This window comes from Rhodococcus sp. 1168, from assembly GCF_002091955.1.
Lineage (GTDB): Bacteria > Actinomycetota > Actinomycetes > Mycobacteriales > Mycobacteriaceae > Rhodococcoides.
In genome coordinates this window covers 1-56,844 of the sequence record NZ_MKKY01000036.1, presented here as the reverse complement: position 1 = coordinate 56,844, position 56,844 = coordinate 1, and the positions used below count along the sequence as shown (strand labels likewise).

At 62.6% G+C, this 56,844-nt stretch carries 57 protein-coding genes (1 of these 57 only partly in view); 38 read left to right on the top strand and 19 right to left on the bottom strand.

Translation table 11 applies throughout. From position 1 onward, the window contains the following. Window positions 1–57, top strand: the end of a protein-coding gene (locus BJI47_RS05310; protein ID WP_088942754.1) for a DNA-directed RNA polymerase subunit beta'. 3,900 nt of this gene lie to the left of the window's left edge; the window shows 57 of its 3,957 coding nt (coding positions 3,901–3,957); its start codon lies off the left edge, out of view; its stop codon occupies window positions 55–57. A gap of 105 nt (window positions 58–162) precedes the next feature. Here BJI47_RS05310 and BJI47_RS05305 read toward each other — a convergent pair whose 3' ends face one another. Next, window positions 163–1,785 (bottom strand): GMC oxidoreductase, encoded by a 1,623-nt coding sequence (locus BJI47_RS05305; RefSeq protein WP_088942909.1) that lies wholly within the window; start codon window positions 1,783–1,785, stop codon window positions 163–165. 363 nt (window positions 1,786–2,148) lie between these two features. Here BJI47_RS05305 and BJI47_RS05300 point away from each other — a divergent pair, with 363 nt between their 5' ends. After that, on the top strand, window positions 2,149–3,093 hold the full coding sequence (locus tag BJI47_RS05300) for an endonuclease/exonuclease/phosphatase family protein (RefSeq protein WP_088942753.1): 945 nt from the start codon (window positions 2,149–2,151) through the stop codon (window positions 3,091–3,093). A 5-nt stretch (window positions 3,094–3,098) separates the two neighbouring features. Here BJI47_RS05300 and BJI47_RS05295 read toward each other — a convergent pair whose 3' ends face one another. After that, window positions 3,099–3,476: a VOC family protein gene (locus tag BJI47_RS05295; RefSeq protein WP_088942752.1), complete on the bottom strand. Its 378-nt coding sequence runs from the start codon at window positions 3,474–3,476 to the stop codon at window positions 3,099–3,101. Between the two features lie 141 nt (window positions 3,477–3,617). Here BJI47_RS05295 and BJI47_RS05290 point away from each other — a divergent pair, with 141 nt between their 5' ends. Continuing rightward, window positions 3,618–4,610, top strand: a complete 993-nt coding sequence (locus BJI47_RS05290) for an MsnO8 family LLM class oxidoreductase (RefSeq protein ID WP_176224682.1) — start codon at window positions 3,618–3,620, stop codon at window positions 4,608–4,610. Window positions 4,611–4,666: 56 nt separating this feature from the next. Continuing rightward, the gene (locus BJI47_RS05285) at window positions 4,667–4,870 is read left to right on the top strand and encodes a hypothetical protein (protein ID WP_084346120.1); all 204 of its coding nucleotides are present in this window, start codon (window positions 4,667–4,669) and stop codon (window positions 4,868–4,870) included. An 8-nt stretch (window positions 4,871–4,878) separates the two neighbouring features. Here BJI47_RS05285 and BJI47_RS05280 read toward each other — a convergent pair whose 3' ends face one another. Then, window positions 4,879–5,376 carry a histidine phosphatase family protein gene (locus tag BJI47_RS05280; protein ID WP_088942908.1) on the bottom strand — a complete coding sequence of 166 codons (498 nt, stop codon included), beginning with the start codon at window positions 5,374–5,376 and terminating at the stop codon, window positions 4,879–4,881. A gap of 238 nt (window positions 5,377–5,614) precedes the next feature. On the opposite strand from BJI47_RS05280, the gene BJI47_RS05275 reads away from it, so the two are divergent. From BJI47_RS05275 to BJI47_RS05250, 6 genes are read left to right on the top strand one after another with little or no spacing between them, the layout of a single operon-like run. Continuing rightward, complete coding sequence (locus BJI47_RS05275) at window positions 5,615–6,145, top strand: biotin transporter BioY (RefSeq protein ID WP_088942907.1); 531 nt, start codon at window positions 5,615–5,617, stop codon at window positions 6,143–6,145. Next, on the top strand, window positions 6,142–7,248 hold the full coding sequence (locus tag BJI47_RS05270) for a class I adenylate-forming enzyme family protein (protein WP_176224681.1): 1,107 nt from the start codon (window positions 6,142–6,144) through the stop codon (window positions 7,246–7,248). Before BJI47_RS05275 ends, BJI47_RS05270 begins: the two co-directional genes overlap by 4 nt. Beyond that, a complete protein-coding gene (locus tag BJI47_RS05265) occupies window positions 7,245–8,372 on the top strand; it encodes a thiolase family protein (RefSeq protein ID WP_088942750.1) in 1,128 nt (375 codons plus the stop codon). The genes BJI47_RS05270 and BJI47_RS05265 overlap by 4 nt, the downstream gene beginning before the upstream one ends. Next, entirely contained in the window at window positions 8,369–9,049 is a 681-nt protein-coding gene (locus BJI47_RS05260; RefSeq protein ID WP_088942905.1) for an energy-coupling factor ABC transporter ATP-binding protein, read from the top strand. The genes BJI47_RS05265 and BJI47_RS05260 overlap by 4 nt, the downstream gene beginning before the upstream one ends. Then, the gene (locus tag BJI47_RS05255; RefSeq protein ID WP_088942749.1) at window positions 9,046–9,648 is read left to right on the top strand and encodes an energy-coupling factor transporter transmembrane protein EcfT; all 603 of its coding nucleotides are present in this window, start codon (window positions 9,046–9,048) and stop codon (window positions 9,646–9,648) included. The genes BJI47_RS05260 and BJI47_RS05255 overlap by 4 nt, the downstream gene beginning before the upstream one ends. Before the next feature lie 9 nt (window positions 9,649–9,657). Continuing rightward, entirely contained in the window at window positions 9,658–11,073 is a 1,416-nt protein-coding gene (locus tag BJI47_RS05250; protein ID WP_088942748.1) for an AMP-binding protein, read from the top strand. Here the strand turns inward: BJI47_RS05250 and BJI47_RS05245 are convergent. Both BJI47_RS05245 and BJI47_RS05240 read right to left on the bottom strand, forming a co-directional pair. Next, window positions 10,992–11,771 (bottom strand): acyl-[acyl-carrier-protein] thioesterase, encoded by a 780-nt coding sequence (locus BJI47_RS05245; RefSeq protein WP_088942747.1) that lies wholly within the window; start codon window positions 11,769–11,771, stop codon window positions 10,992–10,994. The genes BJI47_RS05250 and BJI47_RS05245 overlap by 82 nt on opposite strands. Before the next feature lie 58 nt (window positions 11,772–11,829). Next, complete coding sequence (locus tag BJI47_RS05240; protein WP_088942746.1) at window positions 11,830–13,248, bottom strand: NlpC/P60 family protein; 1,419 nt, start codon at window positions 13,246–13,248, stop codon at window positions 11,830–11,832. Between the two features lie 250 nt (window positions 13,249–13,498). Between BJI47_RS05240 and BJI47_RS05235 the strand changes: the two genes are divergently transcribed. Next, window positions 13,499–13,882, top strand: a complete 384-nt coding sequence (locus BJI47_RS05235; RefSeq protein ID WP_254900402.1) for a RidA family protein — start codon at window positions 13,499–13,501, stop codon at window positions 13,880–13,882. Here BJI47_RS05235 and BJI47_RS05230 read toward each other — a convergent pair. From BJI47_RS05230 to aroQ, 3 genes are all read right to left on the bottom strand, one after another. After that, window positions 13,879–14,448, bottom strand: a complete 570-nt coding sequence (locus tag BJI47_RS05230) for a vitamin K epoxide reductase family protein (protein WP_088942744.1) — start codon at window positions 14,446–14,448, stop codon at window positions 13,879–13,881. The genes BJI47_RS05235 and BJI47_RS05230 overlap by 4 nt on opposite strands. Window positions 14,449–14,478: 30 nt before the next feature. Next, on the bottom strand, window positions 14,479–15,201 hold the full coding sequence (locus BJI47_RS05225; protein ID WP_254900401.1) for a thioredoxin domain-containing protein: 723 nt from the start codon (window positions 15,199–15,201) through the stop codon (window positions 14,479–14,481). Between the two features lie 83 nt (window positions 15,202–15,284). Beyond that, a complete protein-coding gene (aroQ, locus tag BJI47_RS05220; RefSeq protein ID WP_088942742.1) occupies window positions 15,285–15,740 on the bottom strand; it encodes a type II 3-dehydroquinate dehydratase in 456 nt (151 codons plus the stop codon). A gap of 74 nt (window positions 15,741–15,814) precedes the next feature. Here aroQ and BJI47_RS05215 point away from each other — a divergent pair, with 74 nt between their 5' ends. Together BJI47_RS05215 and BJI47_RS05210 are read left to right on the top strand one after the other, a co-directional pair. Beyond that, the gene (locus BJI47_RS05215; protein ID WP_088942741.1) at window positions 15,815–17,092 is read left to right on the top strand and encodes a nitrate/nitrite transporter; all 1,278 of its coding nucleotides are present in this window, start codon (window positions 15,815–15,817) and stop codon (window positions 17,090–17,092) included. Between the two features lie 189 nt (window positions 17,093–17,281). After that, window positions 17,282–19,090, top strand: a complete 1,809-nt coding sequence (locus tag BJI47_RS05210; protein WP_088942740.1) for an MDR family MFS transporter — start codon at window positions 17,282–17,284, stop codon at window positions 19,088–19,090. Between the two features lie 216 nt (window positions 19,091–19,306). Here the strand turns inward: BJI47_RS05210 and BJI47_RS24440 are convergent, their stop codons facing one another. Continuing rightward, complete coding sequence (locus BJI47_RS24440; protein WP_254900400.1) at window positions 19,307–21,382, bottom strand: HNH endonuclease signature motif containing protein; 2,076 nt, start codon at window positions 21,380–21,382, stop codon at window positions 19,307–19,309. Window positions 21,383–21,804: 422 nt separating this feature from the next. Between BJI47_RS24440 and BJI47_RS05200 the strand changes: the two genes are divergently transcribed. The 14 genes from BJI47_RS05200 (at window position 21,805) to tuf (ending at window position 37,365) form a co-directional block, all read left to right on the top strand. Continuing rightward, a complete protein-coding gene (locus BJI47_RS05200; RefSeq protein ID WP_088942739.1) occupies window positions 21,805–22,602 on the top strand; it encodes a TIGR03084 family metal-binding protein in 798 nt (265 codons plus the stop codon). Beyond that, window positions 22,599–24,293, top strand: coding sequence for an acyclic terpene utilization AtuA family protein (locus BJI47_RS05195; protein WP_088942738.1), 1,695 nt, complete (start codon window positions 22,599–22,601; stop codon window positions 24,291–24,293). Before BJI47_RS05200 ends, BJI47_RS05195 begins: the two co-directional genes overlap by 4 nt. Then, window positions 24,290–25,438 (top strand): acyl-CoA dehydrogenase family protein, encoded by a 1,149-nt coding sequence (locus tag BJI47_RS05190; RefSeq protein WP_088942737.1) that lies wholly within the window; start codon window positions 24,290–24,292, stop codon window positions 25,436–25,438. The genes BJI47_RS05195 and BJI47_RS05190 overlap by 4 nt, the downstream gene beginning before the upstream one ends. After that, window positions 25,435–27,033 (top strand): acyl-CoA carboxylase subunit beta, encoded by a 1,599-nt coding sequence (locus tag BJI47_RS05185; RefSeq protein WP_088942736.1) that lies wholly within the window; start codon window positions 25,435–25,437, stop codon window positions 27,031–27,033. The genes BJI47_RS05190 and BJI47_RS05185 overlap by 4 nt, the downstream gene beginning before the upstream one ends. 5 nt (window positions 27,034–27,038) lie before the next feature. Continuing rightward, window positions 27,039–29,039 (top strand): biotin carboxylase N-terminal domain-containing protein, encoded by a 2,001-nt coding sequence (locus tag BJI47_RS05180; RefSeq protein WP_088942904.1) that lies wholly within the window; start codon window positions 27,039–27,041, stop codon window positions 29,037–29,039. After that, a complete protein-coding gene (locus tag BJI47_RS05175; RefSeq protein ID WP_088942735.1) occupies window positions 29,036–30,196 on the top strand; it encodes an acyl-CoA dehydrogenase family protein in 1,161 nt (386 codons plus the stop codon). Before BJI47_RS05180 ends, BJI47_RS05175 begins: the two co-directional genes overlap by 4 nt. Further along, complete coding sequence (locus BJI47_RS05170) at window positions 30,196–30,960, top strand: enoyl-CoA hydratase family protein (RefSeq protein WP_088942734.1); 765 nt, start codon at window positions 30,196–30,198, stop codon at window positions 30,958–30,960. Before BJI47_RS05175 ends, BJI47_RS05170 begins: the two co-directional genes overlap by 1 nt. Window positions 30,961–30,965: 5 nt before the next feature. Beyond that, window positions 30,966–31,595 carry a TetR/AcrR family transcriptional regulator gene (locus tag BJI47_RS05165; RefSeq protein WP_088942733.1) on the top strand — a complete coding sequence of 210 codons (630 nt, stop codon included), beginning with the start codon at window positions 30,966–30,968 and terminating at the stop codon, window positions 31,593–31,595. Between the two features lie 39 nt (window positions 31,596–31,634). Next, on the top strand, window positions 31,635–32,153 hold the full coding sequence (locus tag BJI47_RS05160; RefSeq protein ID WP_088942732.1) for a DUF3558 domain-containing protein: 519 nt from the start codon (window positions 31,635–31,637) through the stop codon (window positions 32,151–32,153). Then, window positions 32,150–32,668 (top strand): DUF3558 domain-containing protein, encoded by a 519-nt coding sequence (locus BJI47_RS05155; RefSeq protein WP_088942731.1) that lies wholly within the window; start codon window positions 32,150–32,152, stop codon window positions 32,666–32,668. Before BJI47_RS05160 ends, BJI47_RS05155 begins: the two co-directional genes overlap by 4 nt. A 305-nt stretch (window positions 32,669–32,973) precedes the next feature. Beyond that, the gene (gene rpsL / locus BJI47_RS05150) at window positions 32,974–33,348 is read left to right on the top strand and encodes a 30S ribosomal protein S12 (RefSeq protein ID WP_088942730.1); all 375 of its coding nucleotides are present in this window, start codon (window positions 32,974–32,976) and stop codon (window positions 33,346–33,348) included. Beyond that, complete coding sequence (gene rpsG, locus BJI47_RS05145; protein ID WP_072805598.1) at window positions 33,348–33,818, top strand: 30S ribosomal protein S7; 471 nt, start codon at window positions 33,348–33,350, stop codon at window positions 33,816–33,818. Before rpsL ends, rpsG begins: the two co-directional genes overlap by 1 nt. Before the next feature lie 132 nt (window positions 33,819–33,950). After that, window positions 33,951–36,053 (top strand): elongation factor G, encoded by a 2,103-nt coding sequence (fusA, locus tag BJI47_RS05140; RefSeq protein WP_088942903.1) that lies wholly within the window; start codon window positions 33,951–33,953, stop codon window positions 36,051–36,053. A gap of 121 nt (window positions 36,054–36,174) precedes the next feature. After that, on the top strand, window positions 36,175–37,365 hold the full coding sequence (tuf, locus tag BJI47_RS05135) for an elongation factor Tu (protein WP_088942729.1): 1,191 nt from the start codon (window positions 36,175–36,177) through the stop codon (window positions 37,363–37,365). Window positions 37,366–37,510: 145 nt separating this feature from the next. On the opposite strand, the gene BJI47_RS05130 is transcribed toward tuf, so the two are convergent. Genes BJI47_RS05130 through BJI47_RS05110 form a run of 5 tightly spaced genes read right to left on the bottom strand, consistent with a single transcriptional unit; the run spans window position 37,511 to window position 39,947 of the window. Continuing rightward, a complete protein-coding gene (locus BJI47_RS05130; RefSeq protein ID WP_088942728.1) occupies window positions 37,511–38,071 on the bottom strand; it encodes a hypothetical protein in 561 nt (186 codons plus the stop codon). Beyond that, a complete protein-coding gene (locus BJI47_RS05125) occupies window positions 38,068–39,003 on the bottom strand; it encodes a DUF6286 domain-containing Asp23/Gls24 family envelope stress response protein (RefSeq protein ID WP_254900399.1) in 936 nt (311 codons plus the stop codon). Before BJI47_RS05125 ends, BJI47_RS05130 begins: the two co-directional genes overlap by 4 nt. Beyond that, on the bottom strand, window positions 38,996–39,181 hold the full coding sequence (locus tag BJI47_RS05120) for a DUF2273 domain-containing protein (RefSeq protein ID WP_088942726.1): 186 nt from the start codon (window positions 39,179–39,181) through the stop codon (window positions 38,996–38,998). The genes BJI47_RS05125 and BJI47_RS05120 overlap by 8 nt, the downstream gene beginning before the upstream one ends. Further along, a complete protein-coding gene (locus BJI47_RS05115) occupies window positions 39,178–39,507 on the bottom strand; it encodes a hypothetical protein (RefSeq protein ID WP_088942725.1) in 330 nt (109 codons plus the stop codon). The genes BJI47_RS05120 and BJI47_RS05115 overlap by 4 nt, the downstream gene beginning before the upstream one ends. Then, window positions 39,504–39,947, bottom strand: a complete 444-nt coding sequence (locus tag BJI47_RS05110) for an Asp23/Gls24 family envelope stress response protein (RefSeq protein WP_088942724.1) — start codon at window positions 39,945–39,947, stop codon at window positions 39,504–39,506. The genes BJI47_RS05115 and BJI47_RS05110 overlap by 4 nt, the downstream gene beginning before the upstream one ends. Before the next feature lie 126 nt (window positions 39,948–40,073). Between BJI47_RS05110 and BJI47_RS05105 the strand changes: the two genes are divergently transcribed. From BJI47_RS05105 to BJI47_RS05090, 4 genes are all read left to right on the top strand, one after another. Next, on the top strand, window positions 40,074–41,219 hold the full coding sequence (locus BJI47_RS05105) for an NAD(P)/FAD-dependent oxidoreductase (protein ID WP_088942723.1): 1,146 nt from the start codon (window positions 40,074–40,076) through the stop codon (window positions 41,217–41,219). Continuing rightward, entirely contained in the window at window positions 41,212–42,426 is a 1,215-nt protein-coding gene (ilvA, locus tag BJI47_RS05100) for a threonine ammonia-lyase (RefSeq protein ID WP_176224680.1), read from the top strand. Before BJI47_RS05105 ends, ilvA begins: the two co-directional genes overlap by 8 nt. 218 nt (window positions 42,427–42,644) lie before the next feature. Then, window positions 42,645–43,613: an ATP-binding cassette domain-containing protein gene (locus BJI47_RS05095; RefSeq protein WP_088942721.1), complete on the top strand. Its 969-nt coding sequence runs from the start codon at window positions 42,645–42,647 to the stop codon at window positions 43,611–43,613. Beyond that, on the top strand, window positions 43,610–44,404 hold the full coding sequence (locus tag BJI47_RS05090) for an ABC transporter permease (RefSeq protein ID WP_088942720.1): 795 nt from the start codon (window positions 43,610–43,612) through the stop codon (window positions 44,402–44,404). Before BJI47_RS05095 ends, BJI47_RS05090 begins: the two co-directional genes overlap by 4 nt. Here the strand turns inward: BJI47_RS05090 and BJI47_RS05085 are convergent. From BJI47_RS05085 to BJI47_RS05075, 3 genes are all read right to left on the bottom strand, one after another. After that, on the bottom strand, window positions 44,394–45,647 hold the full coding sequence (locus tag BJI47_RS05085) for an acyl-CoA thioester hydrolase/BAAT C-terminal domain-containing protein (protein WP_088942719.1): 1,254 nt from the start codon (window positions 45,645–45,647) through the stop codon (window positions 44,394–44,396). The two genes, BJI47_RS05090 and BJI47_RS05085, sit on opposite strands and share 11 nt — an antisense overlap. Before the next feature lie 106 nt (window positions 45,648–45,753). Beyond that, window positions 45,754–46,248 carry a transcription elongation factor GreA gene (gene greA / locus BJI47_RS05080; RefSeq protein ID WP_084346091.1) on the bottom strand — a complete coding sequence of 165 codons (495 nt, stop codon included), beginning with the start codon at window positions 46,246–46,248 and terminating at the stop codon, window positions 45,754–45,756. A gap of 238 nt (window positions 46,249–46,486) precedes the next feature. Continuing rightward, the gene (locus BJI47_RS05075; RefSeq protein WP_088942902.1) at window positions 46,487–46,909 is read right to left on the bottom strand and encodes a DUF4307 domain-containing protein; all 423 of its coding nucleotides are present in this window, start codon (window positions 46,907–46,909) and stop codon (window positions 46,487–46,489) included. Between the two features lie 137 nt (window positions 46,910–47,046). On the opposite strand from BJI47_RS05075, the gene mca reads away from it, so the two are divergent. Genes mca through BJI47_RS05060 form a run of 3 tightly spaced genes read left to right on the top strand, consistent with a single transcriptional unit; the run spans window position 47,047 to window position 50,243 of the window. Beyond that, window positions 47,047–47,922 (top strand): mycothiol conjugate amidase Mca, encoded by an 876-nt coding sequence (gene mca, locus BJI47_RS05070; RefSeq protein ID WP_176224679.1) that lies wholly within the window; start codon window positions 47,047–47,049, stop codon window positions 47,920–47,922. Then, window positions 47,923–48,231 carry a hypothetical protein gene (locus tag BJI47_RS05065; RefSeq protein ID WP_254900398.1) on the top strand — a complete coding sequence of 103 codons (309 nt, stop codon included), beginning with the start codon at window positions 47,923–47,925 and terminating at the stop codon, window positions 48,229–48,231. It abuts the gene before it with no gap. A gap of 2 nt (window positions 48,232–48,233) precedes the next feature. After that, the gene (locus BJI47_RS05060; RefSeq protein WP_088942717.1) at window positions 48,234–50,243 is read left to right on the top strand and encodes a thioredoxin domain-containing protein; all 2,010 of its coding nucleotides are present in this window, start codon (window positions 48,234–48,236) and stop codon (window positions 50,241–50,243) included. A gap of 6 nt (window positions 50,244–50,249) precedes the next feature. On the opposite strand, the gene BJI47_RS05055 is transcribed toward BJI47_RS05060, so the two are convergent. Beyond that, window positions 50,250–50,915 (bottom strand): hemolysin III family protein, encoded by a 666-nt coding sequence (locus BJI47_RS05055; protein WP_088942716.1) that lies wholly within the window; start codon window positions 50,913–50,915, stop codon window positions 50,250–50,252. A gap of 126 nt (window positions 50,916–51,041) precedes the next feature. On the opposite strand from BJI47_RS05055, the gene BJI47_RS05050 reads away from it, so the two are divergent. Then, window positions 51,042–51,824 carry an isoprenyl transferase gene (locus BJI47_RS05050; RefSeq protein ID WP_088942715.1) on the top strand — a complete coding sequence of 261 codons (783 nt, stop codon included), beginning with the start codon at window positions 51,042–51,044 and terminating at the stop codon, window positions 51,822–51,824. 8 nt (window positions 51,825–51,832) lie between these two features. Here the strand turns inward: BJI47_RS05050 and coaA are convergent, their stop codons facing one another. Further along, window positions 51,833–52,756, bottom strand: coding sequence for a type I pantothenate kinase (gene coaA / locus BJI47_RS05045; protein WP_088942714.1), 924 nt, complete (start codon window positions 52,754–52,756; stop codon window positions 51,833–51,835). A 169-nt stretch (window positions 52,757–52,925) separates the two neighbouring features. Here coaA and BJI47_RS05040 point away from each other — a divergent pair, with 169 nt between their 5' ends. From BJI47_RS05040 to BJI47_RS05030, 3 genes are all read left to right on the top strand, one after another. Further along, window positions 52,926–54,122: a DUF885 domain-containing protein gene (locus BJI47_RS05040; protein ID WP_088942713.1), complete on the top strand. Its 1,197-nt coding sequence runs from the start codon at window positions 52,926–52,928 to the stop codon at window positions 54,120–54,122. 44 nt (window positions 54,123–54,166) lie between these two features. Then, window positions 54,167–55,450: a serine hydroxymethyltransferase gene (glyA, locus tag BJI47_RS05035; protein WP_088942712.1), complete on the top strand. Its 1,284-nt coding sequence runs from the start codon at window positions 54,167–54,169 to the stop codon at window positions 55,448–55,450. A gap of 208 nt (window positions 55,451–55,658) precedes the next feature. Further along, a complete protein-coding gene (locus BJI47_RS05030; RefSeq protein WP_217808487.1) occupies window positions 55,659–56,837 on the top strand; it encodes an IS30 family transposase in 1,179 nt (392 codons plus the stop codon). Window positions 56,838–56,844 lie beyond the last annotated feature (7 nt).

The window sequence follows — 56,844 nt, the reverse complement described above, 5'->3', positions numbered from 1 at the left end:
AACACCGGCGCAGCAGTGCCGCTCGACGATTACGGCTTCTCCAACGAGTACCGCTAGCCAGTAGCGCAAAAAGCCCCGCACCCAGTTTCCTGGGTGCGGGGCTTTTTCGTGCGAAAAACGAGTTTCGGTTCGCGACTCGGAATGACGGCGCCGGGACTCGAGCTACCGACCGTCGGCAATGACCTTAGCGATGTTGCGTTCGGCGAGTGCGGTGATGGTGAGCGAGGGGTTGGCTGCGCCGGTACTACCGGGGATCAGGGCACCATCGACGACGTAGAGGCCATCGTGCCCCTTGACGCGTCCGTACGAGTCGGTGACGTCGCCGAGTACTGCACCACCGAGTGGGTGGGCGGTGAAAGTGTCGTCGACGTCGCGGGTGAACGGCTCCGCGGAGACCACGGTGCCACCGGCCTGAGCCATCTTGTTCTGTACTGCGCGTAGTGCCTCGACGGTGTCACGGCTTCCGCCTTTCGGCCAGTCGAGCGTCATCGAGTCGGTGGCGGCGTTGTAATGGAAATCGGCCCGCAGCGGGTCGATCGTCATGCCGAGCGAGCCGATGAATCCTAGATCCATGGGTACGCCTGGGACATACCAGTTCTCGACGGTGAGGGGGAGTCCGGAGTCGTCGATGATTCGGGACGCGCACGGTGCGCCCTGCGGTACGCCCGTAGCAGGCCCGAGCGATCGCGTCATCGAAGCGTCGCCGTTGGTGCCCCAGCCGCGACCGACGAACTCGTTCAGATTGCCCAATGTGCCGGTGGCCTGCGCACGCACGAGAAGTTCTGTGGTGCCGATCGATCCGGCTCCGAGGACGAGTTTGTCGCAGGTGAGCGTACGGGTTTCGAGAACGTTGCCTTCGGGGTCGAGGCGCCGCACCTCGACGCGGTAGCGGCCACCGGATTCACTGCCGATCGAGGCGACCTCGTGGCTGTGGCACACGGTTGCTCGTCCGGTGTTCTCGGCCTGCGGAATGTAGTTCTGTGTCAGGTCGTGCTTGGCGCCGTTCGAGTTTCCGAAAGTGCTTGCTCCGACAGTGGCGGACGGGCGGGACCGTCCGGTCATCTCCTCGCGCAGGACATTCCAGTTCCAGTTGCCGTCGACTCGTTCGGGTTGATAGCCGGCGCGTCGTGCGTGATCGTCCCAGGTGCGTGAGTGCGCGAAATTTTCGCTGTTGTAGATGTCGTCGGGCATCTGCGACGGCTTCAGCATCGATCGGGCCTTGGGGTACCAGGTTCCGGCCATGTCGTCGTAGCTGAGCCTGCCGCCGAAGGAGAGGTCGAAGAATCGGCGTTCCGGTGCGATCGTGACGCCGGTGTAGACGATGGATCCTCCGCCGACAGCGGCGCCGCGCCAGACGGAAAGGTTCTCGTAGCGGGTGGTGTCGAGTACGCCGCCGAACATGTCGACGGGCCCGACTGGTAGTCCGGTGATGTTGGTGAACGAATCTTGGCGCCAGAGGCCGCGGCCGTCGGCGGTCATGTCGGCGGTGAAGATCTCGCGCCATGGGTCTCGTGGCCAGCGCAGGCCGCGTTCGAGGACGGTGACCTGGCTACCTGCCTGCGCGAGGCGGAGCGCGGCCGCGCTTGCGCCGAAGCCGGAACCGATGACGATGACCGCGGAATGCTCGGGCGGTCGGGGCGGCTCGGCGAAGATTTCTGGGACGAGTGACCGGATGGAGCCGACACCGATCGGGATCGCGTGCGCTCGTGTGCCGGAAAGCAGTGGAGGTGCCGTCAGTCCAACCAGCCCTGTTGCCGCCAGTTGGAGAAGTTGCCTGCGTTTCACGTGTGTTTTGTCCCCTGAATTCAGTCGCGGCTCGTCGGCCATTGTTCCCTATTGGGCGGCAGAAAAGCGACTGGTCTCTCGGATTACGTGAGATTTCCCAGGAGCGGAGCTTGCGGAGTGACCGGGTTTGTCAGGAGCGGAGCTTGCGGAGTGACCGGGTTTGTCAGGAGCGGAGCTTGCGGAGTGACCGGGTTTGTCAGGAGCGGAGCTTGCGGAGTGACCGGGTTTGTCAGGAGCGGAGCTTGCGGAGTGACCGGGTTTGTCAGGAGCGGAGCTTGCGGAGTGACCGGGTTTGTCGGTCGCGGCCCGGGGTGACCAGGTTTTGCCAGCTCTTCCACAGGTGTGCCTGGGACACTGGCGCGAATGATCATCGTTCTGGGGGCCGTATTCGTTGCGGTCGCGTTGCTGGGCATTGCCGCGCATCTTGTCGATTCGACGGGTCAGTTCATGGCCGTTGCGGCCGCGCTTGCTCGTCTTCTCATGGTGGCGGCGGTTCCGGGTGCTGTGCTTCTGGGTGTGGGTGCCGGGTGGTGGGGCGTCGTAGCAGGGTCGTTGGTTGTCGCAGTTGCGTTTTCGACTCAGTTCCCTCTGGTTCGGGCGCGGCTTCGTAAGCGCAGTGTTCAGGGCACGCCGTTCGGTGTGATGAGTGCGAACATCCTGCTCGGTGAGGCTGATCCGGGTGCTGTTGTGGCTGCAGTGGATGCTCACGCGCCCGATGTGCTGACCGTGGTCGAGTTGACTCGTTCGGCGCACGAGGGGCTCGTCGAGGCGGGAATTCTCGAACGTCTTCCTTACCCGTTCGTCAGCGCAGCGTCGGGTGGAAACGGGACCGGTATCTATTCGCGGTATCCCATCGGCGACGAGACTCGGCACGATGGCTACATCACCGAATTGCTGTCGGTGCGTGTGCAGGTCCCCGATGCTCCATGGCCACTCGTGTTCGCAGTGCACCCGGTGCCGCCGTGGCCGCGGCACCCATCGGCGTGGGCGCGCGAACTTGCCGCGCTCAGGCAGTTGATGGACAAGATCCCGCTCGACGACGGACCCGTGGTGGTGTCGGGGGATTTCAATGCGACGTTCGACCACAAGCGGTACCGAAACTTGCTGAGGGATCGTTACCGTGACGCGGCGATGGAGGTCGGCGCCGGTCACTTGGCTACGTATTCTGCCGACGCGTGGTACCCGCCGTTGATAGCGATCGACCATATTCTCGTCAGCGACGCCGCGGTGATCGATGTGGGGGTCGTCGAGCTTCCTGGCTCCGATCACCGCGGCATCCGCGCGGACTTGTTGCTACGCGCGCCCTGAGGCCGTCAATCTTTCTGTGCGTAGTCCGGGAGTTCTTGGACGGCCCACTTGTTTCCGTCGGGATCGGCGAAGAACACGAACTTGCCCCATCCCAGGTCGACGACGGGGTCGACGTCGAGGCCTGCTGCGATGAGGTTCGTGCGCGCTTGTTCGGCGCTGGTGACGACGACCTGCATGCCCTCGACGCTTCCCGGTGCCGCGGCGGTGATGCCTTCGCCGATGGCGATGGAGCAGGCGGATCCGGGTGGGGTCAGTTGTACGTAGCGGATCGCGTCCGTCGGCCGCTCGTCGTAGTCTGCGTTGAATCCGATCTTGACGTAGAAGTCCTTGGCTCGGTCGACGTCGCTCACCGGGATCATGACGAGTTCGAGTTTGATGTCCATTATTCGTTCGCTCCCTTTCGTTGTGGTGCCAGCAAGCCTGCCAAGTATTGCGGACAGATTCGGTCCGCGAGCCGAGTATTTAACTAGGGGAACACTGCTTGCCGGAGAAATATGCATGACCGATCGGCTGTTGACGCTGGTGTGCTTCTGTCCATACTCGATCGCTCCCGCACGAGGACAGGTTTCGACGACGCGTCTGCTTTGGCCGGCTCGATCGAACGCGCTGTCCACGCCGAACAGCTTGGTTACCATCGGTTCTGGGTGGCAGAGCATCACGGGGTTCCCGGTATTGCCAGTGGTGCCCCGCCCGTGTTGCTTGCAGCAATCGGCGCCCAGACCTCGCGGATCCGCCTCGGTTCCGGCGGCGTCATGTTGCCCAACCATCAGCCGTTCGTCGTCGCCGAGCAGTTCGCGATGCTCGCCGCGCTCTACCCGGGGCGTGTCGATGTGGGTCTCGGGCGCTCGCTCGGCTTCACCGAACCTGTCCGCCGCGCGCTCCGAACCGGTCGTGAGGAAGCAGATACATTCGCCGACGATCTGGCCGAACTCGCGGGATATCTCGACGGGACGGGTCCGGTGACGGTCAGGCCGGCGGTTCCTGCCCCACCGATGTACGTCCTGGCAACTGGGAAGGGGTTGGCGATAGCAGCGAAAGCGGGATTGCCGGTGGTGGTCGGCGGCCCGATTCTCTGGGGCGACGGTGCCGAGATCGCAGCTTATCGACGTCAGTTCCGCGCCACCGAGCTCTCCCCGAACCCGCGCGTCATCGTCTCGCTCGACATCATGATCGCGGACTCGGCAGCCCTCGCTCGCGAGTTGATGCTGCCCGAGGCCTGGGCAATGGCTCAATCGAGGAATACCGGTGAGTTTCCACCGCTCGCTCCTGCCCGAGAAGTCGATTTCGATGCCGCGCCCACTCGCACGAGGGAACGGGTGGAACGCTCGATCGACTCATCGGTGCACGGCACTGCCCACGAAGTCGCCACTCGGCTCGACGAGCTGATCGAGCGCACCGGCGCCGATGAGATCCTGGCGTCGACTTCGACGTACGACCGAACCGCGCTGGCAGTGGCCGACGCCGAATTATGGAAGCTGTTTGCGCCTTCGCCGTCGTCTCGAGCCATCGCCGAGTGAAGGTGTTGCGCAGTACAGTGAAGAAAGAGACGAAATCAGTCACCGGAGAGGTCGTCATGGCAGGCAAGAAGCTTGACAGAGTTCATGCACAATCCGCGCTCGAGACAGTCCGTGAGAACCCGCTTATCGCGGTCATCGCTGCGGCACCTGCCCTGGTCGTTTTCGGGCTCGTATGGTGGCTCGCCGGATTCGGAACCGCAGTGGTTCTACTTCTCGCGATCGGTGTCGTCGGCCTGGTCGTCGCCAAGTTGCGCAGCTAGTCCGACGTTTACCGGGGGACATGGAATTGCGTGAGCGAGCCCATACCCGGCCTCAGTTCGGCCCATGACGCTGTGGTGGTCAGTACGGCGATCGCTGACGTCGGGAACTTCATGGTGATGGCATCGATTGTCGAGGACCTGTTTTCCGTCGCCAGTTCCAGTGCCGTCCAGGGGATTCCGGGTGCGTGTCCAACGATGAGCAGGGTCGAAATGGCAGCTTCGGTCAGCGTAGCTTCCTCGATAATTTCTTCGGGTGAGCCGCCGTAGATCCGTTGTTCGAATCGCACCGGCGCATCGATGCCCGTCGCGATCAAGGTTTCTCGGGTACGGGTGGCAGTGGAGCATATGACGGCGTCGATGTTGCCGACGTTCTCGGCTATCCAGCGGCCTGCGAGTGCTGCCTCGCGCCGGCCGCGCTCGGCGAGGGGGCGATCGTGATCCGGCGTCCCTTCCGGGTAGCCGGATTTACCGTGTCGCATGAGTACGAGGGTGCGCAGTTCGGCCATAGATCCACCGTATCCGGCCGGGGCCACCACATCCATCTGCTTGCGCAGTGGAGGTCGCGATGCAGACCGCAGGGTGCGCACCTGTTATCTTGAACGCCGTTCAAGTTTGCGCTCACAAGGAGTCGTCATGGCAGGTCTCGAAGGTGCACGAAGCTCGGCAGCATCCAGTTCCAAATCGGTGTCCAGTTCCGAAGCAGTGTCCGGCTCCGGTTCCAAGGTAAGGATTTCGGCACGGGACATGGCGCAGATCGCCGTCTTCGCCGCGCTGCTGGCCGCCCTGGGACTTCCCGGCGCAATCACGGTGGGTTTCAGTGGCGTGCCCATCACGCTCCAAACCCTCGGCGTCATCCTCGCCGGCGCCATCCTTGGTGCCCGCAAGGGAACGGCGGCCGTCGTGGTGTTCATCGCACTGACTCTCATCGGGCTGCCTCTGCTGTCCGGTGGCCGCACCGGCCTGACAGCACTCGCGGGCCCCAGCGCCGGATATCTCATCGGGTGGATCCCGGCGGCGTTCGTCATCGGGCTGCTGACCGCCCGCATCCTCCCGAAATACCCGATAGCGCTCGGCCTGGCGATCAACGCCCTCGGCGCGATCGTGATCATCTACATTTTCGGCACGATCGGCCTGTTGCTTCGTACCGACATCGGCGTGTGGGGCGCGATCTCCACCAACTTCGCCTTCATCCCCGGTGACCTGGTGAAGGTCGTCATCGGTGCCGTGGTCGCCAAAAGTGTGCACCGAGCGTATCCCGGTTTGATTCGTTCGTGAGTCTGCTTCTGGGCGGGCGCGGGTCATTGCTCGCGATCGACTGGAACGGGCGAGCCCTCACCTACCAACAGCTCGACGCCGCCATCGACCGATGGCCGCAGTCGCGCATGCACGATGCGTCGGAGTTGGATCTTCCCGAAGCCCTGATCTGTGTGTTCGCCGCTGCGCGTCAGGGGGCAGCGGTGCGAGTGGAGAATCCGGAGGCCAGGCCGGTCCACGGGAACGTGGATCCCGACGCGTTCCTGCTCGTCGCGACGTCGGGTTCGACCGGCAGGCCGCGCGGACTGGCTCGCACTGCTGCGTCGTGGACCGACAGCTTCGCCGAGTTCACCTCGATCACCGGCATCACCGCTGCTGATCGAGTGTTGGTTACCGGACCTTTGCACGCCACGATGCACCTGTTCGCGGCCGCCCATGCTCTGTGGATCGGCGCCTGTGTCACGGACGACCGCACGAGTGCGACGGTGGCTCACGCCGTCCCAGCGGTCCTTCGCGATCTCCTCGATCGAGCACCGGCGCTCCGCCTCGCCGTCGTGGCCGGTACGGCCTTGGATGCGGGAGCGCAGGAACGCGCGCACGGCATCGAACTCGTCGAGTACTACGGGGCGGCAGAGCTGTCCCTGGTCGCTGCGCGTCGGGTGCCGGAACCGTTGACTTTGCTGGCAGGCCTCGAAGCAGAGGTTCGCGACGGGCTCCTGTTCGTGCGCTCGCCGTATCGGGTCCTCGGAGCTCCGGAGTGGTTCGGTGTCGGAGACCTCGCCGAGCTCGGGCCGAATCGGCAGCTCATCGTGCGAGGGCGCGGAGATGCCGCGGTCAACGTGGGCGGAACGACGGTGATCGCGGAGGACGTCGAGCTGGTGCTGGATTCGATCGACGGTGTCCGGGCTTCGGCTGTCGTCGGAACGCCGCATTCGGTGCTCGGTGCGACCGTGACTGCCGTTGTAGAGCTTCACGACGGGGCGGACGTGGATTCCGTCAAAGCCGAGGCCCGTGGACGCTTGTTCCGTGAAGCCGTGCCCAGGCGATGGATCGTCGTCCCGGCTCTGCCTCGCACCGGTAGCGGCAAGATCGCCCGTGCACGGGTGACAGACTCGATCTCATGACCTCCGCTCCAGTTCTCGTCGCTCCGTGGCGTACGCCGATCGGTACAGCCGGTCACGGATTTGCCGATCTGACGACGACCGACCTCGCTGCTCCGGTGTTGCGGGCGGTGTTGGCGTCGTTGCGTGAATCGGGTTGCGAGGACGCAGTGGACGACGTGGTTCTCGGCAATTGTCTGGGGCCTGGCGGCGATCCGGCCCGTATCGCTGCACTGAGCGCCGGCCTCGGCGTCGAGGTGCCGGGGGTGACGGTCGATCGGCAGTGCGGTTCGGGGCTCGATTCGGTGATGCAGGCCGCGATGCGGGTGCGCAGCGGGGACGAGAGCGTGATCCTTGCGGGCGGAGTCGAATCGGCGAGTACCGCACCGTGGCGGTTCTGGCCACCGCAGGCGGGGTCGGAACCAGTTCGCTACACCCGTGCGCCCTTTGCGCCCGACAGCTTTTCGGACCCGGACATGGGCGTCGCTGCCGACGATCTTGCTCGCCTTCGAGGTATCGACCGTGTTCGCCTGGACGCGTACGCCGCACGGTCACACCGGCTTGCCGCCGAATCGGACTTCACCTCCGAGATCGTGCCGATCGCCGGGATCGAGCGAGATCAGCGCATCAGATCGAATATGACCGCTGAACGGCTGGCGCGGCTTCGCCCGAGCTTCTCCCCGTCGGGTACCGGTACGGCCGGCAACTCGTGCGGAATCTCCGATGGCGCAGCGGCGCTCGCAGTCACCACCGAATCGCGCGCGAAAGGCCTTCCGGCGCTTCGTGTTCTGGGTGCAGCCGTCGCCGGCTCGGATCCGGCGTTGCCCGGCCTCGGGCCGGTTCCCGCTATCGAGAAGGTGTTGCGTCGAACGGGCGTCGCCCTGTCCGACGTGGGAGTCGTGGAGATCACCGAGGCCTTCGCAGCGGTGGTACTCGCGGTGTCGGACGAGCTGGGGCTCGATGAAAACCTACTGTGCCCGCAGGGCGGCGCCATTGCGATGGGTCATCCGTGGGGGGCTTCGGGCGCGATCCTGTTGGTGCGCTTGGCCTCTCAGATGCTGGCTGACGGTGGCCCCGAATTGGGACTTGCTGCGTGCGCCATCGGCGGCGGACAAGGGATTGCGATGATCGTGGAGCGTGCATGGTGAGCGAAGTCGTGTTCGAGGGCGTCAAGCACGCGTTCGGTGATCGTGAGGTGTTGCGCGGCATCGACCTTCGGTTCAGTGAGCGGCGTGTGGGGATTATCGGTTCCAACGGTTCGGGTAAGTCGACACTGGCGCGGATGATCAACGGTCTGTTGGCGCCGACGTCGGGGACGGTGACCGTCGACGGTGTGGACGCATCCAGGAAGGGCGCGCAGGTGCGGAAGAAGGTCGGCTTCGTCTTCACTGATCCTGATACGCAGATTGTCATGCCAACTGTCTCGGAGGATCTCGCGTTCTCGCTGCGCCGTTCGGGACTGAGCAAGGCCGAGATCGCCGAACGTGTGCACGAGATCCTGGTGCGATTCCGCCTCGACCACCACGCAGAGCATCCGTCCCATCTGTTGTCCGGCGGGCAGAAGCAACTCCTGGCGATCGGAGCCGTCCTCATCCGACGCCCCGAGGTCGTCATTGCCGACGAGCCGACGACGCTCCTGGATCTTCGCAATGCCCGAGTCGTTGCCGAGGCACTCGATTCGATGGATCAGCAAGTGATCGTCGTGACGCATCATTTGGCGCTGCTGGACAGCTTCGAGCGCGTCATCGTCATCGACGACGGGCTGATCGCGTTCGACGGCGCCCCGGAAGATGCGGTTCCCGCGTACCGGGAATTGGTCGAATGATCGGCTTGTATCGGCCGGGGACGTCGTTCCTGCACCGATTGCCCGCGGGGGTGAAGCTGCTCCTGCTCATCACCTCGATCGTCGCCGCTACCGTCGTGGTCCGAACGCCGATTCAGGTCGGCATCGTCGCTGCGCTGGTCGCGGCACTGTTCTTCCTAGCTCGGATACCTGTGAAAGTTGCTCTCGCCCAATTGCGCCCGATCATCTGGATGCTGCTGATCATCGGCATCTTCCAGGTGATCATCACCTCTCCCGCTCGTGCTGTCGTGGTGTGCGGCGTTCTGCTGATCTCGGTTGCGTTGGCCGCGTTGGTCACGCTCACCACACGCGTGACCGACATGCTCGACACCGTCACCCGCGCTCTGGGACCGCTGCGGAGATTCGGCGTCGACCCCGACCGGATCGGCCTCATGCTCGCCCTGGCGATCAGGTGCATTCCTATTCTGGCGACCATCGTGCACGAGGTCGCCGAGGCACGGAAAGCGCGAGGCCTGCAATGGTCGATGACCGCGCTCGTGACGCCCGTCCTGGTCCGAGCGCTGCGAACCGCGGACGCGATGGGTGATGCCCTTGTCGCGCGGGGTGTCGACGATGACTGAGGTCCTCCAGTGAGCGAACTGTTGACCGACCGGATCGCGCGGCATATCCGCAACAAGCCCTCCTCGCTCGCCATCGTGGACCGGCGAGGCGCAGTGACGTACGGCGAGTTCGGTGAGCTGGTCACAGCCACGGCGGCAGGGATGTCGGGAATGCGAAGAGTGGCCGTGCTGCCGACGTCGGACATCGGGTCGCTCGTAGCCGTGACAGCGGCGATGGCGTCGGGAATCGGTGTGGTGCTTCTGCACCGCCACTTGCTTTCCGAGCAGTTCGCCCGCGTGCTGTCTCTGACGCGACCCGATGTTGTTCTGGCAGCACCGAATCAGCATGCGCGGCTGCGGAGGATGGGCGCCGAGGCCCCGACTTCTGCCGACAGCATCCAGGTCGAGGATGTTCGGACCTGTGGTGCTGCCGACGACGACAGTGAACTTCTCATCGGAATCACCTCGGGCACGATGGGGGAACCCAAGCTGTTCGTCCGCGATCAACGATCCTGGGCCCGTACCCTCGACCGTTCCGACTCGACGTTCGACATCCGTGCGGGTGACCGCGTTGCAACGCCGGGGGTGCTCGATCACACGCACTTCCTCTACGGTGCGCTGCACGGACTCACCCGCGGCGCGATTGTCGACCTCCGGCCGGTGGACAAGTCGCTTCCCAGCGGCGCCACGCACCTGTATTCGGTTCCGACTATTGCCTGGGACGTGGTCCGGTCCGGGATCGGACCGGTGCCGAGTGTGCGCGAAGTGCTGTCCAGTGCGGCGCGTTGGCCGTCTTCCGGCCGATCGGCGCTGCAGGAGGCCCTCCCCAATGCCTCGATCGTGCACTTCTACGGCGCATCGGAGTTGAGTTTCGTCTCCTTCGACCGCGGCATCGACCCCGGGCCGGGGACATTGTTCGACGGCGTCGACATCGAGATCAGAGATTCTGTCGTGCACGTGCGTAGCGACATGCTGTTCGACGGCTACCTCACCGAAGACGGTGTGGTCAGTGGCCCCGTCGATGGATGGATGACCGTGGGGGACAGGGGAATACTCGAGAACCGGCAGTTGACGCTGCTCGGCCGGGACACCGACATTCTGATTCGGGCGGGCCTGAATGTGGAATTGGCTCCCATCGTGACCGCGCTCACTGCGATTCCGGGCATTGTGGAGGCAGCGTGTGTCGGAGTTCCGGATGCCCGCATGGGTGAAGTCCCCGCGGTGGTGATCGTGGAAGGTGCGAATCCGCCGTCTACTGCCGAGATTTGGCGGCACCTGCGCCGTGAGCTACCGAGCCCTAGTGTTCCGGTACAGATTCTGACTCTGGAACAGTTGCCGCGGACGCCGCGGGGCAAGGTCGATCGTCAGGAGATCGGGGCAATTTTCGCGACCGTCCGGACTGCGCCGTCGACGACGAACCAGATTGTCAGCGAACCATTTTCGTAGCGGTGCCGAATGCAGACCTGTTCCTTGCCGAGAACCGGATACAGGTACTCGATGACGGCCCGGTGTGGTCCAGCAACAAGATCGGGGTACTGGACCAGGAACTCCTCGACGGCATGCCAGTATGCCGCGTTGTTGACGTGATCGAACGAGTCGATATCGGTGGCACGCAACGGAAACTGGATATCGGTGTCCGACTGAGGCGGCACGGGCTCGGTGAGCCATGCCTTCCATTTGAGTCGATGCTGATCGGTGGTGCGTGCAAGCATGTCGAGGGCATCGTCGCTGATCCGTGTCGGCATACCGGTCTTGGCGCTGATGCTAATCCAGAAGCCCTCGGTTTCGATGGAGCCACCCTTGCCGGTCGACATCGAGACTCGCATGTTGGACCAACGAGTCGACATCGACGAACACCAGCGCCGCAGATGGATGTGATCGGGAAACTGTACGGGTTCATGGACGTCGATGACCGTCCGCCGAACGATCCAGAAAGGATCGGTGAGGCCGAGAGTTGTCGCGGCGAGATTGTCCGAGCCGATGTCCTGCAGGTAGCGCGCGATCCCGTCGAAACGCAAGCGGCCGGCCGGGGCGACATCGCCGGTACGAATCGGCCAATCGGTTTCGAACCCTTCGCCTTCGACAGGTAGTGGTGCCAGGGCGTCGTCGAAGCCCGCTGGCTCTACGGTTCCGGCATTGTCCACGTGTGTCGCTCCTTGTTACCGGTGGGTTCGTGCTCGAACCGAACCTACCCGGTGCGAGTCAGAGAACGCGACGAGCCTTCATTCCGTCGAAGACCGGAGCGACGCGGACGACGTCACCGGTGGTGGGGGCATGCACCATCTGACCGTTGCCGATGTAGATGGCCACGTGCCCAGGTCCACCGGCTTGCCAGTTCCCGAACAGCAGATCCCCGGGCTGAGCGGTCGACAACGGGATCTCGGTGCCGACACCCCATTGGGTCTCGGAGGTGCGGGGGAGTGTGACCGCGCCACCGGAGCCCTTGTACACCGCGTACGAGGTCAAGCCCGAGCAGTCGAACCCACCACCGGACGGCCCGTTGATGTTGCCGCCGCCCCATACATACGGCAGGCCGAGGTAGTCCATGGCGAGTTGCACTGCTCGACCACCGATACCGGCGATATCGGTGCCGGCGAACGGCGTCAGGATTGCGGCGAACTGCATCTCCGTCGCACGAATCTTCGCCACGTACGGCTTCGTCTGGTTCTCGTAATCGGGTGTTCCCGACGGCATTCCGCCGGACTTCAGGACCGCGCCCGCGCCGGCGTTGTAACCGGCGATGGTCAGGTCGAGACTGTCGCCCTTGACCAATCCGGCCGACTTCCACTTCTCGACTTGACTGTTGATGTCGCAGAGCAGGTTTCCCGACGCCATGACCGAATCGGCGATGCCGTTGATGTCGACTACGCCGTCGCCGTCGGCATCTTTGCCGTAGGTGCGCCAGGTGGCGGGCATGAATTGGCCGGGCCCGCGGGCCCCGGACACCGATACCGGCGAGGTCGGTCCGTGCCGGAATCCGTTTTCCGCTGCGTACAAAGCGGCAATCGTCGGTGCCTTGACTCCGCTACAGATAGATCCTGCGCGGGTCAGCCAAGGAACGAACGCGGTGATTGCACCTATCGGTGACAGCGAGACTCCGGTGAAAGTCGCGGGTAGACCGGGGAACAGCGCCCGTCTGAGCGCTTCGGCGGCAGGCATGAACGCGGTTTGGTTCGTGATCTGCCCGAGCGAGTACGTCAGTCCGCCGAATTGGACCGATCCTGCGTTGGTGGGAAACGCCGAGGGCGCAAAGGCGCTTGGCGTAGCGGTCGTATCGGGCGTCGTAGAAATCGCGGCGGCACCGGGCACCGGAACGTCGGCGACGGGAGCAGTTTCCGGCTTGGCGGGTTCTGCTGGCTTCGGGGGCAACATCGGTTCGGCTGCATCTTCGACGGCGGTCGCTGCGTTGTCGAGAGCAGTGTGCGCGACATCGGCTGCCGGCGCGGGCAATGTACCGAGCAGGTCATCGAGTTGCTTCTGCAACGGTCGACCGGTGTCCTCCGCGGCCGCCGCGACGCTGTTGGCGCCGTCTTTGACCTGTGGGGGAAGGTCTGTCGCTGCCACCGCTCCTGCAGCGGACACGATTACGGCAACGATGACTGCGATTGGATCGCCTGCCATGTAACAACTCCTGGTGCTCGAGCTCTCCCCGACGTTCCATGTCGACCCATTCATGTGAGGTGACTCACACATCATGCACGTTGGGATCGATTCGCGGAGCAAAATAGAACACGTTCTAGTGGGTGGCGACAATAAAATTACCCTTGACCCACATTTCACACCGACCCGAGCTGGTGTTCCGCGTAGGTTGGCGGTGAGAAATCACTACCGACAATTCCGAGCAGGGGGATGAAAGATCATCGACAAATACGTGCTGTCGCCCGAAACCGTGTGGGACCCCGGTGCGCAGCTACTGTCGCAGTGCGTCGTCGTGGAGAACGCCGACCGCACGCTGTATCTGTCCGGCCAGACGTCGATCACCGCCGACGGACAGTTCGCCGGTATCGGGGACGTGTCGGCTCAGATCCGGCTGGCGTTCGAGAATATTCGGCTCATTCTCGACGCGGCCGGCGGCTCTTTGGCCAATGTCGTCAAGTTGACCGTGTACTTCACCGACCTCGGTGATCTGGACACGTACACCGGCATTTTGGGCGAGCTGTTCGTCGATAGCAGACCTGCACAGACAGTTGTCGAGATCAGCAAGCTCGCGATGGACGAATTGCTGATCGAGATCGATGCGATCGCGGTGCTCTAGACCAGCGTCGACCAGTAGTCGGAGAATTCGATTCCGATCGCGGCGATGACGATTGCGTACCAGACTGCCAAGATGGTCCACCGCCATTCGAGGAGAGCTCTGGTGATGGTGCCTGCTCGTTCGCGGTCGACGAGTTGGGACAGCGAAACGATGAAGATCGGTATCGTCACCGTCCACACGACCATGCAGTAGGGACACAGGGCATGGATCTCGTAGAGGCTCTGGTAGATCAGCCAGTGCACGAACACAACACCGAGTGCGGTGCCGGTGCTGAGGCCGAGCCAGTACCAGTGCGGCAGTTCGATTCGGCCGAACGTCAGAATCCCCGTCATCAGCACTACGGTGAAGGCCACGATTCCGATGATCGGATTGGGGAACCCGAACAACGCAGCCTGCTCGGTCGACATGACCGAACCGCAGGACAGAACCGGATTGAGATTGCAGGACGGCACGTATGCGCTGTCTTCGAGCAATTTTATTCGCTCGATGGTCAGGGTCAGCGCACCGAGGAGACCGAGAAAGCCGCCGATCGTGAGTACCCAGGCGGTGGCTCTACTCGCTGTCACTTCGCACCCGTCCTCTCACTTCGCACTCGTTCACTGTGCGGCGGTGATCGCGGCGCGCAGACCGTCCGGAGTCGGGTTCGACACCACGGTCCCGTTGACGGAGACGGTCGGTGTGCTCGAGATGCCCTCGTCGAGCGCGGCCTTCGTCTGGCTCGTCACATAGTCGGTGTAGGTGCCGTCGGTGATGCAGCTCGACAGCTCCGGACTTTCGATGCCTGCCTGCCTGGCGATGGCCACGAGTTCGTCATCACTCAGGCCTGCACCGCCCTCGGTGGGCTGCTGATCGAACATCGCCTTGTGCCAGGCAGGCCACGCGGAGGCATCGGCCTCGGCGACGCACAGGCTCGCGTTCGCGGCGCGTGTGGAGTAATTGGTCGAGGACATGCGGTCGAGGATCGCGATCGGCCGGTAGTCGACGGCAACGGTGTTGTCCGCGACCATTTCGGCGAGAGTGTCTCCGCTGATCGACTCGAACTGCGCGCACGCCGGGCACTGGAAGTCCTCGACGACGCTGACGACGACGGCGGCATTCGGATCACCGATTCGGATCGCCCCGTTGTCCTGAGTCGAAGAGGGGGCCGCGGCCGGCGCGTCGGAGTCGGATTTCTTCGATGCGACGGAAAATCCGATGACGGCAACCAAGGCGATGAGTACGACGGCGATCCCGATCTGGATCAGCGTGCGTCGCTTCTTGTCTTTTCCTTGCATGGCAGCTGTGGCAGCCTGTGCCTTCTTCTTGCTTTCGTTGCTCACTGCAGATCCCTTGCTCGCCCGACCAATGAAGTCCGGGACAATCATAGGCGGGTATACCTGAGGTCAGGCTGAGCGCTGGACTGTCAGGTCAGCGAGATGATTCGTTCGACGGCGAATCCGTAGCCCGCCACACCGAGGCCGGCGATGACGCCGCTGGCTACGGGGGAAACGAACGAGTGGTGACGGAACTCCTCGCGAGCGTGCACATTGCTGATGTGCACCTCGATGATGGGGACCTCCGGAATGATCAGTGCGTCGCGCAATGCCACCGATGTGTGCGTCAGGCCGCCGGGATTGATGACGATTCCCGACGCGTTGCCGCGTGCCTGGTGTATCCAGTCGATGAGTTGTCCCTCGTGATTGGACTGTTCGGCGCGGATGGTTCGGCCGCGCGCAGCGGCGGTCTTCTCGCATAGTGCGACGACGTCGGCGAGGGTTTCGTGGCCGTACACCTCGGGTTGGCGAGTGCCGAGCATGTTCAGGTTCGGTCCGTTGAGCACGAGGATGTGTCCTCGGGCTGCGCTCGATTCGCCGACCATGTGATTGCTCACTTTCGTTCAGGGCGCGTACCACCGAGGATGATCATTTCACAGGTCCTTGGCACACTGTCCTAGTGAAAGCTGCGTGGCTGGTCTGGGGTGTCGGCGTCTTCGCGTACATCGTCGCCGTTCTGCACCGCACCGCGTTCGGAGTGGCAGGCCTGAACGCGGCCGATCGGTTCTCGGTCAGCCCGTCGCTGCTTTCGTCGTTCGTCGTTCTTCAGGTCGTCGTCTACGCCGCGATGCAGATTCCTGCCGGTGTGGTGCTCGATCGCGTCGGTTCACGCAAAATGATTGCGCTCGGTGCTCTGTTGATGACGATCGCGCAGATCACGCTCGCACTCACGGAGTCGCTTCCGGTGGCGGTCGCCGCACGGGCGCTCGTCGGGGTGGGCGACGCGTTGACCTTCATTTCGGTGCTGAGGCTCGTCCCGCGGTGGTTCGCTCCGCGGCAGGTTCCCGTCGTCTCGCAGCTGACTGGTTTGCTCGGTCAGACCGGTCAGATTCTGTCGGCGGTGCCGTTCTTGATGTTGCTCGACGGGCCGGGATGGACGTTCGCGTTCGGCAGTGCGGCGTCGCTCGGTTTACTTGCGTTCGTCCTTGCCTTGGCGCTGATACGGGATGTGCCGCCTGGATCGGAGGTAGTCGAGCCGTCGACCTCGATGCGCGAGACTCTCGCCACGATCGGGCAGGTGTGGCGCCGCCCGGGTACTCGTCTCGGGTTCTTCAGCCACATGGGAACGCAGTTCTCCATCACCGTTTTCGCTTTGTTGTGGGGGATTCCCTATTTGACTTCGGGGCAGGGTCTGTCTGCATCGACCGCAGGGGTATTGCTATCCATCTCGGTGTTCTCGGCCGTCGTGTCCGGTTTGCTTCTCGGATTTCTGACGGGTCGGTACCCGATGCGGCGGTCGTGGTTGGTGCTGGCCATCATGATCAGCAATGCCGTCATGTGGACGATCGTTCTCGCGCTGCCGGGCCCGGCGCCACTGTGGTTGCTGGTGATGCTCGTCGTGGTTATTTCGGTCGGGGGACCGGGGTCGGTCATCGGATTCGACTACGCCCGCACGTTCAATCCGAGCGCTAATCTCGGCACTGCCCAAGGGATGGTGAACATCGGTGGGTTCCTGGCTTCGCTGCTGGTGATCGCGGCTGTCGGGGTGATTCTGCAAGCGAACGGCGGGTACACCTTCGAGGGGTTCCGGTTGGCGTTTCTCGCGCAGTATCCGGTGTGGGTAGTGGCAATTACCGGGGTTTTGCTGACGCGCCGCAAGACTCGAAGGCAATTGGCCGATGAAGGGATCCACCCGCGCACGATGCGGGAGATTTTCGAGGCGCGTCGAAAACCGTAAATGGACGATGCGGCATCAGAGCTGAGTCCCTTGCAATTCGATTGCAATCTGGCGTGTCCTAGAGCATGCTGGTACTTCCATTTTACTTGTGTGCTGCAAGCAAACATATCGTAAAGGTGTAACCAAGCGGTGGTAATTGAACAAAAAACGACGCAGCCAGCGTCCGGAGAACTGACACACCGACAGATAATGGTAATTCTGTCGGGGCTGATGATGGGCATGTTCCTCGCAGCACTCGATCAGACGATCGTGGCGACGTCGGTTCGCACGATCGCCGATGATCTCAACGGATTCTCGGTTCTCGCGTGGGTCACCACCGCGTACTTGATCACCTCGACGATATCGACCCCGCTGTACGGAAAGCTTTCCGACCTGTATGGCCGCAAACCGTTTTACATGACGGCGATTTCGATCTTCGTCATCGGCTCGATGCTGTGCGGCATCTCGACGTCGATGTACGAGCTCGCTGCATTCCGCGCAGTGCAGGGGCTCGGTGCTGGTGGCTTGATGTCGATGGCGCTCGCCATCATCGGGGACATCGTTCCGCCTCGTGAGCGAGCGAAGTACCAGGGCTATTTCCTTGCGGTATTCGGCACTTCGAGCGTGCTCGGACCTGTCATCGGCGGGCTGCTCGCAGGCCAGTCGTCCATTCTCGGCATCACGGGTTGGCGGTGGGTGTTCTACATCAACGTCCCTTTGGGCATCATCGCGCTCATCGTCGTGTGGCGAGTGCTCAATCTTCCGGTGTTCAGGCGTGAGGCGCGCGTCGACTGGTGGGGCGCACTGCTGCTGGCGATCGGTCTCGTGCCGTTGCTCATCATCGCTGAACAGGGCCGGGTGTGGGGCTGGACTTCCCCTCTCGCGTTGATGTGTTTTGCGATCGGTGTCTTCGGCGTCCTCGCATTCATTTTCGTGGAAGTAAAGATGGGCGACGACGCACTCATCCCGATGCGCTTCTTCCGCAACCGATTGTTCGCGTTGTGTATTGCGGTCAGCGTCATCGCAGGTGCGGCAATGTTCGGTGGTATTTCGCTGCTGCCGCAATACCTGCAGGTCGTCAAGGGTTCGTCGCCGACGCTCGCCGGCTATCAGACACTTCCGATGGTGGGTGCCCTCATGATTTCATCGATCGTGTCGGGTCGCATGATCTCGAAAACTGGCCACTACAAGGTCTTTCCGGTAGTCGGCACAGCGCTGATGGCGGTCGCAATGTTCCTCTTCCACTATGTGCACGCAGATACTCCGCTGTGGCACACCATGCTGGTCATGGCATTGTTCGGCATCGGTCTCGGCTGCATGATGCAGCCGCTGACATTGGCAATTCAGAACGCGATGCCGCCCAAGGACATGGGAGTGTCGACTGCGGCTGCGACGTTCTTCCGCCAGATCGGTGCGACGCTCGGCGTTGCGGTCTTCCTGTCGATGCTGTTCACACAGCTCACGCCGAAGACCACTGACGCGCTGGTAGCGGCCAGTACGACGCCGGAGTTTCAGCAGGCCGTCCAGTCGGCGTCGACGAGTGCGGACCCACTGGAAAAGGGCTTCGCCGACGCGATCATTGCGCAGGACTCGTCGATCGCCGGCAGTGCATTGGTCGACAGTTCGTTCATGCAAAAGCTCGACAGTGCGCTGGCAGAACCTTTCCGCGTCGGATTCTCCGACGCCATGGACTATGTCTTCCTTGCCGTCTCCATCCTGATGGTCGTCGGATTCGTGCTGGTCATCTTCGTCAGGGAAGTGCCACTGCGGACAATGTCCGGTCTCGCAGCTGCCCAGCAGGAACGCGACGAAGCTGCAAAGGTTGAAGCTGCCAAGGGGGAAACGGCAAAGAATGAGGTTGCCGGGGGTGAGGTTGCAGTGGATGAGGTTGCCGGGGGTGAGGTTGCAGTGGATGAGGTTGCCGGGGGTGAGGCTGCCAAGAGTGAGGTTGCCGGGGGTGAGGCTGCGAAGGGTGAGGCTGCCAAGGGCGAGGCGGCAAGAGCACGCGGGGATCTTTAGCGAAAGCCGCGCTGGGGAGTGCCGCGCTGTGAAAGTGCTGCGCTGGGGATCGCTTCCTACAGTGAGTGATCGCTGTCAACATGCGATCTTGCCCGGCGCAGTCGAGCAATTTTCGGGAGCATGACTCGAGTGGGTCCGCGCGCAGATCGATCCCTGGGAAGACTCCTAGCTCCCTCGTAACTTTCGATGGTTACGAGGGACCTCCTGTTCCACAGTTCAGAACGGCGCAGGGCCATCTGCATCCTCCGTATTCCCACGAGCCCAGGGATTCCCTGGACTGTTGGGACCGCCGATGCTTGCGGCATTGCTATCGCTATGTGCTGCGTCGCGCTGGTCTCCGCTGCGCCGGACCGGCTGGGCGGTCGGGCGATCGGAGAACGGTGTGCCCGGTCCGTAGGGTGTAGCGAGTTCGGCGTCCGGTTTGTTCTTGTTCGCAGACTGAGGGCTGCAGTGGGGGCGTCGCTTGCGCGGAATATGGGGGATCAGTCTGCAGCCGGACAGATCGGTCGTCCCGACTGTGCCACCAGGCAGAGTGATCGCTGTCGAACCGGAACTCGAGGTCCAGTAGTCGATACCCCGCGAGAGCATGACGGGAACCCAGACGCCCATCGTTTTGAGCATGTGGTGATAGCGGCAAAGGCAATGCAGATTGGTCAGTACCGTCCATCCGCCCTGTTTCGGGTCGTAGTGGCGATAGGGCACCACATGGTCGATTTCGCAGGCTGCGGCCGGAACATCACATCCCGGATGGCGGCAGGTGCGATCCCGTTGTCGAACGCATTTGGCCAGTTCGCTGCTCGGGCGATAAGTGAGCGCACCGTCGGGGGGTTCGAGGAATCCGCCGTGACCATCGGGGTGCAGGGCCTCAGCCCGCGCCGGGTTAGCTGCAACAGCCTCTTCGATGTGCGCTACCAGCGTGTAGGACCCGGTGTAATCGTCAGCGGACTCAGTCGCGTTCGGCACTGTGGTGCACGGTTGAGATTTTGCCGGACGCTTCGGAAGGTGGAGTCCGCGCCTGCGGCGCCCATGGCCCAACGGATTGAGCACAGTGTGTTCACCGAGATCGATTCCAGTGCCAGTGCCGGTCTCAGTGCCAGGGCCTAAGCAGTCACCGGGCGCAACAATCTCACCTTCCCTGTCTATTTGAACGGCCTCATCACTCTCGCTGGGCCCTCCAATCTCACCTGCTCCCTCACTCTCTCTGGGCTCACAGCTTTCGGAAACCTCACCTCCAATTCGACCCGCACCCGTTCGCTGGTCAGGCACACCGTCACCCTCGCCACGCTCTGACCGAACATCGACATCCTGATCAGGGATCACGTCCACAAGACCGAGCGATGCTGCGAGATCGGCCGCTTCGGTCAGCAGTAGCTGCCAGTCTCCGTTTGCAGCAAGCTCTCGGGCATAGTCCGCATCGATCAATCCGTGCCCGGCGAGGTACCCGGGTAGGTCGGCGAGTCCGGCAAGGGTCGGCAGATCGATCGTCACCGTGGTCAGTGGGCTACGGCGGTCAGGCAATTCCCGCCGGGCGGTGCACGGATCGTCTTCGTCCTGTTCGCACGTGCACGAAACAAATGTCTCTTGATGCATGAGCGCCACGTACGCGGCCGCAAGTCGCTGGCCACGAGTGCGCGGATCACGGCGGCACAGAGTGTTCGCCATTTCGTTGACCAGTTGCCAGCACGCCGCGGCGTCACCCGCTTCGAGGTCGGCCTCGATGGTGGCGATCATGTCTCTGTCGCGGTATCGAACGCGGGTGAGCTTGACGAGATCCTTGCGAAGCGCAGCGGCCTCCTCCGGTGCAACGCGCTGCACGATTTCACAGATCTCGGTGGCGAGTGGCCCGGGGGAGAGGCGGCGCGCTGCGTTGAGTATTTCGGACTCGATGCGGACGGCAACTTCGAGTGAGAGCGAGTTGGTGTTTCGATAGATCGCCCGCACCCGTGCGAGATCCAACTCGCCGGCGTCGAATGCTGCTCTGACCCTAGCCAATCGGAGCCGGAGATCCATACCGATCTCTGCATAAGTGTCCGCCACAGCCTTGGAGCATCCCAGCGCCTTCGCTGTCTCCGATGCCGCATAGCTCCCCGCATCCATGATCACGTCACCGACTTGGACGTTCTGGTGAATGCACGAATCCCAGATCGACGCTGCGAGCCGAACTTTGCGTGCGCAGGCCTGGTTCTCGATCACCGCCGCGTCGGAGAGCTCCTGAAGTATTGATCGATCGACGACCGGCGTGTGCTGCGGACCTACGTACGACGCGAATGCACTTCTGCGACTCGAACTCATGAATCGAAGCCCCCCGGCAAGTCGATTAGAACGTATGTTCGATACTATCGCCTCTCGGGATGCCCGTCAAGGGTTGGCTTCTTCGATTCGCTTGTAGTGCAGTCGAATACAAAATTCGAGTGCATACACCATGTCGCCGACATCCCAGTCGGGGGTGATTGGGCGCGCGGTCTGCCACCTCGCGGCGCGTGGACACGGCTGCCTCTGTCTTCGGTTGGTCCGAACTCTGCGCCAGCCCACTCCTGCCACCTGACCAACTCGACGTTCCACCTCGGGCCAGGCTCGACGCGGCAAGCTGTCGAAGCTGATGACCAGGAAGGGCTCGCCCGCCGACTGGTAGCCCCCTGCCGCTGCCAAGCCGTTCGCGCATTTAACAAGCAAGCGTGCTTGCTTTTTTATCGATCAGATGTGAAACTTCCTCCATGGCCGACCTCGACTCGATCGTCGATGACCTCCGCGCCGAGGGCGATGCGCTCGACGCTCTCGTAGCTGGACTGACCGAAGACCAGTGGGCGACGCCCACACCAGCACCGGGATGGACCGTCGCGCATCAGATCGCGCATCTGTCCTGGACCGACAATGTTGCCGAACGGACCACCTCGGGGGCATCGGGGGATGCGACCGCTGCCGCAGAGTTCGACGGCGTGATGAAGGCTGCATGGTCCGATCCCGCTGGTTTCGTCGACTCGGCCGCAGCGGAGGAGGCCAGAAATTCTGATCTCCTCGCGCTCTGGCGTACCCGCAGGCATGCCATGGCCGACGCACTGAAACGTGTCCCGTCCGGTGTGAAGATTCCGTGGTTCGGACCGCCCATGAGCGCTGCTTCGATGGCAACGGCTCGCCTCATGGAGACCTGGGCCCACGGCCAGGATGTCGCCGACGCACTCGGTATCACCCGCGAGCCGACCGAGCGCATCGAAGCTGTCGCGCATATCGGCGTCCGTACCCGTGATTTTGCCTATGTGATCAACCAACAGACTCCGCCGTCCGAGCCGTTCCGAGTCGAGCTGACCTCCCCCTTGGGTGAGCTTTGGACCTGGGGCCCCGGTGACGCTGCTCAACGCGTCACCGGCTCGGCGGTGGATTTTTGTCTGCTGGTGACTCAGCGGGCGCACCCGGAAAATCTCGACATCGAGGCCGTCGGACCGGACGCTCAGCACTGGCTTACCATCGCTCAAGCCTTCGCAGGCCCTCCAGGACCAGGACGACCCAAAAGATGACAGTCAGAATCGGTAACTGTTCCGGCTTCTACGGCGACCGCCTCTCGGCGATGCGCGAGATGCTCGAGGGCGGCGAACTCGACTATCTCACCGGCGATTACCTCGCGGAGCTGACGATGCTCATCCTGGGCCGTGACCGGGCGAAGGATCGGTCTCTAGGCTACGCAAAGACTTTTCTCCGCCAGGCCGAGGACTGCCTGGGGCTTGCGCTCGACAAGGGCGTCAAAATCGTCTCGAATGCTGGTGGCCTCAACCCGAGCGGCCTGGTCGAGGCACTCGACAAGCTCGGCACCGGCGCCGAAATCGCCTATGTACACGGCGACGATTTGCTGCCGCGAGCCCAAGAACTCGGCCTCGGTAGTCCGCTCACCGCCAACGCGTACCTCGGGGCCTGGGGCATCGTCGAGGCCCTGAACGCAGGCGCCGACGTCGTCGTCACCGGGCGCGTCACCGACGCTTCCGTTATCGTCGGACCAGCAGCCGCCCATTTCGGTTGGAGCAGAACCGATTACGACGCTCTTGCCGGGGCTGTGGTTGCCGGGCACATCATCGAATGTGGTACGCAGGCCACCGGTGGCAACTATTCGTTCTTCACCGAGATCGCCGATATGTCGCGGCCAGGATTCCCGATTGCCGAGATCGAGGCGGACGGATCGTCCGTCATCACCAAACACGAAGGCACCTCGGGTGCGGTGAGCGTCGGTACCGTCACAGCTCAACTGCTGTACGAGATCACCGGTGGTCGCTACGCGAACCCTGATGTCACCGCTCGAATCGACACCGCGTCGGTGTCACAGGCGGGAGCGGACCGCGTGCTGGTCAGCGGCGTGAAGGGTGAAGCGCCCCCGCCCACTGCCAAGGTTTCTCTCAACGCACTCGGCGGATTCCGCAACGAGTTCACCCTGATCCTGACCGGCCTCGACATCGAGGCCAAAGCCGCACTGGCGCAGCAGCAGTTCGAGTCGTGGCTTCCGTCGCGGCCGACCGAACTCGACTGGACGCTCGTGCGCACCGACAAGCCCGACGCCGAGACCGAGGAGACCGCGAGTGCCTTGCTCCGGTGCGTCGTTCGCGACAGCGATCCGAATGTTGTCGGGCGGCAATTCTCCTCGGTGGCGGTCGAGCTGGCACTGGCCAGCTATCCGGGGCTTTCGGTGACAGCGCCTCCCGGGAACGGAGCGCCGTACGGGGTGTTCACCGCCGGCTATGTGCCGATCGGCGAAGTGCCACACGTGGTCGTACTGCCGGACGGGACGCAACGGGAGATCGAACCCGCGACCGAGACGCTCGAACTCGAACCGCTGACCGAACCGGAACTACCACCGGCGCGAGAGACGGAACCGACCATTCGCGTTCCGCTCGGCACCATCGCCGCCGCACGCAGCGGGGACAAGGGTGGGAATGCGAACGTCGGCGTCTGGGTTCGCACGGACGACGAATTCGCTTGGCTGGCACACGCTCTGACGGTCGAACAGGTCGCGCTCATGCTGCCGGAGACCGCGGATCTCGTCGTCACCAGACACGTTCTCCCGAAACTACGGGCCGTCAACTTCGTCATCGAAGGAATCCTCGGAGAAGGCGTCGCGTCGCAGGCTCGTTTCGATCCACAGGCCAAGGGGCTCGGTGAATGGCTGCGTTCGCGCCACATCGACATTCCCGAAACTCTCGTCTTCACAGGGACACTCTCATGACGATATGGAACACTCCCGAGCGCGAGCAACTCCGAAAGACCGTGCGTAGCTTCGTCGAACACGACATTGCGCCGCACATGAACGATTGGGAGGCCGCGGGGGAGCTACCCCGAGAGCTCCATCGGAAGGCTGCTGCGCTCGGTTTGCTCGGTGCCGCTTTCCCGGAGAGCGTCGGTGGTGAGGGCGGGGATTTCGCCGACGCCGTCGTCATCTGCGAGGAAATCCACCAGGCCGGTGCCTCGGGTGGGTTGTTCGCGTCGTTGTTCACCGGTGGAATCGCGCTGCCGCATCTGGTGGCCGCAGGCGACACCGAGCAGATCGACAAGTGGGTTCGACCGACTCTCGCCGGCGAGAAGATCGGTTCGCTGGCCATCACCGAACCCGGCGGCGGCTCCGACGTCGGGCATCTGCGGACCAAAGCAGTGAAAGACGGTGACCACTATGTCGTGAACGGCGCGAAAACGTACATCACCTCGGGCTGCCGCGCGGACTTCGTCGTCACGGCGGTACGTACCGGTGGCGACGGGGCAGCGGGGGTGTCGCTGCTCGTGATCGAGAAGGACACACCAGGTTTCGAGGTGACAGGCAAACTCGAGAAGATGGGCTGGCGTGCCTCCGATACCGCGGAGCTGTCCTTCACCGACGCCCGAGTCCCGGTAGGCAATCTCGTCGGGGCCGAGAACTCCGGTTTTGCGCAGATTGCGCAGGCCTTCCTCACCGAACGCATCGCTCTCGCCGCGCAGGCGTACTCCAGTGCCCAACGCTGCTTGGATCTGACTCTGCAGTGGGTCCGCGATCGTGAAACTTTCGGGAAGCCGCTCATCGCGAGGCAGTCCGTGCAGAACACGGTCACCGAGATGGCTCGCAAGATCGACGTTGCCCGGGTGTACACCCACTATCTAGTGGAGCAGTCGCTCGAATCGAACAACGACTTCATCGCCGAGGTGTGTTTCGCGAAGAACACTGCCGTCGAGGCCGGTGAATGGGTGGCCAATCAGGCAGTTCAGCTCTTCGGCGGCCTGGGTTACATGTGCGAAAGCGAAGTCGAGCGGCAATACCGCGACATGCGCATCCTCGGCATCGGCGGCGGCACGACCGAAATTCTGACCGGACTTGCAGCAAAACGATTGGGGTATCAGGCATGAGCGTGCTGAAGTCCACTCTCGACACTGCCTCCGCGCAGTATGTCGAGGCAACCGAGGCGATGAACACCAAACTCGCCGAGATCGATGTCGAGCACAACAAGGCACTGCTCGGCGGAGGCGAGAAGTACATCGAGCGTCATCGGGGGCGCGGTAAACTCCTCGCCCGCGAACGCATCGAGTTGCTCGTCGACGAGGATTCGGCTTTCCTCGAACTGTGCCCACTTGCTGCCTGGGGCAGCGACTTTCCGGTCGGTGCCAGCACAGTGGTGGGGATCGGCGTCGTCTGCGGCGTCGAATGCCTGATCGTGGCCAACGATCCGACGGTCCGCGGCGGCGCCAGCAACCCGTGGACGTTGAAGAAGGGATTTCGCGCCAACGACATCGCGATGCAGAACCGTTTGCCGGTCATCTCGCTCGTCGAGTCCGGTGGCGCCGATCTGCCGACGCAGAAGGAAGTCTTCATTCCCGGCGGCCGCATGTTCCGTGACCTCACGCAACTGTCCGCTGCGGGCATCCCCACCATCGCCCTCGTCTTCGGTAACTCCACCGCCGGTGGGGCGTACATTCCCGGTCTCTCGGACCATGTCGTCATGATCAAGGAACAATCCAAGGTCTTCCTGGCCGGACCACCGCTGGTCAAGATGGCCACCGGTGAGGACTCCGACGACGAGTCACTCGGAGGTGCCGAGATGCATGCCCGAAAGTCCGGTCTCGCAGACTACTTTGCCGTCGATGAGCAGGACGCCATTCGCATCGGTCGCAGTATCGTCGAACGTTTGAACTGGAAGAAACAGGGCCCGGAGCCGCGCGCCGACGTCATCGAGCCCCTGGTGGATCCCGAAGAACTCCTCGGCATAGTTCCTACCGACCTGAAGATTCCGTTCGACCCGCGCGAGGTCATCGCCCGCATCGTCGACGGCTCCGACTTCGACGAGTTCAAGCCGATGTACGGATCTTCGCTCGTCACCGGTTGGGCCGAACTACACGGCTATCCGATCGGTATTCTTGCCAACGCACGAGGCGTCCTGTTCAGCGAGGAATCACAGAAGGCGACGCAGTTCATCCAGCTTGCGAACCGCTCGAACACGCCACTTCTCTTCCTGCACAACACCACCGGCTATATGGTCGGCAAGGAGTACGAGGAAGGCGGCATGATCAAGCACGGTTCGATGATGATCAACGCCGTCTCCAACTCCACCGTCCCGCACATCTCCATCCTGCTGGGCGCGTCGTACGGCGCGGGCCACTACGGCATGTGTGGGCGAGCCTTCGACCCACGCTTTCTGTTCGCCTGGCCGTCGAGCAAGTCCGCGGTGATGGGTGGTGCCCAACTCGCGGGGGTCATCTCCATCGTCGGACGTGCTGCTGCGGAAGGGCGCGGGCAGGTGTTCGACGAGGCAGCAGACGCGGGCATGCGCGCGATGATCGAGAAGCAGATCGACGCGGAGTCGCTGCCGCTGTTCCTCTCCGGACGCCTGTACGACGACGGAGTGATCGACCCCCGTGACACTCGTACGGTAGTGGGAATGTGCCTCTCGGCCATTGCCTCTGCCCCGATCGAAGGCACCGCGAACTTCGGTGTCTTCCGGATGTGACGCACATGACTGTCAACTCGATACTGGTCGCCAACCGCGGCGAAATCGCCCGAAGAGTTTTTGCCACCTGCCGTCGCGAGGGCATCGACACGGTCGCCGTCTTCTCCGACGCCGATGCCGATTCTCCGCACGTGCGGGAAGCCGACGCCGCGGTTCGTCTGCCGGGAAATTCCTCGGCCGAGACGTACCTGCGCGGCGAACTCGTCATCGCAGCAGCACTTCGGGCCGGCGCCGACGCTATCCACCCCGGTTACGGATTCCTTTCCGAAAACGCAGAATTCGCGCAGCAGGTGCAGGGCGCGGGTTTGATCTGGATAGGACCGCCGGCCGAGGCCATCGAACTCATGGGCAGCAAGGTCGAGTCCAAGAAGATGATGGCCGACGCCGGGGTACCGGTCTTGACGCAGCTCGATCCGGCGGCGATCGGCGAGGACGAGCTCCCGGTTCTCGTCAAGGCATCTGCCGGTGGTGGCGGGCGAGGCATGCGGATCGTGCGTGATCTCGCCGCGCTGCATTCGGAAATCGAAGCGGCACAGCGGGAAGCACTGTCGGCATTCGGTGACTCGACGGTGTTCTGCGAGCGCTACATCGAAACCGGCCGCCATATCGAGGTGCAGGTCATGGCCGACCGGCAGGGCAACGTGTGGACGGTCGGCGAACGTGAGTGCTCGCTGCAGCGTCGGCACCAGAAGGTCGTAGAGGAGGCGCCGTCGCCACTCGTCGAGCGGGTTCCGGGTATGCGCGAGCGGCTTTTCGACGCGGCCCGGTTGGCCACCGAGGCAATCCGGTACGAGGGAGCCGGAACCGTCGAATTCCTGGCGGACGAAAGTGGGAACTTCTTCTTCCTCGAGATGAACACCCGCCTCCAGGTGGAGCATCCCGTCACCGAATGTACGACGGGATTGGATCTGGTTGCGTTGCAGATCCATGTTGCGGGAGGCGGTTCGTTGCCGGTAGACCAGCCTGTTGCTGCAGGCCATTCGATCGAAGTTCGGCTCTATGCGGAGGACCCGTCGCAGGATTGGCAACCACAGAGTGGCCCGGTTCATCGTTTCGACATTCCGGGAGTACATTTCGCGGTCCTCGAGAAGGCAGGTATCAGGGTCGATTCGGGCATCGAGAGTGGCAATATCGTCGGCGTTCATTACGATCCGATGCTGGCCAAGGTCATCTCCTATGCACCAACCCGTGAGCAGGCTTCGAAGCTGCTGGCGAAAGCGTTGCAGAATGCGCAGATTCATGGTCTGAAGACCAACCGTGACCTTCTGGTCAATGTCCTACGCCATCCGGCTTTCGTGGCAGGGGACACCGACACGGCGTTCTTCGACACTCATGGGCTCGATGCTCTCTCTCGTCCGGTAGGAGGCACCCACGCAGCGCAGCTGTCGGCGCTCGCTGCTGCGCTTGCCGATGCCGCCGTCAATCGCAGTACGGCACGGGTGGACAAGGGGCTGCCGAGCGGGTGGCGCAACCTGCCATCGCAGCCGCAGCGTAAGTCGTATCGAACCGACGCGTCGTTGCGTGAGGTCGAGTACGGCGACATCACCGTCGAATACACGCTCGGTCGGTACGGGCTCGAGACAAGTCTGGACGGCGTCGCGTTGGTGTCTAGTTCACCTACGCGAGTAGTGCTCGACGAGAACGGTATTTGTCGCTTCTTCGAGGTCGCGCAATACGGCGAGGATATCTTCGTCGACTCCTCTCTCGGACCGGTGCGGTTGGTCAGGACACCTCGCTTCACCGACCCGAGCGAGGAGGTGGCGGCGGGATCACTGCTTGCTCCTATGCCGGGCAACGTCGTTCGCGTCGGCGCGGCAGCAGGTGACACGGTCACGGCTGGTCAGCCGATTCTGTGGCTCGAAGCGATGAAGATGGAACACACGGTCACCGCTCCAGCGGCGGGCGTTCTCACCGAGCTGAATGTAGTAGTGGGACAGCAGGTAGAAGTCGGCACCTTACTCGCCGTGGTAACCGAAGCAGCAGTCACCGAAGAGGAGAACACATGAGCTTCACCGAAACCGAGGAGCAGAAGGCGCTGCGTACGGCGGTCTCTTCTCTCGGCAAGCGCTTCAACTACATCGATTACGTGCTTCCCAAAGCGCGGCGTGGTGAACCACTGACCGAATTATGGAACGAAGCCGGCAAGCTCGGATTCCTGGGGGTCAATCTTCCCGAGGAGTATGGCGGCGGTGGAGCAGGCATCTACGAGCTCGCGCTCGTGCAGGAGGAGCTCTCTGCCCATGGCGCAGGTCTACTCCTGGTGGTGGTGAGCCCTGCGATTTGCGGCACCATCATCGGTAAGTACGGCACCGAGGACCAGAAGCAGACGTGGTTGACCGCGCTTGCCGACGGGTCGAAGATCATGGCCTTCGGGATCACCGAGCCCGACGCCGGTTCGAACTCGCATCAGATCACGACTACAGCCAGAAGAGATGGCGAAGACTGGATCGTCAACGGCAGCAAGATCTACATCTCCGGGGTCGATCAGGCCGATGCCGTACTCATCGTCGCGAGGACGGAAGACAGCAAGAGCGGGAAGCTGAAGCCGGCGCTGTTCGTCGTGCCGACGGACGCCGAGGGATTCCAGAAGACTCGGATGCAGATGGACATCATCGAACCGGATCATCAGTTCACATTGTTCCTCGACGACGTTCGGTTGCCGGCCGATGCCCTCGTCGGTGAAGCCGATGCCGCGCTCATGCAATTGTTCGCCGGGCTCAATCCCGAACGCATCCTCGGTGCCGCGATGGCGGTCGGCATGGGCCGCTACGCGATCGACAAAGCGGTCAAATATGCAAACGAACGCACCGTATGGAAGACGCCGATCGGAGCACACCAGGGCATTGCGCATCCTCTCGCTCAGGTCAAGATAGAGCTCGAACTGGCCAAGCTGATGATGCAGAAGGCCGCAGTTCTGTATGACAGTGGCGATGACTTCGGCGCTGCGGAGGCCGCGAACATGGCCAAATACGCTGCCGCAGAGGCGAGCATCAAAGCGCTCGATCAGGCCATTCAGACCCATGGCGGCGCAGGCCTGACCGAGGAATACGGACTGGCGGCAATGCTCGGTCAGGCACGTATCGGTCGCGTTGCGCCGGTCAGCCGGGAGATGATCTTGAACTTCGTGTCGCAGCATTCGCTGGGCCTGCCGAGGTCGTACTGATGGCAGTGCAGGTTCATACCGCGGATGCAGTTACCACCCTGACGCTGGACACGCCGCACAATCGAAACGCGTTGTCCACCATCCTGGTCGACGAGCTCACCGCCGGACTGGTCGATGCAGGCAAGGACCCCGGTATTCGTGCGGTAGTACTCGCGCACACGGGCAACACCTTCTGCGCCGGAGCCGACATGTCCGAGGCGGGCGGTTCGGTAGAGGGCAGAACCGCCCAGATGCTCGGCTTACTACGTCTGATCCTCGAGACACCCAAGCCGGTCATCGGGAAGATCGACGGCCATGTGCGCGCAGGAGGGATGGGACTCGTCGGTGCCTGCGACATCGTCGTGGCCGGGCCCGGCAGTACGTTCGCGCTGACCGAGGCGCGGCTCGGGCTCGCGCCGTCCGTCATCTCGCTCACTGTCCTTCCTCGGCTCGGTTCGCGGGCGGCGAGCCGATACTTTCTGACCGGTGAGAAGTTCGGTGCCCACGAAGCCGAGGCCATCGGGTTGGTCAGTGCAGCCGCCTCGGATCCGAAGTCGATGATCGATGAACTGGTCGCATCGATTTCTCAGGCTTCACCGCAAGGGCTGGCGGAGTCGAAGTGGTTGACCGCCGCCTCGATTCTTGCCGAATTCGATCGTCATGGGGAGGATCTCGCCGCGCACTCGGCGAGACTGTTCGCATCGGAGGAGGCGCGAGAAGGGATGATGGCCTTTCTGCAGAAACGTCCACCGAGTTGGGCGATACCGAACACCGAGAAGAAGTAGGGAAGATGGCGTCGCCGCGTGAACCCAAGCAGGACCGAAGCAGGGCCACGCGGCTGCGGCTGCTCGAAGCAACGATCGACTCTCTTGCCGAGCAGGGCTGGGGCACCACCACGGTGGCTGTCGTGGCAGAACGAGCAGGGGTGTCCCGCGGGGCCACCCAACACCACTTTCCGACGCGCGAGGACCTGATCACCGCTGCCCTCGAGTACATGTTCGATACCCGAATGGAGCACGCCGGACGCGAATCGGTTGCCCTGCCCGTCGGGCCGGCCAGGACCGAAGCCGTGGTGGATCGGCTCGTGAACTACTACACCGGCCCACTGTTCAAGGCAGCCCTGCAGGTGTGGACTGCGGCCGCGGCGGATCCAGAGATGCGCGCAAGGGTCTTGCCACTCGAGGAGAAGTTCGGACGCGTCGCACATCGCACTGCCGTCGCACATCTCGGTGCCGATGATAGCGATCCGCAGACTCATCGGCTGGTACAGGCAACGCTCGACTTGGCCCGCGGCTTGGGGTTGGCCGATGTACTCAGCGACGACTCGCGACGCCGCGCCGAGATCGTTCGGGCCTGGTCTGGCGTGCTCGACGCGTCCCTTCGGATTCGCAAGGACGACACAGTGACCGCCCCTACATAGGGGCGGCTCTTCTCATGGACGTTCAGTAGAGTCCTGGGCATGCGGGGGAGAGTGGCCATCGGCCTGGCGGTGTGCGGCATGCTGCTGGCCGGCTGCGGAACCGGCGACGACGCGGCGCCGTCGAGCCAGGATTCGGCCGAGGTCTCCGCAGGCGAGCCTGGACCGTTCTTCGGCCAGTGCGGTTCGGTCGCAGACGAGGAAGTGCGGGGAGCATTCGCGGTGACAGCGTTCACGATGATCACCCGCAACTCGGTGGGATGCGAATGGGAGGTCGCGGGTTTCTCCGGGCCGTCGGTCAGCTTTTCCTGGTATCGGGGCAGCCCCATCGACCGTGAGCGCTCCGGTTCGGAATTGATCGGCAGGCCGGCCGAGGACATCGAGATCGACGGGCATCCTGGATTCTCTGCGGCCACGGAGGGCTACCTGTGCGAAGTCGGCGTGCAATTCGGCAAGGACTTCATGCATTGGTCTGTCTCGTACGGGGACATGCGACCGTCGGCCGATCCGTGCGGTGTCGCCGAGCAACTCGCGTCACTGACGGTGGAGAGGGCCCAGTGAAGAGAGCGTCGATTCTGGCAGCAGCCCTACTTCTCGCCGGCTGCAGCACCACCGTGCAGGGAACTCCGCGGGCGGCAAGCTTCGACGGCTCGGGAGGTGGGGATCTGCCCAACCTGCTGACCGAATGCGATTGGGTGCTCGACGACCAGATCGCGGCAACTGTCGGCGGCGACGCCATCGCACGGGGATTCTTCGGGGCCATCTGCCGGTGGGATGTCAGTGGCCCCAACGGCATCGTGAAGGTGACGTCCAACTGGTTCGAGAACGGATCTTTGGCGACCGAACGTGAAACCAACGAGAAGATGATGTACAGCGTCACCGACATTTCGGTGAAGGGGCGCAACGCAATTCGCAGTCAGCCACCCAAAGATCCCGACTCGTGTGGTGTCACGGCAGGCGGGCCCGACGCAGGCATCGTGGGGTGGTGGGTTCAGTACCTACCGGGGTCGGGTCATCCGGACCCTTGTACGGCGGCGACCGAGTTGATGGAATTGACTCTCGACCTGAGTCAGTAGGTGTCCGGGCCCAGCCGGTAGCACAGCGGGGGTCGTTTTGACCCGAGGCAACGCCGCCGGGTATCGTAATGCGTCGTGTCCGGCATGCCCGGGCCGTCTGTGTGCCTATGCGAGGTACAGCCGTGCTCATGTTCGGATTCGAGCAAGCGATACGGCTGCCGTGTGGGGGTATGCGACACACCCGACCGCGGGGTGCAAGAGACCCGCGGAGGTAGTAAGGGTGAGGAGCAGTGTTCTCTTGCTCCAACTGCTAGATCCCTGAGTCTCGTTCAAGATGAGACTCGTAACACGAAGAAAGCCGGTTCATGCCAACTATCAACCAGCTGGTCCGCAAGGGTCGCACCGATAAGGTGCGGAAGCTCAAGACCGCTGCCCTCAAGGGAAGCCCACAGCGTCGTGGCGTGTGCACTCGCGTGTACACAACCACACCGAAGAAGCCGAACTCCGCTCTCCGTAAGGTCGCGCGCGTGCGCTTGACCACCGCGGTGGAGGTCACTGCCTACATCCCCGGTGAAGGCCACAACCTGCAGGAGCACTCCATGGTGCTCGTTCGCGGTGGTCGTGTGAAGGACCTCCCGGGTGTGCGCTACAAGATCATCCGCGGCTCGCTCGATACCCAGGGCGTCAAGAACCGCAAGCAGGCTCGCAGCCGCTACGGCGCCAAGAAGGAGAAGAGCTAATGCCACGCAAGGGCCCAGCACCCAAGCGGCCGCTGATCAACGACCCGGTTTACGGTTCCCCGTTGGTCACGCAGCTCGTCAACAAGATCCTCATCGACGGCAAGAAGTCGACCGCTGAGCGTATCGTCTACCAGGCACTCGAGCAGGCACGCGAGAAGACCGGCACCGACCCCGTCGTCACGCTCAAGCGTGCACTCGACAACGTCAAGCCGGCCCTCGAGGTTCGCAGCCGTCGTGTCGGTGGCGCCACCTACCAGGTACCCGTCGAGGTTCGCCCCGGCCGTTCCACCACGTTGGCATTGCGCTGGCTGGTCACCTTCTCGCGTGCTCGTCGTGAGAAGACGATGGTCGAGCGTCTCGCCAACGAGTTGCTCGACGCCAGCAACGGCCTCGGTGCCGCTGTGAAGCGTCGCGAGGACACGCACAAGATGGCAGAAGCCAACAAGGCGTTCGCGCATTACCGCTGGTGATGCTTGTCGGGAAGGCGCGGAGCTTCGTAGTCCGCGCACTTCACCGGCGCTTTACCTAGTACCTGGCCCCGTGCGAGAAATGCAGCGCTGGACCAGCCCCACCTCTTCGACTTATAAGACGGGATGAATTCCGTGGCACAGGAAGTGCTGACCGACCTTAACAAGGTCCGCAACATCGGCATCATGGCCCACATCGATGCCGGTAAAACCACAACCACCGAGCGCATCCTGTTCTACACCGGGGTGAACTACAAGATCGGTGAGACGCACGACGGTGCGTCGACGACAGACTGGATGGAGCAGGAGCAGGAGCGTGGCATCACGATCACGTCCGCTGCTGTCACGTGCTTCTGGAACAAGAACCAGATCAACATCATCGATACGCCCGGCCACGTCGACTTCACGGTCGAGGTCGAGCGTTCACTCCGTGTGTTGGATGGCGCCGTAGCCGTTTTCGACGGCAAAGAGGGCGTCGAGCCTCAGTCGGAGCAGGTGTGGCGTCAGGCAGACAAGTACGACGTTCCGCGTATCTGCTTCGTCAACAAGATGGACAAGCTGGGCGCTGACTTCTACTACACGGTCAAAACCATCGTCGAGCGCCTCGGCGCCAAGCCGCTGGTCATCCAGCTGCCGATCGGTTCCGAGAGTGAATTCGAAGGCATCGTCGACCTCGTCGAGATGACTGCGAAGATCTGGCGCGGCGAAACCAAGCTGGGCGAGACCTACGAGACCATCGAGATCCCCGAGGACCTCAAAGAGCGTGCAGACGAGTACCGCACGCTGCTGCTCGAGACCGTGGCCGAGTCCGACGAGGCGCTTCTGGAGAAGCACTTCGGCGGCGAAGAGCTCACGGTCGCCGAGATCAAGGGCGCCATCCGCAAGATGACGGTCAACAGCGAGCTGTACCCGATCCTGTGTGGATCCGCGTTCAAGAACAAGGGCGTTCAGCCCATGCTCGACGCCGTCATCGATTACCTCCCTTCACCGCTGGACGTCGAGTCGGTCACCGGCCACGCCGTCGGCGACGAAGAGAAGCTGATCACGCGCAAGCCTTCGATCGAAGAGCCGTTCGCGGCTCTCGCATTCAAGATTGCGACGCACCCCTTCTTCGGCAAGCTGACCTACATCCGCGTGTACTCGGGTGGCGTCGACGCCGGTGCTCAGGTCGTCAACTCGACCAAGGGCAAGAAGGAGCGTCTGGGCAAGATTTTCCAGATGCACTCCAACAAGGAAAACCCGGTGCCTTCTGCCACCGTCGGTCACATCTACGCTGTGATCGGTCTGAAGGACACGACTACGGGAGACACCCTCTGCGATCCGCAGAACCAGGTGATCCTCGAGTCGATGAGCTTCCCTGACCCGGTCATCCAGGTCTCGATCGAGCCCAAGACCAAGTCCGACCAGGAGAAGCTGGGAACAGCTATTCAGAAGCTCGCCGAAGAGGATCCAACCTTCTCGGTGAAGCTGGACGAAGACACCGGCCAGACCGTCATCGGCGGTATGGGCGAGCTCCACCTCGACATCCTCGTCGACCGTATGCGTCGCGAGTTCAAGGTCGAGGCAAACGTCGGCAAGCCCCAGGTGGCTTACCGCGAGACCATCCGCAAGACGGTCGAAAAGCACGACTTCACCCACAAGAAGCAGACCGGTGGCTCCGGCCAGTTCGCGAAGGTCGTCATCAAGCTCGAGCCTTTCGAAGGCGAAGACGGCGCGACGTACGAATTCGAGAACAAGGTCAGTGGTGGTCGTGTGCCAAGGGAGTACATCCCTTCGGTCGACGCTGGAGCACAGGACGCAATGCAGTACGGCGTCCTCGCCGGATACCCTCTGGTCAACGTCAAGCTCACGCTCCTCGACGGTGCGTACCACGACGTCGACTCGTCGGAAATGGCCTTCAAGGTCGCCGGCTCACAAGCGTTCAAGGAAGCCGCTCGTAAGGCCGGCCCCGTCATTCTCGAACCCGTCATGGCCGTCGAGGTCATCACGCCCGAGGATTACATGGGTGAGGTCATCGGCGACTTGAACTCCCGCCGTGGTCAGATTCAGGCCATGGAGGAACGCAGCGGTGCCCGTATCGTCAAGGCACTGGTTCCGCTGTCGGAGATGTTCGGCTACATCGGAGACCTTCGGTCGAAGACTCAGGGCCGCGCTAACTACTCCATGGTGTTCGATTCCTACGCAGAGGTTCCCGCGAACGTCGCCAAGGAAATCATCGCGAAGGCGACCGGAGAATAATTTCTCTCTAGCTGGGCACGCTGTATCTGTTACACCGCACGACCCCTGCAGCTCACAAGAGCTGTACGAGACAACCGCACTGCTGCATAACCGCAAGCACCAATCAGTCCAGGAGGACATAGTGGCGAAGGCGAAGTTCGAGCGGACGAAGCCGCACGTCAACATCGGAACCATCGGTCACGTTGACCACGGCAAAACGACGCTGACGGCAGCAATCACCAAGGTTCTGCACGACAAGTACCCGGACCTCAACGAGGCCTCGGCCTTCGATGAGATCGACAAGGCTCCGGAGGAGAAGGCTCGTGGTATCACGATCAACATCTCCCACGTCGAGTACCAGACCGAAAAGCGCCACTACGCACACGTAGATGCGCCCGGCCACGCCGACTACATCAAGAACATGATCACCGGTGCTGCGCAGATGGACGGCGCAATCCTGGTGGTAGCGGCTACCGACGGCCCGATGCCGCAGACGCGTGAGCATGTGCTTCTCGCCAAGCAGGTCGGCGTTCCGTACATCCTCGTCGCCCTGAACAAGGCCGACATGGTCGACGACGACGAGATCATCGAGCTCGTCGAGATGGAGGTGCGCGAGCTTCTCGCTGCGCAGGACTTCGACGAGGATGCACCTGTCATCAAGGTGTCCGCACTCAAGGCACTCGAGGGTGACCCCAAGTGGGCCGAGAGCGTTGCCGAGCTCATGCAGGCCGTCGACGATTCCATCCCGGACCCGGTCCGCGAGACGGAGAAGCCGTTCCTCATGCCAGTCGAGGACGTTTTCACCATCACCGGCCGTGGCACGGTTGTGACCGGACGTATCGAGCGCGGCTCGGTCAACGTCAACGAAGAGGTCGAGATCGTCGGCATCCGCCCCGGCTCGACCAAGACCACGGTCACCGGTATCGAGATGTTCCGTAAGCTGCTCGACTCGGGCCAGGCCGGCGACAACGTCGGACTGCTCGTTCGTGGCATCAAGCGTGAAGATGTCGAGCGTGGACAGGTTGTCATCAAGCCGGGCACCACGACTCCCCACACGGAGTTCGAGGGCAACGCTTACATCCTGTCCAAGGACGAGGGCGGCCGTCACACGCCGTTCTTCAACAACTACCGCCCGCAGTTCTACTTCCGTACCACGGACGTTACGGGCGTTGTGACCCTCCCCGAGGGCACCGAGATGGTCATGCCTGGTGACAACACCGAGATGACCGTCGTGCTGATCCAGCCGGTCGCCATGGACGAGGGCCTGCGTTTCGCTATCCGCGAGGGCGGTCGTACCGTCGGCGCCGGTCGCGTCACGAAGATCATCAAGTGATTTAGCTTCACTCGAAAAAGGCGCCCATCTCCGCAAGGAGGTGGGCGCCTTTTTGTGTATTCGTCCCCGTACCCGCTACACATCCCGCTTGAATGGTCCACTCATACGATCAGATAGCTACAAGGGATCACTCACGCACATCGAGCTACTTGGACGGCACCGCAGCGTTCAGATGCATCTGGATCCGAAGAGCGACTGCTCCGCCTTCGACGGATTCGGCAACGAACTCCGCCTTCTTTTCGACGGTCCTTGTGAAGGCGTCGATGTCGATGGCTGGGGATGCAGACACGGTGACCGCGAGCGTCGCGGTCCCTCGGTCGTCGATCGCTCGGCCTCTGGAGGATTCGACTTCGGGGAACGTCGACAGGTCAGCGGCGATCCCGCGTGCCAGTGCGCCGAGGTCGACTCGGACCGCGAGGGATTCCTCGGCGTGGATCTGCATAGTCCCGGTGCGCCGCGGCGACAGGTTACCGATAATCAGTGCAATCGCAGCGACGGCGCTGGCGATGGCAGTCCCAGCGAGTGCTGCCTCCCACCAATCGTGCGCAGGTAGTCCTGCGATCGTGTCGCGATCGAATCGAGACAGTGTGCGGACCGCAAGCGGCAGGTCGAAGTACCACGCGAGGGCGAATGCGCCGGCCCCGAGCAACGCGACGCCGAGTAGAACGACGAGCAGACGGTCCACGGCCCAAGTCGCGCGCTTCATCCGCGTGCCTGGTGGAGTCGGATTTGGGTTTCTCTGTTGTCGGCCAATACCGACAATGTCGGCGCTATTGCGTCACGGACAGCTTCGGTCAATGCTTCGTCCTCACCGGCTTCGGTTCGATGCACCTCGACGGTGATGCGCTTCTTCGTGACCGTCGTGCGAGCAGATTCGACGCCCGGCACCTCCCCGGCATGATCGCTGCACATGCGTGCGACGTCGGTTGGTCGCATCCATACCATCGGTGAGGACGATGTCGACGACGTGACCCCGGTGTGTGTCTGCGTGCGGGGCTTGACTCCGATGGCGAGAAGTATCAGTCCGGCAACCACCGCTGCTCCCGACGCGGTGATCATCCATGGCGCCCAATGCAACTCGGAAATCCAGTCGACGGTGTTACGAATCCAGGGTGCTCCGCCGATCGTGTCGTGCACGATCAAGAATTCTCGACCTGCGACGAAGGCCAGAGCCAGCAGGCCGAAGGCGAGCGCAACGGCGACGGGGAGTGCGGCCGGACTTGCCGTCGGTGGGCGCGGTCTCGACGCCGGAACAGCCGTGTCGTCCGAGACCTGTTGCTCCACAGATTCTCCGGCGGATGTCGCTGCGACCATGACGTTGAGCCGATACAAGGGCAGGCCCACGATGTTGTCGAGAGCACGGGCAACCTCGGTGTAGATGGCCTCGGAGACGTCGGCGATTCGGCACGGCCACGTAAGGCTGACGTACAGGTTGATCGAGACCGAGTACTCGCCGACCGATGCATCTGCACGCGGCAGGTCCCGGCCCGTCAAGCGTGATATTCCACCGACGCTACGGACGACGGCAGGCACTGTCAGGGCCGCTGCGACGGCTACGCGTTCGATGGCACGTTCCTTGATGACGAGGGTTCCTCGCCCGCCAGTGTCGGCCGTTGCGGTGCTGTCTGTATCAACCACGGCCGCGACCGCGGCCTCGCAGCAACGTAGTGAGGTCGAGTCGACCATCGAAGTGAGCACCGATCGCGAGCCCAACCGCCCCAAGGAACAGTGCGAGTACGAATCCGCTGAATCCACCGATGATTCCAGCAAGCGCCAACAGCAAGCCTGTGAGTAGTCCTGCGAGTGTGTATGTCATCGATGACTTCCTACCGGTTGTGTTGCGACATCTTCGACGATCGATTCTGTGGTGATGTCTTCGACGGTGACCACGATCGGTACCGACACGTGTGGCCCGACGGCATCGCGCACTCCGCGTGCGACCGCGCGTACGTCGCTGGGGTACTCGACGCTGATGTGGATCTCGCAGACCTCGGCGTCGATGCGGATTCCGACGACCCTGCGACCGGGGAGGTACGTCGCGATCTCACCGAACTCGCCCGGATGCAGTGCGCTGACACCCGCAATACTCAGCGTGATCGACGCGACCGTGTCAGCGAGTTCGATCTCGCGTGGAGCGCTCACTGCACACGCGGTCGGAGGTCCGGATCAGGTCCGGTCTCCGCGTCGTCGAAAAGCATGACGTCGTAGACGGTGACGTTGACCTCGGTGACTTCGAGGCCTGTCATCCTTTCGACGGCGGCAATGATGTTGCGGCGAATACCTGCGGCCAGTTCGTGCAGCGCAACTCCGTATTCGGCGACGATGCCGATATCGATTGCGGCCTGCTTCTCACCCACCTCGACGGCAACTCCCTGGCTGTGGTTGACCCGGGCACCCGGTATCCGATCGCGAAGGGCACCGACCGCTCTGGCAGTGCCGCCACCGACGTCGTAGACGCCGTCGATCTCGCGGGTGGCGATGCCGGCGATCTTTGCGACGACGGCATCGGCGATGATCGTTCGCCCCTGCGTGGTGGCCAGTGCTGCGGAGCCCGCTGCAGCGAACCTGGGGTCTGTGGTCATACCTCTGATGGTAGTGATGCTGCCCCGGCGCGGCTACACGAAGACCGCATGGCATCCGCGGGTTGTCTGCGAGCGCCGAAGCGGCCGGCCAGCTCCGAAACAGTCGCCGTCTGGTAAAGATCAGTCATGGCAATTGTGATCGTTGGAGCAGGGTTGGCAGGTCTGCGGACCGCCCAGGAACTACGCAAACTCGAGTACGGCGGCGAGATCGTGCTCGTCGGTGACGAGAACCATTTGCCGTACGACAGGCCTCCACTGTCGAAGGAGGTCATCCGTGGCGAACGTGAGGACACCACCTTCGAACCTGCCGAATACTTCCTCGAGCACAACATCGAACTGCGCCTGGGCTCGGCCGCAGTAGCTGTCGACACCGCGGCACAGACTCTGGAACTTGCCGACGGATCGAAGCTGTCCTACGACGAACTCGTGCTTGCGACTGGCTTGCACCCGCGACGGATTGCTTCGCTACCGGACCTTGCGGGTGTGCACGTGCTGCGTTCGCGAGACGACGCCGCGGCGCTACGCAAAGACGTCGAATCCAGCAGCCGTGCTCTTGTCGTCGGTGCAGGTTTCATCGGATGTGAACTCGCGGCAGGATTCCGGCATGCAGGTGCCGATGTCGTGATCGTCGAACCGCAGCAGACACCGCTCGGTTCGGTGCTCGGCGCCGAGGTGGGCGAGCTCGTCGCTCGATTGCACCGGGCGGAGGGCGTCGACCTCAGGACCGGCATCGGCATCGAGACCCTGCGCGGATCCGATCGAGTCACTCACGCCGTGCTCACCGATGACACCGAAATCGAGGTCGACACCGTAGTGATCGGTGTGGGATCGACACCCGTCACAGGCTTCCTTGCGAGCTCGGGCATCGAGATCGCCGACGGTGTCTCCGCGGACGCCGTCGGACGCACGAGCGATCCACATGTGTGGACTGTCGGCGATGTCGCTGCCTGGACCGTCGGTGACGCGAGGAAGCGGGTCGAGCATTGGAGCAACGTCGGCGATCAGGTACGGGTCATGGTGCCCGCGATCCTCGGCCACGATGCAGCACCGACGCGTCCACAGGTGCCGTACTTCTGGAGTGACCAATACGATCTGAAGATTCAAGCGCTCGGAACACCTTCTGCTGATGACTCTGTCAAGATCATCGATGATGACGGCAGAAAATTCTTGGCTTACTACTTCCGTGACGGAATTCTTACCGCTGTTGTCGGTGCCGGGAAAGCTGGGGGAGTGATGAAGATGCGTGCGAAGATCGGACAGCCTTTTGAGTGAACTTCTCACGGCCGGTGATATCGCCGACGCGGAGGACGTTCTCGAGCCTGTCGTGCGGAGGACGCCTGTCGTGGCGTCGCGGATACTCTCGGACCTGACCGGTCACGAGGTGCGTCTCAAGTGCGAGAACCTCCAGCGCACCGGCTCCTTCAAACCGCGCGGGGCGTACAACCGGATCTCCCGGCTCACCGCATCCGAGCGCGCCAACGGAGTCGTCGCTGCGAGTGCAGGCAATCATGCACAGGGAGTCGCTTGGGCTGCAACCGAATCGAACATCGCCTCGACGGTGTTCATGCCGACGGGTGCCTCCCTGCCGAAACTCGTCGCCACCAGGGCCTACGGTGCCACGGTGAACCTCGTCGGCGATACCGTAGACGAGGCGCTGATTCATGCTCGTGAGTTCGCGGAGCGGACCGGCGCCGTCCTGATACATCCGTTCGATCATGCCGACATCGTTGCCGGGCAGGCGACACTCGGAACCGAAGTGCTCGGGCAGATGCCCGAGGTCGGTACCGTCCTCGTTCCGACCGGGGGTGGCGGTCTGCTCGCCGGCGTCGCCGCTGCCTTTCATTTCCACAAGCCAGGTGTGCGGATCATCGGGGTGCAGGCCGAGGGTGCGGCTGCTTGGCCGGCTTCGCTCAGTGCGGGTCACCCGATCGCAGCGGCATCGATGTCCACGATGGCCGACGGCATAGCGGTGGGGTTACCGGGGGTAGTTCCGTTCGCCCACGTGACCGACTGGGTCGACGACGTCGTCACCGTCACTGAGGGCGCACTTTCGCGTGCCTTGCTGCTCTGCATCGAGCGCGCCAAACTCATCGTCGAGCCTGCCGGTGCGGCCGCGGTGGCGGCCCTGATGAGCCACGACGACCTCGAGCTCCGGGGGCCGGTCTGCGCGATCCTTTCCGGCGGCAACATCGATCCGCTGCTGCTGACTCATGTCATCACCCACGGGCTGCGCGCCGCAGGCCGATACTTGGCTGTCCGAGTGACGATTTCGGATCGACCGGGTGGGCTGTTGTCGCTGCTCGAGGTCGTCAAGAATCTTGGTGCGAGCGTCGTCGACGTCGTGCACTCGAGGACCGGTGGTCAGCTCGGCCTGGAGGAGGTCGAAGTCCTGCTCACCGTCGAAACCCGGGGCCCGATCCACCGTCAGGAGATTCTCGACGCACTCGACGCGTCAGCATTCGGGGTCGGAACGCTGTAGGACCGGCCTGCGCAAGAGTTCGCGGACAAATCTGCGGAGCGGAACCTGTTCCCCGGATACTTGTCGGTGACTGCCCGTACGATCCGAGCGTGCCCGCACCGGTGGTGTGAATGCGCCCGATGAGTTTTCGACGCGACAAGAGTCTGCAGTGTTCGAGACCTCAGTGTCTGCAGTAACGAGAAGTACGTGTTCATGACAAAGACAGGGGAGGGTACGTCGTGGTAAATGCCGTCGAAGTAGACAATCTCGTACTCGAGTACGGGAAGAACGTCGCGCTCAACGGGATCAGCTTTTCGGTGCCGGAGGGGACGGTTCTCGGAGTTCTGGGACCGAACGGTGCAGGCAAGACGACGGCGGTTCGCATCTTGGCGACGCTGTTGACGGCGACGTCGGGAACTGCGAAAGTATTCGGCCTCGACGTCGCAAAGCAGGCCAACGAGGTCCGGTCCACCATCGGGTTGACCGGCCAGTTCGCGGCGGTCGATGAGTACCTCACCGGTTACGAGAATCTCGAGATGGTCGGTCGCTTGTTCGGGCTGAAGAAGGCCGAGGCGCGCTCGCGCGCGGACGATCTGCTGAAGCGGTTCGATTTGCTCGATGCTCGCGACCGCACAGCCAAACAGTATTCGGGCGGCATGCGTCGACGCCTCGACATCGCTGCCAGTCTCATCGGTCGGCCGCGGGTGCTGTTTCTCGACGAGCCCACAACCGGTCTCGATCCGCGCAGCCGAATCGCCATGTGGGACTTCATCTCCGATCTGGTCAAGGATGGGACGACCATTCTGCTGACCACGCAGTACCTGGAGGAAGCAGACCGGTTGGCAGACAAGATCATCGTCCTCGACAAGGGGTCGATCATCGCCGAGGGCACCGCTGATCAGCTGAAGGCGCAGGTCGGCGGCGAGCGTCTCGAGTTCGTACTCACCGATCCTGACGATCGGGCACGCGCTCATGAATTGTTGGCTCCGATCGGTGTCGACGAACCGCAGTGGGACGCGCAGGCCCGCCGAATCGTCATGTCGGTCGACGGTGGCGCGGACGACTTGACGACAGCCCTGTTGAAGCTGCGCGAAGCGGCTATCTCCGTGTTCGACGTCGGCTTGCGGCGCCCCAACCTGGACGACGTGTTCCTCAGTCTCACCGGCCATGCGACCGAGTCGGACGCTGCAGTGGAGGTAGGCAAATGAGTGTCGTGCGCGATTCGCTGATCATCGGCAAACGCAATCTGATCAAGATCAAACGGGTTCCGGACCTGCTTGTCTTCGCGACGCTGTCGCCCATCATGTTCGTGCTGCTGTTCGCGTACGTATTCGGCAGTGCCGTCGATATTCCCGGCGGCGGCGACTACAAGAGCTTCCTGATGGGTGGCATCTTCGTTCAGACGATGATCTTCGGTGCCACGATCACCGGATCTTCGCTGGCAGAGGATCTACAGAAAGGTGTGATGGACCGTTTCCGTTCGTTGCCGATGGCACGCTCGGCCGTGGTCATTGGGCGAACCGCCGCCGATGTGGGCAACAACTTGGTGACCATCACGATCATGTCGATCACCGGTTTGATTGTCGGCTGGCGCATTACGACGTCGTTCTTCGAGGCTTTGGCGGGGTACGTACTGCTGCTGTTGTTTGCTTACTCGATCTCGTGGGTCATGGCGTTCGTCGGGCTGTCGGTACGGTCACCGGAAATTTTCAACAATGCCTCGTTCATTGTCATATTCCCTGTCACCTTCATTGCGAACACCTTCGTGCCCATCGACGGCTTCCCGCCGCTGCTCAAAACGATCGCCGAATGGAATCCGATTTCCTCGACCGTCCAGGCGGTACGCGAGTTGTTCGGCAACACAAGTCCTTTGGCGCCGCCGCCGGATGTGTGGTCACTGCAGAACCCAGTGCTCTATACGCTCATCTGGGTCGTCGTGCTGCTCGTGGTCTTTGTCCCGTTGTCGGTGCGTAAGTACGAGAGAACGCTTACTGCTTGAGGCTGGTCTCGAGAAAATCCAGAACCTCGGTCCACATTCGGCGCTGCGCCTTCGCGGTGCCTGCGGGCGTTCCACCGGACACAGTGTTGTAGTTCCGGTCGACGGTCGTGGGTGTTGCGGGGGGACGCAGAACGTGACCGGCATTCGGCAAGATCAGCAACCGGTCCGTATTGCGTTTGCGTCTGGCGATCAACGCGCGCGCCATCCGGTCGGACGGATAGGCGGCGTCGTCATCGCCGGCGATCACCAGCAACGGAGCGTCGATTCTCTCGACCGGGATGATCGCGTCGTGGACGTCTTTGTCGTTTTTCAGTCCGGCAGCGTACGCCGGTCGTAGCGACAGCGCTTGCGAGGTGGGGCCGGTCGAAAAGACCCGTCGGACCGCCGTCTTGATCAGCTGCCCGATGAGTCGTTCACTTCGAATGGGCATGTACGGCAACGGTTCACCGCCGACGGTCAGCGAAGACGTACGGGGCGGAGGTCCGCTTTTGCACCGGGCTTGCAGGACGACATGGGAGGGTGACATCGCGATGACGCCGCGCACCGGAAGGCTTGGAGTGCGGGCCAAAGCGGACAAGGCCACCGATACCCCGACCGAGCAGGAGTAGACCGCAATTCGATGTGCGTCGACGCGTTCGTGTCCGGCAAAAGCTGCCATTCCAGCGGCGATCGCTTCTACCGGTATTTCCTCGAACTGCTCGGGGAGTCCGGTGTCGTCCATATAGGACAGAACGGCTGCGACGTATCCATGTGAGGCGAGCAGCGCCGCGGTGGGCGCTGCTGGTCGTGCGCCTGTGGTGTCGGGGAGAACGATGACCCCGGCCAGCACGTCGTCGCCGGTGTCGGGGAGATAGATCCGCAGTCGCCACCCGACGCCCGTGAGATCCTCGCGAACCAGATCTCCGCCCCAGGTGCGACGCACTGTGGTGCTGGACGAGCCCTCCACTGCGTGCACCGAGATTCGATAGTCGAGTCCGCCGTCCGATCCGGCGAAGGTGACGGGTACGACGCCTTCGTCGACGAAGGACATGTTCCACCACGGTCGATCGGGGTCGGTTATCAAAAGCCGACCTTCGGCATCGATGTTGTAGTCCTGATGTGACACCCAGTGGTGGTTGTTCGCATCGACCGTCGCGATATCGAGATGGACTGGAAGGCCGGGTGAAACGCCCAGAACACGGAAGGTGGTGGGGCCGTCGATTGGGCCCTCGACTGGGTCGACCTGCAGGGACACGGCATCCATTGTCCAAGTGTGCGCCGTGACCGCGTTCGGTGTCGGTCATATAACGCAAGTTTCCCCGGTCGGATGACTACCGACCGGGGAAACTCGACTGAACCGAGACGAATGTCTACGAGTGGTAAGGCTCTGCGCTGACGAGCGTGACCTTCATGATCTTGCCGTTCGGCAGCGTGTACTGGCGGGTGTCGCCGACCTTGGCATTGATCAGTGAACCACCCAACGGAGAGCTAGGGGAGTAAACCTCGAGCTTGGAGTCGGTGGAACCCTCTTCGCGGGTGGCGATGAGGAAAGTCTCGGCGTCGGACTCGTCACCGTCGTAGTAGACCTTCACCACGGACCCGGGGAGCGCTACACCGGACTGGGTGGGGGCCTCGCCGACCTTGGCGGAGTTCAACAGTTCCTGAAGCTGGCGAATACGGGCTTCCTGCTGGCCCTGGTCCTCGCGCGCAGCGTGGTAGCCGCCGTTCTCTTTCAGATCGCCCTCTTCGCGTCGCTCGTTGATCTCGGCGGCGATAATTGGACGATTGGAAATGAGTTGGTCGAGTTCGCTCTTGAGCCTGTCGTGGGACTCCTGGGTAAGCCAGGTCACCTGGGTCTCGGTCATCTCGATCACTCCCTTGTAGTAGAAGTCGCGGTGGACTCCCCGTTTTATGCGGACGGCGCACGCGGCGAACCGGGGGATTGCAGTGTGCAGATTCCCAGGCGTTGGAGGCCCGCTTTTTGAGCCACTGGAGCGCAGCGTCAGCCGCGGGCCACAGTGCCGCCCTGGCCGTCAATGCAGCAATACACGGCTCCAAAGCGGAACCGTGTACCGGCCTATCTTACCACGAGCAGGCGCTAGGTCAGCCTGCGCGTAGATAATCGGGGACTTTCAGGCTGCATCCGTAGATGTCGCCGACGGCGGGCGGTTGAGAAGTACGTATTTCCGACTTCACCTCGATCTCGCGTGCGTCCGAGCCGGGCACGAGTACTTCGCGGCGTCCGGTCTCGGATCCGTCACGCGAACGCGCCCGCACGATACAGACCGCGTCGTCCTGCGGATCTGCGCGAGTGACGCTGAAACGAATTGAGATGGTGGAATCGTCGAGCAGGTCGAACGCGAGTGCTGTTCCCTCGATGTCTTTCACCGAAAACTTCACGTACCCGATGTACGCGATCCCCAGGCCGGCGAGGAGCACCACGATGAGCAGCAGGTTCTTGGTGCGACGGGAGACCGACCGCGAGGTCGACGTGGGATAGCGGCCTTCGGGGAGCGTGGAAGTCATGCATGCTTTCGTCGTGAAGGTCGGGGAGATCTCGGTGTTCGCTGGTAGATCTACGGCAGCCGGTGCGTGTTGTGTCGGCACCAAGTGGAACTATATGTGTAGGGAAGAAGCAGGCGAAGCTGAGGTGAGGAAAGAACGTGTCCGGACTACGGCTCATGGCGGTGCACGCCCATCCCGACGACGAATCGAGTAAGGGCGCAGCGACGACGGCGCGGTATGCCGCCGAGAACAACGATGTCCTGGTCGTGACGTTGACCGGTGGTGAACGGGGAGACATCCTCAATCCAGCGATGGACATCCCCGGTGTCAACGATCGCATCGAGGAAGTGCGGCGGGAAGAGATGGCTGAGGCGGCCCGCATTCTCGGGGTACGTCAACATTGGCTCGGCTTCGTCGATTCGGGTTTGCCCGAGGGCGATCCGCTACCCCCGCTGCCCGAGGGGTGCTTTGCGCTGGTTCCACTCGAAGAGTCCACCGAGGCTCTGGTGAAAGTCGTTCGCGAATTCAAACCGCACGTGATGACTACGTACGACGAAAAGGGTGGATATCCGCACCCGGACCACATCAGGTGTCACGAGGTATCGGTTGCGGCCTACGAAGCCGCAGGTGATCCCACGAAGTTCCCCGACGCCGGGGAACCGTGGACGCCTCTCAAGCTCTATTACTCGCACGGTTTCCTCCGCAAGAGAATGCAACTGTTCGACGACTGGTTCGTCGACCGCGGCGAAGTGAGCCCTTTCGTCGACTGGTTGAAACGGTGGACCACGGACCGCGACGAAATCATGGAGAGAATCACCACGCAGGTCACTGCCGACGAATATTTCGAGCAGCGCGACGACGCTTTGCGGGCGCATGCGACGCAGATCGATCCGAACGGGGTGTTCTTCGCCGTACCCGTCGATGTGCAGCGCAAGCTCTGGCCTACCGAAGAGTTCGAATTGGCGCGGACGCGGGTCAAGACGTCGTTGCCGGAAACCGATCTGTTCGCTGGCATCGAAACGAAGGACCTCTGAGTGATCATCTCGCTATTGGCCCAGCAGCCGACCGGCCCGGAGTTCGGTAAATCCTCGCCCGTCGGGCTGGTGATCATCGTCGCGCTTCTCGTCGGTACAGCTCTGCTGATCTGGTCGATGAACAAAAAGATCAAGAAGCTCCCCGAAACTTTCGAGAAGGAATACCCGAGGCCTGATCAAGAACTCGACGAGGGGACCGATCGCGGCGCACTGACGGTAGATCCGCCCAAGATGTCGACCACGGACAAGATGTCGACAACGGACAAGACGTCGACCACGAAGAAGCGGGCCGACAAGGACGAGACTTAGCCGTGCTCGGCGCCAACGCGCTCGGAGTATCGACCAGCCCATACCTGCTTCAGCATGCGGACAATCCGGTGCATTGGCAGCAGTGGTCGCCCGAGGCGTTGAACTCCGCAGTTGAACGCGATGTGCCGATCCTGCTCTCGATCGGTTATTCGGCCTGTCATTGGTGTCACGTGATGGCGCATGAGTCGTTCGAGGACGAGACGGTCGCGGCGCTGATGAACACCAATTTCGTGTGTATCAAAGTCGATCGTGAGGAACGACCCGACCTCGACGCCGTCTACATGAATGCGACGGTAGCAATGACGGGTCAGGGCGGCTGGCCTATGACGTGCTTTCTGACACCCGACGCCGAACCGTTCTACTGCGGCACTTACTTTCCGCCCAGACCGCGCGGGGGGATGCCCTCGTTCGAGCAGTTGCTGACTGCGATATCGGACACCTGGAGTACGCGTCGGGAGGAAGTGTTCGACGCATCCGCTGCGATCGTTGCCGCCCTTCGAAAGAACTCCGGGCAGATGCCGACGTCGGAGCGGCCGATCGACTCCGACCTGATGGCCGACGCCGTGGCCTCGGTGCTCGCGGACGAAGACGTCGAGCGTGGTGGCTTCGGCGGGGCACCCAAGTTTCCGCCGGGTGCACTGTTGGAGGGCCTGCTACGCCACTACGAGCGCACTGGTTCTGCCACGGCACTCGAGACGGTCCGTCGCACCGCGGCCGCGATGGCTCGCGGCGGAATCTACGACCAGATCGGTGGCGGGTTCGCGCGCTACTCGGTCGACGCGGAATGGGTCGTGCCGCACTTCGAGAAGATGCTCTACGACAACGCGCTTCTACTTCGGTTGTACGGGCACCTCGCCCGGGTGACGGGGGATCCACTGGCCGTTCGAGTGGCCGAGTCGACCGCGGGCTTCCTGCTACGCGAACTGCGAACCGACAACGGGTGTTTCGCGTCCGCTCTCGATGCCGACACCGACGGTGTGGAGGGATCCACCTACGCGTGGACGCCCGAACAGCTCGTAGATGTTCTCGGGTTCGAAGATGGTGTCTGGGCGGCAGGCCTGTTCGTCGTCGACAGTGCAGGGACATTCGAAGCGGGCATGTCGGTTCTGCAGTTGCCCGAGGATCCTGAGGATCTCGAGCGGTACCGGCGCGTGGCGGAACTGTTGCTTTCGGTTCGGGATCAGCGCCCACAGCCGGGCCGTGACGACAAGGTGGTAACCGCGTGGAACGGCCTCGCAATCACAGCTCTCGCCGAAGTAGGCACGGGACTCGGACGTTCGGAGTGGGTCGACGCCGCTGTCGCCTGTGGTGAACAGATCTTCGCGACACACTTCGAGAACGGGCGATTGCGACGCGCCTCGCTCGGCACCCACGTCGGTGTCGCAACGGGTGTGCTCGAGGACTACTCCTGCCTTGCTGTCGCCTCGCTGGCGCTTCTTCAGGCCACCGGAAAGGAGACCTGGTCGATTCGGGCGCAGGCGATTCTCGACGCTGCAATCGAACACTTCGCCGACCCGGATCATCCTGGCAGTTGGTTCGATACCGCCGATGACGCCGAAGCATTGGTGACGAGGCCACGAGACCCACTCGACAATGCAACCCCGTCGGGAGCGTCGACGGTGACGGAGGCTCTTCTGACGGCAGAGGCGCTAGTGCCGCCCGAGATGTCGGCTCGATATGGAGAGCTCGCCTCGGCCGGGCTCGCCCGTGCGGCTCTGATTCTGGAGCGGGCACCCCGATCTGGAGGCCACTGGCTCACCGTCGCCGAGGCATCGGTGCGGGGACCCTTGCAGGTGGCCGTGTCGAGCGTCGGGAACAGCAGCCTGCTCGCCGTTGCTCGCGCGCACGCTCCCGGGGGAACGACGATCATGGCCGGAGCGGAAAATTCCAGCGCGCTGCTGAAGGATCGGCCCATGATCGACGGCAACGAGGCGGCGTACGTGTGTCGCGGATTCGTGTGCGACCGCCCCGTCACCACCGAGGTCGAGCTCATCGCCGCCTTGCAATGCTGACCCTGGCTAGAACAGCACCAACCACACCGCGACGAGGTGGCAGATCGCGGCAAGCACCGTGGCCGCGTGAAAGAACTCGTGATGTCCGAACGTAGTGGGCCAGGGATTGGGCCATTTCGTGGCGTACAGGATGGCTCCGACGCTGTACAGGACACCGCCGACGAGCAACAGAATGAACGGTGCGAAGCCCACTTGCTCGATCAGCGTCGGTGCGACCGGCACGATGGCCCAGCCGAGAATCAGGTACAGCGGTACGCCCACCCATACGGGCGCTAGAGGCCACAGCATCTTGAGCGCAACGCCGCCGAGGGCACCGATCCAGACGACGATCAGCAGCGTTCTGCCGGTTGCTGCCGGGAGTCCGAGTACGGCGAACGGCGTGTAGCTACCGGCGATGAACAGGAAGATCATCGAGTGATCGGCACGCTTCATCCAGGTGCGAGTGGCAGGGGTCTTCCAATGGATTCGGTGGTAGGTAGCGCTGACGCCGAAGACACCGCAAACAGTGCTCGCGTAGACCGCGGTCGCGATTCCGGCACTGACGGAGACCAGGCTGAAGGCCAGCGTGACGAGGACGATGCCCGCCACGACGGAGACCGCGAAAGCGTAGAGATGAATCCACCCGCGCATCCGAGGTTTCGCGGGTAGTTGGTCGATCCCGAACATCATCATGCGATCACTTCCTCTCGACTCCGAACTTACGCAACCGTAGGTTCGGTCCGTACTCTACCGGCGAGTAGCTTCGTTTCGTCGGCGTAAGGTTGTGCTCCGTGGTGATCCGACTGTGGTGATGTCTCGGTGAAAATTCTCCCGACGAACGTACGTAACGTGCTGTACAACGTCTACGAGCGGCGCTTGCTCATGCAGCTCGACGGCATGCGCCATCCGCGTCACGTTGCAGTGATGTGTGATGGAAATCGCCGGTGGGCACGTGAGAACGGCTTCACCGACGTCGCGCACGGGCATCGCATGGGTGCACTGAAAATCGCCGAGATGCTCGGTTGGTGCGACGCCGCCGGAATCGAGATGGCCACCATTTATCTACTCTCGACCGAGAATCTGTCCCGCGACCCCGACGAGCTCGATTCACTGCTCGAGATCATCACCGACGTCGTCGAAGAAATCTGCGGACCCGAGCAGAATTGGGGGGTCAAGATCGTCGGCACCCTCGAGCTCCTCCCGCCATCGACGGCGCGCAGGCTCGAAGAGGCCGCCGCTCATACCGCAGGGCGAACCGGAACGCATGTCAACGTCGCGGTGGGCTACGGCGGTCGGCAGGAAATCGCCGACGCAGTGCAATTGCTGGTGAGAGAGAAGATTGCCGAGGGACTCACCGGAGACGACTTGGTGGAATCCATCGATGTCGATGGCATCGATACTCACCTCTACACCTCCGGCCAGCCGGATCCGGATCTGGTGATTCGCACGTCGGGTGAACAACGTCTCTCCGGATTTCTGCTGTGGCAGAGCGCGTACTCGGAAATCTGGTTCACCGAGGCGTACTGGCCGGAGTTTCGCCGAGTCGATTTCCTTCGAGCACTGCGTGACTATGCAGCCAGGCATCGTCGTTTCGGAATCTGACTACCTCGCTACAACTTGCGCAATCGGAGCCTGTTGATGGCGTGATCGCTGTCCTTGCGCAGCACCATCGTGGCCCGAGGGCGCGTCGGGAGAATGTTCTCGACGAGGTTCGGCAGATTGATCGAGTGCCAGAGATCCTCGGCGGCCATACGTGCGTGCTCGTCGGGCAAATTCGCGTAGTGATGAAAGTGCGCGTCGGGATCGGCGAACGACGTCTTACGCAGTGCGAGAAAACGCTTCACGTACCAGCGCTCGATGTCCTCGATTCTGGCGTCGACGTAGATCGAGAAGTCGAACAGATCCGACACCATCAGACGTGAACCGGTCTGCAGAACGTTGAGGCCTTCGACGATGAGAATGTCCGGCTGACGAACCATGTGGAACTGGCCCTTGAGAATGTCGTAGGACACGTGCGAATAGACCGGGGCGGCAACCTCTTCGGCTCCGGACTTCACCTCGGTGACGAAGCGCAGCAGCTTGCGCCGGTCGTAGCTCTCGGGAAATCCCTTGCGATGGAGAATGCCGCGACGCGTCAACTCTGTCGTCGAATACAGGAAGCCGTCGGTGGTGACCAGGTCGACGCGTGGATGGTGGTCCCACCGCGCGAGGAGTGCTTGCAGAACTCGGGCCGTCGTCGACTTTCCGACCGCGACACTGCCGGCCACTCCGATCACGAAGGGCACCTGCCGATCCGGATGCTTCTCGCCGAGAAATGTTGCCGTGGCCGCGAACAGTCGTTGCCGTGCGGCGACCTGGAGGTGAATGAGTCGGGCCAGAGGGAGATACACCTCGGCGACTTCTTCGAGATCGATCTGCTCACCCAAGCCGCGGAGGCCGACGAGTTCTTCCTCGGTGAGCACCAGTGGCGTCGACTGCCGAAGCGTGCGCCACTGGGCGCGATCGAACTCGACGTAGGGGCTGGGTTCGCTCATTCGGAGGTACACACCTCGTGTGCCTGGTCCGTACCTGGGAGTACGCACCAGGCGCACGAGGGACACTGAAGTCGCATGGCTTCAGATTGTGCTTGGTGCCACTGATACTCGTTCCGGCGGGGTAGTTCACTGTTCGTTCATTTCAGTGCGGCCACTATCGTCGTTTCTCATGAACGCCGATTCCCTCGTCCGTGAGTATCTACAACTCGGTCTGAAATTCGACCGACTCGAAGAGGGCTTCGTCGACGCGTACACCGGTGACCCGGAGCTGCGTCGACAGACCGAGAGTGCGCCTGCTCCCGATCCCGCTGCCCTCGCGCGGCAAGCCGTCGCATTGCGGGCCGAGCTGGCCAACACCGATCTGTCGGCGCAACGTGCCGAGTTCATCGATGTCCACTTGCGCGCGCTCGAATGCTCGGGTCGCAAGTTCGCTGGAGAGGACATCGGTTTCGTCGACGAGGTCTTCGCATATTTCGATGTCCGCATCGAACCCGGGGATCAGGACCACTATGCGCAGGCACACCGAAAGATGGACGAGGTGCTGTCGGGTCCGGGTTCGCTCGCCGAGCGATTGGCCGCTCACCGCGCCAGAGACGTCATCCCGGCCGATCGGCTCCAGGAATGCGTCGACGCCTTCTCGAGTGCTTTGCGTGATCGTGTGCGAGCAGAGTATTCACTGCCCGAGACCGAACAGGTGCGTTACGAGGTGGTGGGGGACAAGCCGTGGTCGGGATTCAACTACTACCTCGGTGACTTCAAGTCCACCGTGGCCATCAACTCCGATCTCGAACAGCACATGGCGAACCTCCCGCACCTCATCGCACATGAGGCTTACCCCGGACATCACACCGAGCACTGCCGGAAAGAGATGGGCCTCGTCGGTGCCGGGCAGCAGGAACAGACCCTGTTTCTCGTCAACACTCCGCAATGCCTGATGGCGGAGGGGCTTGCAGATCTGGCGCTCGAGTCGATCGTCGGACCAGGGTGGGGATTATGGGCACAGGAAATCTACGCCGACCTCGGCCTGCGGTTCGACGGGGAGAAGGCCGAGCAACTGTCGACGGCGTCGGGCCAGCTGCTCGGGGTGCGGCAGGACGCGGCATTGTTGCTGCACGATCGACACAAGAGTCAGGATGACGTCGCGGCTTACCTGGAGAAATGGGGCCTAGCGTCGCCCAAGCGTGCTCGGCAGAGTCTGAAGTTCTTGTCCTCGCCGTTGTGGCGTGCCTACAGCAGCACATACGTCGAGGGATACAAACTTCTCGGCGGTTGGTTGGCTCAGGGCAAGACCGTCAAAGAGCGATCGGCGTTGTTCGGGCGCCTACTCGACGAGCCGCTGACACCGGGGCAATTACGCATCTCGTAAACTGAGGGCGCCCACATCGCTGCGCTCATTTGGAGACCCCTGTTATGACTGACGTCAACAACCTGTCCCTTGCCGAACTCGATCCTGAGGTCGCCGAGGCCATGGCAGGCGAACTGGGGCGTCAGCGTGACACGCTCGAGATGATCGCATCGGAGAACTTCGTACCCCGGGCCGTTCTACAGGCGCAGGGCAGCGTGCTGACGAACAAGTACGCCGAGGGCTACCCGGGCCGTCGCTACTACGGTGGCTGCGAGCACGTCGACGTCATCGAGGACCTGGCTCGTAATCGTGCCAAGGAACTCTTCGGCGCCGAGTTCGCCAACGTCCAGCCGCACGCCGGTGCGCAGGCCAACGCGGCAGTGTTGATGGCACTGATCAACCCGGGCGACAAGATCATGGGCCTCGATCTGGCGCACGGCGGCCACCTCACGCACGGTATGAAGCTGAACTTCTCCGGCAAGTTGTACGAGGTCGAGTCCTACGGTGTCAGCAAAGAAGACCACCGGATCGATATGGATCAGGTGCGCAAGCAGGCCATCGAGGCCAAGCCACAGGTCCTGATCGCCGGCTGGTCCGCATACCCGCGATTCCAGGATTTCGAAGCCTTCCGTTCCATCGCAGACGAGGTCGGCGCGTTGCTGTGGGTCGATATGGCGCATTTCGCCGGACTCGTCGCAGCAGGGCTGCATCCCTCGCCCGTTCCCTACGCCGACGTCGTGTCCTCGACCGTGCACAAAACTCTCGGTGGACCCCGGTCCGGCTTGATCCTCGCGAAGAAGGAATGGGCGAAGAAGCTCAACTCCGCAGTGTTCCCCGGTCAGCAGGGCGGCCCACTCATGCATGCGATCGCCGCCAAGGCCGTCGCCTTCAAGATCGCTGCGACGCCGGAGTTCAAGGAGCGCCAGGAGCGCACGCTCCTCGGAGCTTCACTCCTCGCAGATCGCCTGAACGGCAAAGACATCGCGGACAAGGGAATCTCGGTTCTCACCGGCGGCACCGACGTGCACCTCGCACTGGTGGACCTGCGTAACAGTCAGCTCGACGGCCAACAGGCCGAGGACCTTCTCCACGAGGTCGGCATCACCGTCAACCGCAACGCCGTGCCGTTCGATCCGCGCCCGCCGATGGTCACCTCCGGGCTGCGCATCGGCACCTCGGCACTCGCGACGCGTGGCTTCGGCGAAGCAGAGTTCACCGAGGTCGCCGACATCATCGGTACCGCCCTCGCCACCGGCGAAGCCAGCGACTCGTTGAAAGAGCGCGTCATCAAGGTCGCACAGAGCAAGCCGCTCTACGACGGCCTCGAAGACTGGGGCCTGATCGGCTGATTGCCGGCCCGCTTCGCTGGGTCGGCAGGTCGGCCTGTTCATCTCGCCCGGCCTGTTCATCTCGCCCGGCCTGTTCATCTCCCCCGGCCTGTTCAACTCGCCCGGCCTGTTCATCTCCCCGACCTGCTTGAATGGTCCATTCATACGAATCGGGCAATCTCAAGTGGTCGTTGCAACACAGCTCCTGACCTGAGGAGATGTCGAGCAGATGCCACGACGTGTTGTCCCGAATCGCGCAGAAGTAGTCGCTAAGTTCCATGCCATGCGAGATTCGGGTGCTTCAGTGATCCACGCGTCGGCCGCTGCCGGCGTCAGCCGCACCACCGGCAAGCGGTGGATAGATCAGAAGGCAGGAATCGTCCGCGGGGCCAAACGGGTCCGGCCCGAACCCAGCGGACGATTCCTCTCGCAAGCCGAACGAGAGGAAATCGCGATCGGCACCGCGATGGGACTAACCCAGACCGATATCGCCGACCTGATCGGACGTCACAAGTCCGTCGTCTCCCGCGAACTCAAACGCAACACCAACCTTGGCGGCACCTACCGATCAGTGTCCGCACACCAGCGAGCGGACACACGCGCCCGCCGACCCAAGGCCGCGAAACTCGCCGACCGCAACAGTGAGCTCCGCACAGAAGTCGTCCGCAGACTCCGCAAAAAGTGGTCACCACAACAGATCTCGGCGACACTGAAGATCGACTACCCCGATCGACCGGAGATGCACGTGTCGCACGAAACGATCTACAACGCCATCTACGTCCAAGCCAAAGGCGAACTCAAAGCCGAAGTCGCCGATGCACTACGGACCGGGCGGGCGCATCGCCGCAAACACGGCCGGGTACCCAGCAACGCTCATCACATCCCCGACAAAACGCTGATCTCCGAACGACCCGACGACGTCGAAGACCGCACAGTACCCGGGCACTGGGAAGGCGACCTGATCCTCGGTGCCGGCAACAAATCGGCGATCGGCACCCTCGTCGAGCGCACGTCACGGTTCACCATGCTGCTCCACCTGCCGCACTCGCACAATCTCGACGCCGTCCGAGACGCGATGATCGAGGCAATCCGGTCGATGCCTGCGGTACTCAAACAGTCGGTGACCTGGGATCAAGGTCTCGAAATGCGTCGGCATGCAGAAATCACTATGGCCACCGACATGGCAATCTACTTCTGCGACCCCCACAGTCCCTGGCAGCGCGGAACGAACGAAAACACCAACGGACTCCTGCGGCAATACTTCAAAAAAGGCACCGACCTGTCCGTGCACACCGCCGAACGACTCCAAGCGGTCGCCGCTGAACTCAACGACCGCCCCCGGAAAACACTAGGCTGGAAATCACCAGCAAAAGTGATCAACGAGTTAGTCGTTGCAACAACCACTTGAAACCGCC

Excerpts from the sequence above, each read along its gene's own strand:
- BJI47_RS05295 (WP_088942752.1), bottom strand. The coding sequence starts at position 3,476 with ATGGACATCAAACTCGAACTCGTCATGATCCCGGTGAGCGACGTCGAC.
- BJI47_RS05280 (WP_088942908.1), bottom strand. The coding sequence starts at position 5,376 with ATGGCCGAACTGCGCACCCTCGTACTCATGCGACACGGTAAATCCGGC.
- BJI47_RS05285 (WP_084346120.1), top strand. The coding sequence starts at position 4,667 with ATGGCAGGCAAGAAGCTTGACAGAGTTCATGCACAATCCGCGCTCGAG.
- BJI47_RS05055 (WP_088942716.1), bottom strand. The coding sequence starts at position 50,915 with ATGATGATGTTCGGGATCGACCAACTACCCGCGAAACCTCGGATGCGC.
- BJI47_RS05040 (WP_088942713.1), top strand. The coding sequence starts at position 52,926 with ATGAACGCCGATTCCCTCGTCCGTGAGTATCTACAACTCGGTCTGAAA.
- BJI47_RS05130 (WP_088942728.1), bottom strand. The coding sequence starts at position 38,071 with ATGAAGCGCGCGACTTGGGCCGTGGACCGTCTGCTCGTCGTTCTACTC.
- BJI47_RS05190 (WP_088942737.1), top strand. The coding sequence starts at position 24,290 with ATGACGATATGGAACACTCCCGAGCGCGAGCAACTCCGAAAGACCGTG.
- BJI47_RS05165 (WP_088942733.1), top strand. The coding sequence starts at position 30,966 with ATGGCGTCGCCGCGTGAACCCAAGCAGGACCGAAGCAGGGCCACGCGG.
- BJI47_RS05090 (WP_088942720.1), top strand. The coding sequence starts at position 43,610 with ATGAGTGTCGTGCGCGATTCGCTGATCATCGGCAAACGCAATCTGATC.
- rpsL (WP_088942730.1), top strand. The coding sequence starts at position 32,974 with ATGCCAACTATCAACCAGCTGGTCCGCAAGGGTCGCACCGATAAGGTG.
- BJI47_RS05120 (WP_088942726.1), bottom strand. The coding sequence starts at position 39,181 with ATGACATACACACTCGCAGGACTACTCACAGGCTTGCTGTTGGCGCTT.
- BJI47_RS05300 (WP_088942753.1), top strand. The coding sequence starts at position 2,149 with ATGATCATCGTTCTGGGGGCCGTATTCGTTGCGGTCGCGTTGCTGGGC.
- BJI47_RS05275 (WP_088942907.1), top strand. The coding sequence starts at position 5,615 with ATGGCGCAGATCGCCGTCTTCGCCGCGCTGCTGGCCGCCCTGGGACTT.
- coaA (WP_088942714.1), bottom strand. The coding sequence starts at position 52,756 with ATGAGCGAACCCAGCCCCTACGTCGAGTTCGATCGCGCCCAGTGGCGC.
- BJI47_RS05170 (WP_088942734.1), top strand. The coding sequence starts at position 30,196 with ATGGCAGTGCAGGTTCATACCGCGGATGCAGTTACCACCCTGACGCTG.
- BJI47_RS05110 (WP_088942724.1), bottom strand. The coding sequence starts at position 39,947 with ATGACCACAGACCCCAGGTTCGCTGCAGCGGGCTCCGCAGCACTGGCC.
- BJI47_RS05265 (WP_088942750.1), top strand. The coding sequence starts at position 7,245 with ATGACCTCCGCTCCAGTTCTCGTCGCTCCGTGGCGTACGCCGATCGGT.
- BJI47_RS05255 (WP_088942749.1), top strand. The coding sequence starts at position 9,046 with ATGATCGGCTTGTATCGGCCGGGGACGTCGTTCCTGCACCGATTGCCC.
- BJI47_RS24440 (WP_254900400.1), bottom strand. The coding sequence starts at position 21,382 with ATGAGTTCGAGTCGCAGAAGTGCATTCGCGTCGTACGTAGGTCCGCAG.
- BJI47_RS05200 (WP_088942739.1), top strand. The coding sequence starts at position 21,805 with ATGGCCGACCTCGACTCGATCGTCGATGACCTCCGCGCCGAGGGCGAT.
- BJI47_RS05085 (WP_088942719.1), bottom strand. The coding sequence starts at position 45,647 with ATGGATGCCGTGTCCCTGCAGGTCGACCCAGTCGAGGGCCCAATCGAC.
- BJI47_RS05030 (WP_217808487.1), top strand. The coding sequence starts at position 55,659 with ATGCCACGACGTGTTGTCCCGAATCGCGCAGAAGTAGTCGCTAAGTTC.
- BJI47_RS05105 (WP_088942723.1), top strand. The coding sequence starts at position 40,074 with ATGGCAATTGTGATCGTTGGAGCAGGGTTGGCAGGTCTGCGGACCGCC.
- BJI47_RS05160 (WP_088942732.1), top strand. The coding sequence starts at position 31,635 with ATGCGGGGGAGAGTGGCCATCGGCCTGGCGGTGTGCGGCATGCTGCTG.
- aroQ (WP_088942742.1), bottom strand. The coding sequence starts at position 15,740 with ATGGTCGGCGAATCGAGCGCAGCCCGAGGACACATCCTCGTGCTCAAC.
- BJI47_RS05185 (WP_088942736.1), top strand. The coding sequence starts at position 25,435 with ATGAGCGTGCTGAAGTCCACTCTCGACACTGCCTCCGCGCAGTATGTC.
- glyA (WP_088942712.1), top strand. The coding sequence starts at position 54,167 with ATGACTGACGTCAACAACCTGTCCCTTGCCGAACTCGATCCTGAGGTC.
- BJI47_RS05195 (WP_088942738.1), top strand. The coding sequence starts at position 22,599 with ATGACAGTCAGAATCGGTAACTGTTCCGGCTTCTACGGCGACCGCCTC.
- BJI47_RS05075 (WP_088942902.1), bottom strand. The coding sequence starts at position 46,909 with ATGACTTCCACGCTCCCCGAAGGCCGCTATCCCACGTCGACCTCGCGG.
- BJI47_RS05240 (WP_088942746.1), bottom strand. The coding sequence starts at position 13,248 with ATGGCAGGCGATCCAATCGCAGTCATCGTTGCCGTAATCGTGTCCGCT.
- BJI47_RS05210 (WP_088942740.1), top strand. The coding sequence starts at position 17,282 with ATGGTAATTCTGTCGGGGCTGATGATGGGCATGTTCCTCGCAGCACTC.
- greA (WP_084346091.1), bottom strand. The coding sequence starts at position 46,248 with ATGACCGAGACCCAGGTGACCTGGCTTACCCAGGAGTCCCACGACAGG.
- rpsG (WP_072805598.1), top strand. The coding sequence starts at position 33,348 with ATGCCACGCAAGGGCCCAGCACCCAAGCGGCCGCTGATCAACGACCCG.
- BJI47_RS05175 (WP_088942735.1), top strand. The coding sequence starts at position 29,036 with ATGAGCTTCACCGAAACCGAGGAGCAGAAGGCGCTGCGTACGGCGGTC.
- BJI47_RS05180 (WP_088942904.1), top strand. The coding sequence starts at position 27,039 with ATGACTGTCAACTCGATACTGGTCGCCAACCGCGGCGAAATCGCCCGA.